Genomic DNA, 57,671 nt, shown 5'->3' on the forward strand with positions numbered 1-57,671 from the left:
ATCTGACTTGATTTTACGTTATTATTTTTTGCTAATATTGCTTTAACCGAATTTTGCTGCGGATCCGGATAACGGTTTACTCCATTTTGAAACGGATTTTCATTGGCATCCAAAAAAATCATTTCTGCAGTATCAAAATCCTCAAACTCATCTCTCGCAGAGGAATACGGTTTTAAGGTTTTTACGTTTTCACGTGTTATGGTATTTATATCGAATTTCATTTTTCTTTATTTTTAAGAAGCTAGAACCAAGATAAAAGAATTTGTGAAAATCTTGACTCTTGCTCTCTCTTCTATTCTCTTGCTTCTATTCTCTCTATTCTAAACTCTTCAATCTTAAAGTAACCGCATTTTTATGCGCTTGCAAACCTTCAGCTTCAGCCATAATTTCAATCGCTTTTCCTATGTTTTGAATTCCTTTTTCAGATATTTTCTGGAACGTCATCGATTTCATAAAACTATCCAGATTTACTCCGCTGTAATTCTTTGCGTATCCATTTGTAGGCAGTGTATGATTGGTTCCTGAAGCATAATCCCCTGCACTTTCAGGAGTATAATTTCCGATAAAAACTGAACCTGCGTTTACAATTCCGTTACAATAAAAATCATCATATTCAGAGCAGATAATAAAGTGTTCCGGCCCGTATTCATTGATTAAATCTAATGCAATCTGATCACTTTCAACAAAAATCAATTTCGAATTTTCGATTGCTTTTACAGCTATTGCTTTTCTCGGAAGAACTTCAACCTGAGATTGGATTTCTTTTTCAACATCATTGATCAGTTTTTTTGAAGTAGAAACCAAAATAACCTGACTATCTGTTCCGTGTTCTGCCTGAGACAATAAATCGGAAGCAACAAATGCGGGAACTGCAGTCTCATCTGCCACAATTAATAATTCTGATGGACCTGCAGGCATATCGATTGCAACGCCAAACTGCGTTGCCAACTGTTTTGCCACTGTTACAAACTGATTTCCAGGGCCAAATATTTTAAACACTTTTGGAATAGATTGTGTCCCGAAGGTCATTCCGGCAATTGCCTGAATGCCACCAACTTTTAATATTTTCGTAACACCGCATAAATTTGCCGCGTACAAAATTGCAGGATTTATTTTTCCACTTTTATCTGGTGGCGAACATAATACAATTTCTTTGCAACCTGCAATTTCAGCTGGCACAGCTAGCATTAAGACCGTAGAAAAAAGAGGCGCGGTTCCGCCCGGAATATATAAACCAATTTTCTGAATTGGTCTTTTTTCCTGCCAGCAATTAACACCTTCGATAGTTTCAATTTCAATTCTATCTGTTTTTTGTGCTTTGTGAAATTTATAAATATTATCTTTTGCTAATTGAATTGCTTCTTTTAATTCATTTGAAATCAGACTAATCGCTTCTTCAATTTCTGCAGTTGTAACTTCATAATTATCTAAAGCTATTCCATCGAAAATAGAAGTGTATTTTGCTACAGCTTCATCTCCTTTTTTCTGAACTTCTTTAAAAATTTCTTTAACCGTAACCTCTATATCATCGATCGTTTTGGTTGGTCTTTTTAATATTTCTGACCAGGTTTCTGGTTTTGGATTGTCTATTTTATTCATTTTTTTTATGCTTTATGCTATAAGCTTTTTGAATTATCTTTAATTTCTTTGGCAAAAGCTTAAAGCTTTTAAAGAACCATTTTTTCAATTGGGCAAACTAAAATTCCTTCGGCTCCAGCTTCTTTTAATTGATCAATTACATCCCAAAAAGTATCTTTATCGATCACTGAATGAACACTGCTCCACCCAGGCTCTGCCAATGGCAAAACAGTTAAGCTTCTTAAAACGGGTAAAATTTTTCCAATTGTTTCAATTTTATCGTTTGGCACATTCATCAAAATGTATTTTGAATTTCGGGCTCTTAAAACTGCTTGAATTCTGAATTTTAGAGTATCAATGTGTTTTTGAATTTCTGGAGAAACTTTTGGAGAAACTGCTAAGACAGCTTCGCTTTTCAAGATCACTTCTACTTCTCTTAAATTATTTTTGAATAAAGTGCTTCCGCTAGAAACAATATCTACGATGGCATCGGCAAGACCAATATTTGGCGCAATTTCTACAGACCCTGAAATTTGGTGAATATCAACAGATAATCCGAAAGAATTAAAATATTCGTTAACTGTATTGGGATAAGACGTAGCAATTCGCAAACCGGCTAAATCTTGAATTGAGTTATATTCGAAAGTTTTAGGAACAGCTACAGAAACCTTACATTTTGAAAATCCTAATTTCTGAACGACTTCTATTTGTTTTCCTTTTTCTGCTAGCAGATTATCGCCTACAATCGCAAGATCTACAACACCATCAATTAAATATTGAGGAATATCTGAATTTCTCAAATACAACACTTCAAGAGGAAAATTAGAAGCTTCTGCTTTTAGCTGGTCATTTCCGTTATTGATCGAAATACCGCAGTCTCTAAGAATCTGAATGCTGTCTTCGTTTAAACGACCTGATTTTTGAATTGCAATTTTTAATGTACTCATTTTTTTAGTTTTTTGTTGAATAATAGTCTGAGTACAAAGAATTGGTATAAAAAAACCCGTTTGATGTACTCAAACGGGTTTTAAAATATGATGATTTACATGCATACCATTAACACATCGCTTGAGAGCAATAATGAAAATGATGATGATGTAATTGATTAGAAATCATTGTTGGGTTTATTTTTATTCTTTGATTCGGTTGCAAATATAATAGTTAATTTCATAAAAACACAATATTTAATTTAACTTAATGATAGTTTATTGTTAAAAAAAAATCTAAGTATTGATTTTATTAAGTACTTCTTACTTATGATAGCGTTTTCATTTTTTCGTTAAAACTTAAGGTTACAGTTGTTCCAATTCCTATTTCGCTTTCTATTTTAAACTTTATATGCAGTAGTTCAGTAATTCTTTTTACAATTGACAAACCTAATCCTGTTCCTTTAATTTCTGGATGATCTGTAGAATTTGACCTGAAAAACGGATTAAAAATAGCTTCTAAATCTCCTTTCTCAATGCCAATTCCATTGTCTGAAATTTCACAAATTATTTTTTCATTTTGTTTCGAAAGCAAAATTACAACTTCGCCGCCGGCATTCGTATACTTAGCTGCATTAGAAATGATATTTCTCAGAATTGTAATTACTAAAAAATGATCAGATTCTATATAATAATCCTCTTCAGCATTGAATTTAATATTGATTTTTTTGGCATGAATTTTTTCTGAATTCAATGTCAAAACATCTAAAATTAAGGAATTCAAGTACACTGATTCTGGGATTATATTTTTTTTCTGATTTTCAAAACGAGCCATCAAAAGAAGTTGATCAACCAGCATATTCAAATGGTCAACTTCATTAATACAGTAATTAATTTTTTGCTCATATTCCTTGCTGTCACGTTCTTTACGAATCAAAACTTCAAGCGTACCTTTAATTACAGTTAAAGGTGTTCTTAGTTCATGCGAGGCATCAGAAGTAAATTGTTTTTCACGCTCAATCGCGTCTTCAATTCGATTTAATAAATTATTTATCGTTTTAGAAAGTATGTATAATTCGTCTCTTGTTTTGGGCAGCGGTATTCGGATTTTGAGATTGTCTTTGGTTATAATTTTAGAAGTATTTATAATTGCATTTATCGGTTTTATACTTCTTCCTGCAAAAAATCTGGCGATAAAAAACAAGAATAATAAAATAGCCAGAAAAGACAAGCACATTATTTCGAATAAATTATTAAGAACCATTGTAGAATCTGCCAATGACATTGCTACTATAATATAACCTATTTTTTTCTCTTCGACATGAAGCGGAACCTGAATTTGTCTTATGGCATTATTTCCCAGTTTGGTGTCGAATAACTCATAATCTTCAACAGAATCTTTAAATTCAAGTATTTGTGTTTTGAGATTCGGCGCTTTTTCGATAATATTTTTATTCAAATCTAAAAACTCTACAAAAACAGGATTTACATCAACTGTATTGTGTTCGCGCTCATTCCATTCTTCTTTATCAATTAGGATTATTTTGCCTTTTTCGACTTTAATTTCCTTTAAGTGGTTCTGAATTTCAACATTGATATTTTCATCTACATGACTATAAACAGTATGTTTTACAATAAAATAAATAACCGAAAAAGCCACTAAAATCAGCAAACCAGTGGTAATAATATAATTTAATGCGATTCTGTTTTTAAACGAAAGCTGTGCCATCTATAAGTCGTTTGCGATATAACCAATACCGCGAATTGTTTTAATATAATCTTCTTCAATTTTTAAATTGAGTTTTTTTCGAATAGCATTCATAAAAACATCAATTACGCCAGTATCATATTCAAAATTAATTTCCCAAACATCTTTTAAAATCTGATTTCTTGTACAAACTTTTCCTTTATTTTTAACTAAATAAGTCAACAACTCAAATTCTCGCTGTGTAAGATTTACTTCTTCTTCATTCTTAAAAATAATATGCTTTGATAAATCAATTTTTATAGTTCCGAGAGTTAAATTTTCAGTGTCTGTCTTATTTCTAAAGTGAATTTTAATACGTTCAACCAATTCTTCAAAACTAAAAGGTTTCTTTATATAATCATTCGCTCCGGCCTTTAATCCTTCAATAGTTTCCTGAACTGTATCTTTTGCAGTCAAAAAGATAATTGGCGTTTTTTGATCTTTAATTCTAATGGCTTTGCATAAATCTAAACCATTAATTTTCGGAAGCATCCAATCTAATAAAATCAAATCAAATTTCTGATTCTGAATCAATTCAAAACCTTTCGAGCCATCAATTGCCGTTGCAACTTCATAACCTTCTTCTTCAAGGCCTTGCTTCAAAAATTGAATAATTCCCAATTCATCTTCAACTATTAAAATATGCATGTATATTTTTATTAAGATTATTTACTTCTTTACTTTGAATTGGTCAAAGATAAATATTTTAATATTCAGAAAATCCTTAAAATCATCGGAATACAACAATAAATGTCATCTTAAGTAAACTTTAAGTTAACACTAAGCAAGGTAAAAGCATAACTTCATCTAGAACTAATTTATCGGAATTAATTTTGTAAAAAATAAATTCTATGACATTTTACAAAAAGTTTTCTCCTTTTTACAATCTTGCTTTATTTTATTTTGTTGTAAGTTTTATATTGCGAATTGTTTTGTTTTTTCACCCCATAACTCAAACTTCATTTACAATTCTTGAGAGCCTGAAAATATTTAGTTTAGGATTGATCTCAGATTTTTTTGTCTTTATTGTAGCCAGTGTTTTTCTATGGTTATATTTAATTTTTATTTCAAATTCTAAATACAGCAAGCCTTCAGGATATATTATTCTTGGCTTTTTTGCGATTGTATTTATTTATACAGCTTCAGGAAAAAGTATTTTCGACGAATACGGAGGTGCTTTGCCAAGAATTGTCTTAATTTTTATCGGAATTAAAATGGCTCTTTTTGCCTTGTTGCTTTTTCTCCCAAAATTGAGAGACAAAATCAGGTTTTGGCTCTTTGCTTTTGTGATTTTTTTATATGTTTTGCTGATTCTTCAGAATGGCTTGAGTGAATACTTCTTTTGGAATGAATTTGGTGTAAAATACAATTTTATAGCCGTTAATTACTTGATATACACCAATGAAGTTATCGGAAACATTATGCAATCTTACCCTGTAATTCCTTTATTTTCTGTCCTATTTTTAGTAACTGGAATTGTCACTTATTTTATTTTAAAACACTCTAAAAATTATATAAGCGACATTCCAACGTTAAGCGAAAAAATAAAAATAACAGTCATTTATCTTGGTTTATTTTTAATTTCAATAATCGCAATTCCAACTCTATCTAAAACTGAAAATTCTAAAAATGTTTTTGTTAACGAACTGCAATCTAATGGATTATACAAGTTTTATTTAGCTTTTCAAAATAATAAATTAGATTATTTCAAATTCTACAAGACGCTTCCTAACAAAGAAGCATATACTATTCTTAAACAGCAATTTCCTGATATATCTGGACAAAATACCTTCAGAAATATTATGGGAGACTCTCTAGAGAATCATAAAAATGTTGTTTTAATTACTATAGAAAGTTATAGTGCAGAATTCATGAAATCGTATGGAAACCAACAAAATATAACTCCTTTCTTAGATAGTTTAGCCCAAAAAAGTTTACAGTTTACTAATTTGTATGCGGCAGGAAACAGAACAGTCCGCGGACTTGAAGCTGTAACATTATGTTTACCGCCAACTGCAGGCGAAAGCGTTGTAAAAAGAGAAGACAATAAAAATAAATTTTCTACGGGAGCCATTTTTAAACAGAAAGGCTACAATGTTAAATTTATGTATGGTGGCGATGCATTCTTCGATAATATGCAAGACTTCTATTCAGGAAATGGTTACCAGATTGTAGACAAATCGAGTTTTTCTCCAGAAGAAATTACGTTTTCAAACGTTTGGGGTGTTTGTGATGAAGATATGTACAACAAAGCCATAAAAGTCATGAATACAGAAGCAAAAGAAAACAAACCTTTCTTTAATCACATTATGACTGTTAGTAATCACAGGCCTTTTACATATCCAAACAATAAAATTGATATTCCTGGAGATATTAAATCACGCGACGGTGGTGTAAAATATACGGATTATGCACTTCGAAAATTCTTCGAAATGGCAAAAAAACAGCCATGGTTTAAAAATACAGTTTTTGTAATCGTTGCCGATCATTGTGCTTCAAGCGCTGGCAAAACAGAACTTCCTCTCGATAAATACAGAATTCCAGGCTTTATCTACAGACCAAATGAAAAACCTGCAAAATTCAGTAAATTAATGTCACAGATTGATTTAATGCCAACTCTTTTTGGTTTGCTTCATTTTAATTATGAAAGCAAGTTCTTTGGCCAAGATGTTTTTAAAGGTGATTATAAACCAAGAGCTTTTATTGCAACTTATCAAGATTTAGGATTGATAAAAGACAATGTACTTACAATTTTATCACCAAAACAACAAGTTAAACAGTTTAGTTTGACGCTAGATTCAAAATCAGGAATTTCTCCTGAATTTCAAATTGATTACAATGAAAAATGCTTAAAAACACAGCGAAAAGACTTAATCAACGAAACGATTTCATTTTACCAAACGGCATCAGATATGCTAAAGTATAAGAAATACCAAAAGTAAAATACTAAAATTCTAATTCAGAAATCAAAATTTCAAATTATCGAACATTACTAAAAAAGCCTCAAATTCAATATGAATTTGAGGCTTTTTTAATCTGTAAACTAAACATTGAGACTGAATACTCTTTTGTTAGTCATTCTGATTCTGCATTCCAAAAAGATCTCCTTTTTGAAACGATTTAATATCTTGTTTTAAAGCTTTGCTGTTACGTTTTGTAATCTCTGGAGCATCTAAATCGCTCAAGTCTGGTTTTCCGGCATTTACCCAAGCAGTATACCAAAAGCTTGCTGTAGCAGTGATCGCTTTTTTCATTTGAGTTTCTACCATTCCGTTTAATTCTTTATGCAATTTAGCTGCATATTCATCAGAGAATTTAGCCGAATTGTATTTGTTTTTAACTACTTTTCCATCAGCATCAACAACAAAAACCTGATTTTCAGGAGTCGAAGTTCTCAGCTTTTTATCTACATCTAAAAGCGGATTTACTAGACTATGTGTATCTTTAATTAAGTCCCAAGTTGCTTTATGAACATCTTCGTAATAATGCGCTTCTGGAACATTCAATTTATAGTTTTTAGCAAACAATTCTGGTAATCTGCTTTCCCAAAGAGAGTGAATCCCTTTTTGATCGCTTAATTGTCCGTCATGATTTGCAGAAGTATGCAACGGCATGTGTGCGTCCCCAACATAATGTCCTAAATCTGCAGCAAGAAATAAAATTTCTGCTCTGTTTTTGTCTTTAAAAGCTTTAGTCAATTTTGCCATAATATCTTCGATAAACCAAGGCAAAACACCATTATCATTTAGAAATTTAGCATCGTATTTTTTATTTACTTCTTCTAGTGTCTTAGGCAAACTGTCAATTGGACCAGCAAAATTTTCCAAATCAATATAATGTCTCGGATTTTCATCTTTGTATTTTAAAGCATATTTGCGAATATCTGGTACAGATGCTTCTTGTGTAATAAAATCGATGTGATTATAAAAGAATAGTTGTAGCGGTTGAGGCAAAGCCATAACGGCAGCTTTATTAATACGTTCGTGTCCAACGATTCCCCACGACAATGTCAAAAATCCAATTCCTAACACAACAAAAGCGATTAGTTTTGGCTTCATTTTAAAGTTTTTCATTTGCAATTTTTATTTTGGTGCAAATTTATTTTATTTAAAGGTAATTTAAAAGGATACCAATTAAGATTGTGTTAATTTAATTTATTTTAGATTTTTAACCTTATTATTAATATTCTCTCATATTAAAAGTTTCTTTGTAAATTCGTTTATATTTTATTTAAACTTTATAATATGCGCCTAATCACTTCATGTATTATTTTTTTGATTTTCACCTCTTTATGTACAGCACAAGATGACATTGTACAATTAAAAAATGTAAAAGATACCATCTTAAATACCAAAAGAACGTTACAAATAAATGATCCTTTGGACGCTGTAAAAACAATGCAGAAGCTTTTTCCAGGCAAACTATATAATCTTTCTGATCATAATACATTTGTGAGCTGGAATTGTAAAACATGTAAACCAAACGCTTTTACTGATGTAAATGGCGAAGAGGGTGATCAAATGTTTCCGTACACAAATGGTGTGGCAACAAGAATTCTTGCGAATATTGATTATTCAGATTCTAAAGGAAATGAATTTAAAGTACTGGCATTCAACCATTCCGTTTATGATGAAGATGGTTTGCAAACAAGCCGCTTTTCTGGTGGCTTATTAGGCTTGGCTAAATTCGCTAAAAATGGAAAGGTCTGGGAAATGAGATCTTTTCAGCCTGCAGTAGCTGCTTTTGGCGCATTTGCACAATGTCCTACTCCAAAGCTTTTACAAATCGGCGAAGATCAGTATGGGTTTACAATATTGCCCGTTAATGGCGGCGGTGGCGGTCCTTTCGAAGGATATCTTTATCTTATTGCCGGATTTGACGGCAAATACCAGCCAATCTTGGAAGTTAATAATTATCAGCTTACAAATGTTGAAAGCACATCATGGTCGAGCTCTTATACAGTTGTAAATGATAATATTAAAAAGCATTTTAGAGATATTATCATTAAAACAAATGGTTCGTTTAATAAGGCTGCTCAGGCCAATGACGAATTCGAAGTTAACTTTCCAGATGAAATTATAGCAATGACAAAGACAAAGAAGCAATTTAATTTTGAAATAGAAAGGCGGTTTTCATTCAAAGGAAAATCTTACAAGATGATTGACAAACCAATTGTGAAGTTTTCTAAAGTAAAATAGCAGTTTTTATTTTTTAACATATAAATTATATAGATTCTATAGTTTAGAAACTAATTAAGCCATATAATTGCTGCCAAGGCCAAAACAGCAATAAAAATCCACAGGAAAATTCCTTGCAATAAAGGCTTCACTCCTACTGCTTTTAAAGTGTTTATATTTAAAGTTGCACCAATTAAAAACAACGTAATTGTTAATCCTATTTTGGCAATATTTACTAGGTATGGGGCAAAAACTGCTGTTGCCGGCACGAAAGTATTAAAAAGCATTGCAATAATAAACAAAGCAATAAAGTATGGAATTTTGATTTTAGAATTTTTGTTTTTAAAAACTACTGCTGTTATAAGTGAAATCGGAATAATCCATAACGCTCTTGCAAGTTTTACAGTAGTTGCAATCTCCAAAGCTTCAGCACCGTATTTGTTGGCAGCACCAACTACAGAACTCGTATCGTGAATCGCAATGGCGCACCATAAACCAAATTCTTTCTGCGACAAATCAAGCTGATGACCGATAAATGGGAACACAAATAAAGCAATTGAATTTAATATAAAAATCACTCCTAATGCTATAGAAGTCTGATTTTCATTTGATTTAATTACTGGAGAAATCGCCGCAATAGCGCTTCCTCCACAAATTGCGGTTCCACAAGAGATTAAATGAGATGTTTTTTTATCGGTTTTCAACCATTTTCCTAAAAATGTACCTAATAGCAAAGTACTAAAAATAGAAAATATAGTCAATACAAAGCCTTCTTTTCCAGCTGAAAATGCACTTGCAGCATTCATTCCAAATCCTAATCCAACTACAGAGAATTGAAGTAAGAAAGTGATTGCTGTATGATTGAATGCAACAAATGGATTTCCGAAAATATTTACCATTAAAACACCAAATAATAAAGCAATTGGCGGACTGACAATTGAAAATAAACATAAAAGAATTATTACTGCAAAAATTGCCTGTTGCAAATAGTGGTTAACTTCGAATAAATGGGATACTGAATTTTGATTCGTTTTCAAAATAAGGAATTTTATATTTCCTTACAAAGGTCTGCTCTTTATACTTAAGTTGCCAATCGTAAAATACAATTGACTATAACTTCAAATTATAGTAATCAGATAAGTTTTGAATAAATAATTCAGACAAAGAATCTGATTTACCGATTAAAGTAATAATATAAAAATATCTTTCAATTGCGAGTGTTTCAACATCTAAAACAATTAATTCATTATTTTTCAGTTCATTACTTACCGCGTGTATTGACATAAAAGCAAAACAATCTGAATTTAACAAATATGATTTTATGCTTTCTGTACTTCCTAATTGCATTTCAATTTTTAGATCCGTAAATTTAACTCCAAGATTTTTCAGAGCATATTCTATAACTTCAAGTGTTCCAGAACCTCGTTCTCGGGTTATAAATTTCATTGATTTTAAGTCTTCTAATGAAATTTTATTTTGCCTAACGAAAGCATTTTTAGTATTGCAGACTAAAACCAATTCGTCTTTTAAAAACGGAATATATTTTATGGATTGATTTTTAGATTGCCCTTCGACAATTCCAATTTCGATTTCTTTATTGATTAAAGCGTTTTCAATTTGCTCTGTATTTCCATTTAGCAAATTGACTTTAATATCTTTTTGTTTTTGATGAAAGCGGGCCAAAACAGGAGAAATAATATATTGCGAAATTGTTGTACTTGCTCCCAATCTCAATAAACCTTGCCGTTCGTTTAGGAAAGAACTCATATCAAAATCAATTTCTCTGTAAATTTCGAAAATATTTTTGGTGTGTTTTAAGAGAATTTCTCCAGCTGGAGTTAACGCGATTTTAGAACCATTTCGTTCAAAAAGTTTGGTTTTATAAGTTTCTTCAAGTTCTTGAATGTGCTTAGAAACCGCTGGCTGTGAAATGTATAATTCTGTTGCCGCTTTAGTAAAGTTAAGGCGGAGCGCAACGGTGTAAAATACTTTTAGCCTGAAATCCATTTTTTGTCTCGTTTTGTTTCAAGTTTAAAGTTTCAAGTTAAAAAATACCTTAGAAACTTTTAAAGTAGTCCATTATACTTTCTAACAAACCATTCAATCGTTAATAAAGAAGCAATCAAAATCAATAACCAAACCCAATCAATTAAAGGAGTTTTTGTTGAAACATTTTTTTCGATTGATTTATATTCCTTATTTTCTAAAAGAGTATTAATCAAATTATCTGCTTGATTTTCGAAGAACGCTTTTCCGTTCGTTTGCAAGGCCAATTGTTTCAGTTTGGTAACATCAGGATTTACAAATTGTTTTTCGATATCAAAATCTAAAATTTCAAAATGACTTGAATAAGAGGTGTTTGTATTTAGCTCTTTTACAGAAAAATTATATTTTCCAGCTGTTAATCCATCAAGATTGGCTGAGAAAGAATTATTTCCTTTTAATAGATCATAATTTTTAGTTTGTTTTGTTGCAGCATTTGTAACTGTAATTGTAAGCCTCGCTTTTTCGTCGAACTCATAATTTTTATTAAAATACTGTGCATTAATTACAATAGCTTCTCCAGAATTATAAAAACTCTCATGCGTAACAACTAGTGATTTTCTGGTCGTTGATGAAGCTAAATATTGAATGATCTTATCAATAAAAACATCATACTTTTCAAAAGATTGATTGTCAATATGACTTTGCAAACGCCATTTCCAGCTGTTTTCACCTAAAAGAAATGCAGTTCGCTTGCCTTGATTTTCGGCGAAAGCCAGCAAAGGCGCATTTGTTGCAACGTTTCTAATTTTAGAAGAAAGCAAAACTGATACATTTCCGTTCGTAGTAACAGTTCCGAATAAATTCTGCAAAGGCGGAAAATTTTCAAAACCAATATTTTCGATTGCAAACAAATTAAACTGCGATTGAAATTCAGATAAATAATCTTCTCTTTGTCCGCTCATTTTAAAAACCAAATTATGCTGCTGTTGGTTTAAAAAATTAAAATCGGTGTTGTTTCCAGTAATAATAAAGGTATTTGTTCCTGCTAATTTATTATTATCAAAAATAGCTTTAAAAGCAGTTGTTGGCTGATATAAAACCAAAACTGAAATATCTTGCAACTGATTAATTTCATTTGGTTTAACCAAAATCACTTTACGCTGTGCATTAACTTCAATCGAACGTTTTAATGATGCAATATCTGGATGATTAATTGAAGAAACGATAGCAATTGTTGACTTTTGATCAATCACTTCTACAGCAAAATTCTTGATATTATTATAGCTGTTTTTCTCTTTTGCATTTGATGAAATAGCAGCTTTAAAAATTTGCAAACCTACTTTATCAGCAGGCAAAAGTAAATTTATAGTTGCCGTTTTTTTTGATGGCGAAAAAGAAACTTTCTCTCTTGCAACAACAGAATTTCCTTGTGAAATTGTAAAATCTGCGTTTGAAGTTTTATCTCCAGCATACTGCAGAAAAACTTCTACAGGAAATTTATTTTTATGAAATGCGTATTTATTTACATTAAGCTGATTGATTTTTAAATCAAAAAACGTAGTTGTATCTCCTACAACCAAAGGATAAACTTTATTGACAGGATCAAAACGATATACATAATCGTTTCCTGTAGTTTGATTTCCATCACTAATTATAACTGTCGGGAAAATCAGATTTTTATTGATGCTTTTTAGATTCTTGGCAACTTCATCAAGATTGGTTTGTTTTCCTTTAAAATCAAATGTAGAAGAAGGTTTAAAATCTGCATCAAATTGATACGACTGAATTTCGAATTTTTCTTTAAGAGCAGGATTTGATATTAATTTCTGATATAAATCGGAAACCGTTTTATCTGATTTTAAAGCTGTAATCGAACTGGAGTTGTCAACCGCAATTGCAAGCGGTGTTTTTGTTATTTCCAGCGAATTTTTGGTCATTATCGGATTTATCAATAAAACCAATAATGCAAAAATGGCTAGAAAACGTAAAAAAGCCAAAAGCCAAATCACATTTGATTTGCTTTTGGCTTTGAAAAAATATTGAAAATACGACAGACCAACAGCTATTACTAAAGAAAGCAATAATAATAGAATCGTGTTTGTAGTCATATTTATTTAGTATTCAGATTTAAAAAAGTCAATTATTCATGACTAGCAGTGTTCATTTTTTATTTTAGCGTCAGAGAAAAAACTAAATACTAAAACTTTTGAACCTTTGTAACTTAGAACCTCAGGGCCTTAAGTAAGCATTCCTCCACAAACATTAAGAACTTGTCCGGTAACGTATGCACTTAAATCTGAAGCTAAGAAAAGACAAGCATTTGCAACATCTTCAGTAGTTCCACCACGTTTCAACGGAATACCTTCTCTCCATCCTTTTACTACATCTTCAGGTAATTTTGCAGTCATTTCTGTTTCAATAAATCCAGGAGCAATTGCGTTGCAGCGAATATTACGAGAGCCTAATTCTAGAGCTACTGATTTTGTAAAACCAATCGCACCAGCTTTAGAAGCTGCATAATTTGTTTGTCCAGCATTTCCAGAAACTCCTACTACAGAACTAATATTAATGATAGAGCCAGCACGTTGTTTCAAAAAGGTTTTTTGAATTGCTTTTGTCATATTAAAAACTGACTTTAGATTTACATCAATAACTAAATCAAAATCAGCTTCAGACATACGCATTAATAAATTATCTTTTGTAATTCCGGCGTTGTTTATTAAGATATCAACTGTTCCAAAATCAGCTAAAACAGCATCAACAAAAGTTTGTGCTTCATTAAAATCGGCTGCATTCGATTGGTAACCTTTTGCTTTAATTCCTAAACCGTTCAATTCAGCTTCTAAAGCCTGAGCTGATTCTACAGATGAACTGTATGTAAAAGCAACATTTGCACCGTGTTTAGCAAAAACTTCAGCAATTCCTTTTCCAATTCCACGACTAGCGCCTGTAATAATGGCAACTTTTCCTTCTAGTAATTTCATATTCAAAATTAATTTTAATTATTTGTAGCTTTTCTGCTATCCGTTATTCCTTTTTATATTCTAAATAAACACAAAAAAAAATTTACTTCTATCAGCGCTAATAATGACTTGTCAAATATATGATAATTCCCTTTTTAAAAAAATAACAATTGCAATAACCTTTCAACATTGCAAAGATTAATACTACTATAAAGTATCTATAATCAAAAAAGCAACCCAAAAATTGAGTTGCTCCTTCTTCAAAATAAAAATAAAACTAAATTTTTAGATATGATTTTGCTTTGTTGTGAAAAAGAAAACCAATAAAATTACTGCCATAAAAAGCATTCTATAAATTGACGATTTTCCAAAAACTGTAACAATCTAATTAATTAAGTTGCCAAGTTGTCATTCTAAATGGACTTGAAGAACTTGTAAAGGTGTAAACAGTGTTTGAATAATATAATTTAAAACTTTCTTTCTTGACATAAATTCCGTTAGCATCCATCAAGTACTTATCAAAACCTGCTAGAAATGCAGGAGTAGAAACCGTAGTATTTCCATTCCATGATTTATGTTTCAAAATGATCTTTTTACCAACCGCATCCTCTTGAACATCAACAAAATGCTGTAAAGCTCCTCTACCAACAAAAGTGTAGTATATGAAATTTCCAAGTGAATGGTTTAAATATAACTGTACCGATGTAAGATATTGCCCCGCAGGTAAATTTGCATTAATTTTATCTATTTCTGCTTGAAATAATTTTGAATTAGTACTTGCATCAGCTGTAAAATCATCTGGGTAATAGCCAAATCGAGAATACACTTTTCCTGGAAGTACTATTTTGTAATCATCATTTAGCACCAGAGGTGCATTGCTGTATTTAATTGTAGCAGTTACACCACCAGTACCAGTAGCTTTAAAACTTCCATCAGCATCATTGTAAACAAACTCTTTTAAACTTTGTCCTCCAACCGTGACAGCTGGACTTACTACAATACTTGTTGGAGTATATCCAACTCCCATACTAATAACTTCTGAAGAATTTACGTCTATAGATTTAGAAGATGAAAATCTAGTTACAGGCGAAAAACCAAAATCATACTTTTTAATAACTGTACCATCATTAATTTCCAACACTCTAAATAATGGTCTCTCAATTCCTCCAATAACATTTTGTTCCGTTATAAGATTTTTAGGCAAATTTGCCCAATCTTGTGCAGTTGCTTTTACAAAACGCACATCTCTAACTAATCTATTGCTTTTAAAAAGAAGATCTCCATTTTCTTGTCCGTAGTATAAAAACTGGAAATCACCCAAATAGCCTTTACCTCTTAAAGCTGTAGTTGGGTAGCTGTTAGAATCAGACAAAAGATGAATTCTGTTGTAAGAGTCAAATAACAAACTAACTGTACTTCCTAAAGCAATGCTGTACGTACTTTCATAAGTTGCTGTATCGGCATCAAAATCTGATGCCATTTGCACTTTTCCATCAGCAGAAAACTTAAATAAATGGGTAAAACCGCCTAATTGAGTATCATCTGTAAAATAAACAGCTTTCCATCCAAATTCTGATGAAAGCAATGCTGTACTTAGTTCCGTTTTTTGTTCGTTTATACGCTCTACCGGAGTTTTGTCGAATTTTTGCTCAGCTTCTGTATCGCTTGAACATGAGCCCAATAAATGTATTGCAAAAAAAGCAACCATTAAGTACTTAAATATATTTTTTGGTTTCATAATAGAAATATTTTAAATTATAATTGACGAGCTTAATTATTGATAACATTGTTTGTGTTTTTTTCTGCTTCATCTCTTAAAGCATAGAAATCAATATTAAAAGCATCTTTATAATATTTTACAACCATAGCTTCTTTTTGTTTCAATTTTGCTCTTCCTTCTTCATCAGAAATACTGGCTAGAATCGCTGCGTATTCTGCTTTTGAACTTGTTAATATTGTGGATGCCGTTTCAGCAAAATCTTCTATAATATTATTTCTGGCATAATTGGTTATAAAACCTAAATTTCTCGAATCTTCCAATTTTTCTAAATGCCATGTTCCTGTATAATCCCCAGGACTTATTTTTTGCCAAGCCTGCTCATCAAAAGGTTTGTTTTGATTTAGAATATGTACATATTCGTGTTGTATGGTATGAATAAACTCCGTCACATTTGCGCGATTTGTTTTATCTAAGTAATCAACCTCAAAAAGTGTAATTCTTTGTCCTGAATCTGCAATTCCCAGCGTTCTGGTTCCGTTTGTGTTAGAGTTTACTCCTCCAACCAAAACAATTTCTCTTGGTGCAATTTTTTTGACAAAATCAGCGCCTCCAACTTTAGAATAACTGTCCAGCCATATTTGTTTTACAACATCTAATGCAGGCTGCACACTACTAATCATTGGAGGAAATAAAAATCTATTATTATCAACAGTATTTTGATTCCACTTATACTGCGCATTAATGTTGTACGGCACTAAGTAATTTGTCGAAATCCAATTATCTAAAGCTGTTTTTTGTGGCTGTGAATAATCAAGCTGACTTTCGCCCGGCTGATCTTCATGAGAGCAGGCTCCAAAAATTAAGACCCCAGCTGCAAACATTATTACTCTATATTGTTTTAATATTTTCATAGTTTTAAAATTTTAATTAAAATTTATCTAGGATTTTTCTCTAAGCCGTTATTAGAAGCACTAAGTGGCACTTGCATTGCTCTGCGTTTATCATCTTTAACCAATACATTTACAGGTTTGCCAAAAGTGGGGTGATTTACGACAATATTGAAACGCTTTACATCCAGCCATCTTAATCCTTCGTGAACAAAATCTCTTCTTCTGGCTTCGGCAATTGCTTTAACATACGAAGTCTGAATTGGCGTCAAAGCATAATATGGTGTAAATTCATCTGCAATAACAGGATACATTGTTGTTACTTTCGCTTGAGTCAATTTATCTGTTGTCGGATTGTATCCGGTTGTTCTAGTTCCTAAAAAGTATTCTAACTCAGTATTCGCTTCCGTGATTCGGCCTTTCATAACAAGAGCTTCAATACGATTTAAATAAAACTCATCATTAGACAAAAGAACGATTCCTGCATAGGCTTCTCCAATATTAGCTGTCAAATTTGTGTATTTAAAATATTCTTCAAACTTTGGTGTAAACAATGTTCTGCTGCTGTTATAAGTATAAAAATCATACAGCCATGTTTTATTAAATGGATTAGTTTGTACTCTAAAAAGTTCTGTTTGCTTATCATCTGACAAATAAAAATTATTGCTGCCCGCGGATCTTCCGATAAGTGAATTAGGAGAAGCTATAAGCAAATTAGCTGCATATGAAGACTTTCCATACTCAATAAATTGAATATCTGGAGCCAGACTTGATAAAGTAGCGTAATCTTTTAGTTTGCCAACTGGTTTAGAACCAAGACTCTCAGAAACTTCAAGCACTTTATCCCAATCTCCTTTTACTAAATAAAAACGGCTTGCAAATGCATTTGCAGCTTCTTTATTAAAGTGAAATTTTGGCTGTTTATAATCATTGGTTACATATTTTAAACCTTCTTCAATATCTTTTTGAATAAAATCGAAAACTTCTTTTACAGTATTTCTAGTATACTTTTTTAATAGTTGAGTTTCTGGCTCAGTAACATACGGAATGCCTAAATCAGTTTGAGCTGTTGCTGGATTATAACGATTAGACCAAAAAGTAACCAACATAAAATGGGCGTATGCTCTTGCTAATAATGCTTCGCCCTTTTGTGGATTTAAAGTTGCTGGACTGCCCAGCTCTTCAATTGATGCCAAAGCCTGATTAGCATGCGCAATCGCTCTGTAACAAGCATCCCAATAAAAAGCTTCACTGTCTATATTGGTTTCATTATGCATTTCCCAATTGTAGCTTTGTTCATTTTTTATTCCTATAGAACCTAGTTGTCCATCATCTACGTTATCAGACATAGTTTCTGCCAAATCCAAATAAGATGCTCCTGGATAGGCATTTACTAATAATTCTGAAATTTTTTCAGGTGTATCTATCTGAGTTCTGTTATCTGGAATTTCTGATAAGAATTCATCACAGCTGTTTAGAGTAACAAACAGTAAGAAAGCTGCGCTTAATTTTATATATTTTATATTTTTCATAATCAATTATATTAAAATGAAAGGTTTATAGAAAAACTGTATTGCGATGTAATTGGAAAGGCAACACCACCAGTATTACGAAATTCAGGATCTTGTCCGTTTAATTTCTTATCAGAATAAATCAGCCACGGATTAACCGCAGAACCTTTTAAATTAAATGTACTTACTCCTAATTTTTTCTTGAAATCTGTAGGGAATTCCCATCCAAGCGAAACATTTTTTAATCTCACAAAATCTCCATCTGCAATTCTTACATCCGAATAATTATAGGTGTTATAAGCGCGTCCGAGTGTATTAGCACCACCATAATTTGTAATTAATCGTTTGTCAGCTATTACAGGAACATTTGTAAATTCTTCATCACCAGGATTAATCCAACGATTTGTAAAATCTTTTGTAAATACTGTCAAATCATCATATTGGCTGCTGAAAGCTGGATTTAAACGCACTTTATTTCCGCCAGAACCTACAACAAAAACATATAGTGACCAGCTTTTATAAGTAAACGTATTAGCTAAACCAATAGATTTATTTGGTTCAATAGAACCTTCATATTTCAAATAATCTGTTACGTTTTCAGTATCTTGAAAATTAGCTCCTGTAACATTATCAGTTTCACCATCCTGCATAATAAAAGTTGGCAAACCTTGATTATTAAGGCCTGTAAATTGATAAGAGTATATTGAATTTCTTGGATGACCAATAGCATTTCCTCCATTTCCATCAACTAGATCAAATGCTGAAGGCTGATTTTCAAGTCTTGTTATTTCTTGGTTAAAGACAGAAAAGTTAAGTGTTGTCGACCACTTAAAACTATTAGTAACAATGTTTTGAGTAGTAAAAGCAACCTCAATACCTTTAGTTTCCATATTGGCATTATTTCCCTGTTTAATTTTTTGTCCTCCAATTCCTGAAGTCACAACATAATCAACTAGATCAAATGCTTTACGTCTGTAAACATCTGTTGTAAACTGTATTCTGTTATTAAACATTCCTAAATCTACTCCAATATTGGTTTCAAATTGTTTTTCCCAAGTTAAATCAGAGTTTTGCAATTGATCAATATCAATTCCTGTTTCTCTGTCAGAAATACCTAAACGATCTGTAATAAAACTTTTGTAAATAGCCAGTGAATTGGTAGCTGGACCCGCCGTAGCAGTAAGTCCGTAAGATGCTCTTAAAGCTAAATTATTAATCGATTCTGTATTTTTCATGAATTTTTCTTCGGTAACATTCCATTTACCACTAAAAGTATAAGTTGGAAGCCATCTTGACGAACTGCTATTTCCTTGTCTGTTTGATCCGTCATAACGTCCTGTAATTGAACCAGTATAACGACGATCATAAGTATAGCCTACTTTTCCAAAAAAACCTACAGTTCTTTCTCTTTCAGCTGCAAAACCATAATAAGAATTTCCTTCATTTATAATTTTTTCGATAATTCTAGGATCTGTAAACGCCGTAAGCCCTCTGTCATACTGAATTCCGGCAGCAGTAAAATTGTCGCTGTTTCTATCTAAAGATCTAAGCTCAGTACCAAAGAAACCTTCTAATTCATGTACATCATTAAGGGTATTTCTATAAGTAACACTATTTCTAATATTATATGACGTCATATCATTTGTATACTTTCTTAAAAATCCTCCGTTTGGCAATACAGAAATTGGCTGTGCTGTTAAATCGTCTGGATCTTTATATAAATAGATATTAGCATTTCTAACTGTTGTATTTACACCATCTGCACCATATTCTGTACCTGCTCTATAAGCGCCGACAACATTCGAATTTTCATATATTTTATGCTCACGTGAGGTATTGGCATATCGGGCAGAACCTGTTAGATTATACGTCAGGTTTTTGTTGATTTTATAGTCTAAATCCAATTGAAAACGAATGTCTTTTACTTTAATTTCTAAAACATTATTTTCTAATTCATTTATAATATTCATTGGCGCCCAGTTGTTTCTATAATATTCTAAATTACCAGCTTCATCATAAGGTCTTAACGTTCTGCTAGTACTCAAAACATAGTTAAATGGATTAATATCAAAATCTCTTGTTACATTACCAAATACAACATCTTGCTGACTTTCATAAGTACCAGGAGCTTCCTGATCACGCACAGATGCTAAAGTCGATAACGTAATATTCAGCCTGTCATTTACATAAAAAGTTCCTTTTATATTTGATGATAATTGTTTTACATTGTCTGCAATAGTCCAGCCTGGATCTGTATAATAACCTAGCGAAGCATAAAAAGTGTTGTTTTTTCCTCCGCCAGAAAAGCTTAAGGAGTGGTTTTGAGTAATAGAAGGTCGGAACAAAACACTAAACCAATCTGTATTTGCTAATTCGTACTTTTTTAAAAAATTATTTCTGCTTACAGGATCATTATTAACTAAATAGCTGTTTGTTTCAGGTACATAAGTATTAATTGCTCTACTTAAAATATTATAAACACCACCGTAGCGCCCCTGAAGAGTTGATGGTACATCAAGAAACCCTTTTTGCTCCATTTCTTTCAAAATACTCATTGATTCTTGAGAATTTAAAATATCATATTGGGTATAATTCGGAACCGTTCTTACTGTATTCTCTCCTGTATAAGTTACTTTTAACGGAGAATCTCTACGACCTTGTTTTGTAGTAACTACTACAACCCCATTTAAAGATCTTGAACCATAAATAGAAGTTGCCGAAGCATCTTTAAGAATTTCAATACTTTGAATATCATTTGCATTTAAACCTGCTACAGAAGAACTCAATAAAGTTTCTGAATTACCTGAAGCCAAATCGGCAAACGAAATATTAATAATATCTTCCTGAACAACACCGTCAATTACCCATAATGGTTTTGTATCACCAAAAATAGAAGAAGATCCACGAACAGTAATTTTAGGCGCAGTACCAAAAGTTCCTGTAACATTTTGTACCGTAACCCCTGCAGCTTTACCCTCAATCATTCTGCTCACATCTACTACTCCATCCACTTTCAATTCAGCTCCAGATATTTTACTGATAGCTCCAGTAAATGTTCTTTTTGAAGTTTTTTCATAACCTGTAGTTACTACAACTTCCTTTAAGTTTTGTCCTAACTCATTCAAAACTATAGTTGGAGATGTATTTTCAATTCCAATTTCTTTAGTTTCCATACCAACATAAGAAATAACTAAAGCAGTACTGTTTGCAGGCATTTCGATAGAAAAATTACCATCAAAATCAGTCAATACTGCAATTTTTGTTCCTTTAGCCAAAACAGTAGCACCTGGCAACGGAATACCGTTAGCATCAGTAACCTTACCTCTTATTATAGGCCCTAAAACCAATACATCAAATACAGATGGATTATTTTCTAAATTTGAAAATGGCTCGAGCGAGTTGTTTTTTTGTAAAATAATTTGATTGCTTACTTCTGAAAAAGTAATATTAAATGGTATCAAAATTCGGTTAAGAATGCTTGATAAAGTTTCCTGATTAGCCTCTATACTTACCTTTTTATTTAATTGAGGCAGTCTTGAATTGTACGAAAATTTTACATGAGCAGACTTTTCTAATTTAGATAATGCATTGTCTAAAGTTAAATTTTCAACTGTAATTGTAACCTTAGTATCTAATTTTTTTTGTCCATTTACATTATTCGCCATAGCAATGCTTGAAAACACAAGTGCTAGAACAAACTGAAATAGTGTTATTTTCATGATTCGATGGAGTAATCGTTGTTTAACAACTGGTTTTTTCATAATTTTGGTTTGTTTTGATTAATACTGATTCGAGTGTATTTTAAGAAACGTATTGAATTGCTCTTTACAGAGAGAAATTCAAATTTATAGGTGTCGAGATGTTACAGCATTTCGGCACTTTTTTTATGTTTATTTTTCACATAGGCAAATAAGGTTAATTTAGTTTTTGGTTAAAAATTGCTTCATTTTGATTTTGAAAAGAACTAAAAACAGGAGATTCTCAAAAAGAAAATTCGCTGTTAAATTCAAATCTCAACTCACACCCTTTCTCTATAATTACAGTTATAAAGATTGGATTAATTACACCCGTCCGAGTTTATAATAATTTGATTTCCATTCATTTCGAAACTTGTATTTGTTCCTATGCTTTTACAGACAATCTTAAGTTTTTCCGTCAAAGGCTGATCACTAAGTGATGTAGTAAGATGGCAATCTTTCAATTTATTCTTTGGATAATCTATATCAACCAAATATGCCTGTTCAATTGTTTCGAAGATTTGAGAAACAGGAATATCAGTAAATTCAAAACTTAATTGTTCAATATTGCCAACACTATGAGCCAGTGTCTCATCTTCGGTGATATTAGTTATTTTATTAAATTTCAAATCTTTACGCCAAAAGCGTAACGCTTGATTAGGAAGCAAAACTACTTCTTGATCATCTTTTGACGCAACAAGATTATTTGGTTTTACCTTAACTTTACCGGTGCGAACAAGAACTTCGACATTAGGCTGATCAGAATAAGCTTTAACTCTAAAACTGGTTCCAACTACCTTTGTGACAATCTCGTTTGCATAAACGTAAAAAGGCTTTTTAGGATTTTTACTAATTTCAAAGAAACCTTCGCCGGATAAATACACCTTTCTTTCGTTTCCGGTAAAGATTTTAGGGTAACTTAATTTACTATTGGGTTGTAATAAAACTGAACTTCCGTCAGATAATGTAATGATTTGCGATTTATTCGAATTATTAGTCTGTTCAACTAAACCTTCGCTATTTTCGTCAATAAGTTCTTTATAAGTAACCACTTTATCTGTAGCAAAATGATCTTTATAAAACCAAACAGATATCAGGCAAAAAAGCAAGCTTGCAGCAATTCCAGTAATAAAAGGCCTTTGGAAGAATCTTCTTGAATTACGAATAAAATGGTTTTGATTTTCTTTTTCTTCAATTTTAATCCACGTTGTGTGCAACGCTTTATGGATATCTGATAAAGATAAGTTAGAGTCAGGTACTTTCATGGCTAATAATAAAAGCCTTGCATTTTCGACCAACTTGGCACGCTGACCGTTTTCCAGCGTCCATTCTTCCCAGCCATTTTCATCAATTTTAAACAAAATCCATGATTGGAATGATTCATCAGATAAAAAATCTTCAATTTCGGTATAATTATTACGTTTTTGCATCTAAAAATGAGGTTACAAAAACATAGAGGACAGTTCTCTTATTATATACTCACCAAATTGTGATTTTTTTTTATTTTTTTTTAATAAAATTAAAAAGTACTTGAAGATATAAGAAGAAACAATGAAAAATTACCTTTCCAATCCCTACGGAGACTAAGTAAACCGCGATGCAGGAGATTACTTGCCGATTGGTAATTAACATCTAACATTTCAGCGATTTGTTCTACAGTTAAACCTTGATGATAACGAAGGTATAAAGCTTCTTTCTGTCTTGAAGGTAACTCGTTCAGTAATTTATTTAAGTGAATTACTTTTTCTTTTGCAATTTCATCATCTGCAATGAGTTCATGTTCTACCGAAAATTCCAAAAGAAAAGCAATAGAATCTGTGCTTGTAGTCTTACGAAAAATATGATCTCTTTCATACAAACGTGCAATTCGCTTGCGAACGCTGGATAAAAGATAGGCCTTTACAATAACAGAAGCCTGCAAACTATTTCTATAAACCCATATATCTGTAAAAACATCTTGTATACAATCCTGTACTTTTTCGGCATAAGGAGAAAGCGAGTTTCCGTAACTCACTAAGTCAGCATAGTGTCTTTCAAATAATACCGAAAATGATTTTTCATCACCTTCTTTTACGTTATTCCAAAGTGTACAGTCATCTAAAGTATTGATTGGCAAAATTTGGGTTTTCATGGTAACTTGGAAACTGCGTTTTAGAATGCGTTTTATTAATACAAAAAATATAGTTTTTTAACATTATTTTTTAGTTTTGTGTGATAAAATTATAAAATCAAATATTTAAAAACAATTTTTTTACATAGAAGAAACACTTTCGTAATATTAAAAAACCAGTCGCACAACCTTATTTTCTTGGGGAACTAAAACATTTACTAAATTATTTTAATTTTATAAAAACATTGTAATTGTAAGATTATGGCGAAGTCTTTTTCATTTGAAGCTACAATATGAAGTTATAAACAAAAAAAAAGCCTTACTAAAATTTAGCAAGGCCTTTAATGATTCGATTTTGAAAAAGCTTTTAGAAAGCTACATTCCATCTTGGTAATTTAGCATTTTCATTTAAGAAATTTTGCAAAACCTGTCCTTCTACTGAAGTTGGAATAGCTTTTACATCTGCATTAAAAGTTTCATACCAAACCACTTCAAGAGCAGAAATCTCTTCTAACTTCATTTGTGCAGGCCAAGAATATTTTCTTCCTGTTTTAGCAAATTGATGTCCGTTTACGATCTTATCGTATAAACCACCATTTTTACTTTTCAAAGTTCCGTCATTTTGAACTGTCCCAGTAGAACCTACCATGATTAATTCTTTTGCATCACCTTCGACTGCATAGACAACAAAAATACCCGCACCTGCTTCGGGAGCGTTACAAGCTTGTTCTAAACTGTCTTCAATAGTAAAAGTAAAACTATTGCTTACTTTAAACTTTTCTAATTCTTTATACATATTTTTTATTTTTCAAGCTTCTATCCTGAAGCCTCGGGACTAAAGGTTGTAGTTGCTAAGTTTTTATTCTATTCCAAACATTTTAAAAATGTAAAAAAGTCTCAACAAAATATTGAGACTTTTTTTTGGAATCTGTTATTTTGTCCCGTCCCGAAGTTTCGGGATCGGGATTGGATATTAACCCAATACTTCTTTTACTTTTTTACCAATTTCAGCTGGTGAATCAACAACGTGGATTCCGTTGTCTCTCATAATTTGTTTTTTAGCAGCAGCTGTATCATCAGATCCTCCAACAATAGCACCTGCGTGACCCATTGTTCTACCAGCAGGAGCAGTTTCTCCAGCGATAAAACCAACAACTGGTTTACGGTTACCATCAGCTCTAACCCATTTAGCAGCATCAGCTTCTAATTGACCTCCAATTTCACCAATCATGATGATAATTTCAGTTTCTGGATCGTTCATTAATAATTCAACAGCTTCTTTAGTTGTAGTTCCAATAATTGGATCTCCACCAATACCGATAGCTGTAGTAATTCCTAAACCTTGTTTTACAACTTGGTCAGCAGCTTCATAAGTTAAAGTTCCTGATTTAGATACGATACCAACTGTTCCTTTTTTGAAAACGAAACCTGGCATAATACCAACTTTAGCTTCACCTGGAGTAATAACTCCTGGACAGTTTGGTCCGATTAATCTAGAATTTCTTTCTTTAACATAATTATTTGCTTTAATCATATCTGCTACAGGAATTCCTTCTGTAATAGCAATAATTACTTTAATTCCAGCATCAGCAGCTTCCATAATTGCATCAGCAGCAAAAGCTGGCGGTACAAAAATGATAGATGTATCAGCTCCAGCTTGGTCTACAGCATCTTTTACTGTATTAAAAACTGGACGATCTAAATGGCTAGTTCCTCCTTTTCCTGGAGTAACACCACCAACAACATTAGTACCGTACTCAATCATTTGAGAAGCGTGGAAAGTTCCTTCGCTTCCTGTAAATCCTTGAACAATTATTTTGGAATCTTTATTAACTAAAACACTCATGATATATATTTTATGTAGTTTTTAAAATTGTGATGCAAAAGTAAGGTTTTGTAACGTATTTTAACCTTTTTATGCTCAAAAAAATTAAGAAAATTGACTCATTTGATAACCGCGATAAAGTTTATCATCTTTTATTTGCCAAATAGTAGCAAAATGTGCCAATAACATCTCTTCTCGTGGGTTTTCTATCGTTTTTACAAAATGAGAATATCGAATAGAAACCAAGTCATCTTCAGCAATAATATGGCTGATTCTAACTTTTGAACGCACATAAGCGCGACTTAGTTCGTTGGCCATATCCAGCATCGAATTATAATCCATTTCGATTAATCCTTTAGTGCTGTTCCAATCCAACTTAACATCTGGATGCAGATAAGTTTTCATGATTTCGCTATCAATTAAGGCATCTGACTTGTAAAATTTTTGAACAAATTCTTTTATAGACATATTACTTCAATTTATTTAAAATTTCAGGAATCTTTTTGATATTGGCCAATTGTTTTAATTTTTCTCTTGATTCTTCGATTGGGGTTCCAAAATATGATTTGCCGCCTTCAACTGATTTTGTAACACCAGTCTGTCCCATAATAACAGCCTTCGCTCCTATTGTAATGCCACTGGTTGTACCTACTTGTCCCCAAATAGTAACTTCATCTTCAATAACAACACAGCCTGCAATACCGGTTTGCGATGCAATTAAACATTTTTTTCCGATAACAGTATCATGTCCAACATGAACTTGATTATCCAGTTTCGTTCCTTCGCCAATTGTTGTATCTCCTGTAACTCCTTTATCAATTGTACAAAGAGCGCCAATTCCAACATTATTTTCAATTACAACTCTTCCTCCAGAAATTAACTGATCAAAACCATCTGGACGTTTTTTATAATAGAAAGCATCTGCTCCTAAAATAGTTCCAGCGTGAATAATTACATTGTCACCAATTACAGTATGATCGTAAATAGTAACATTGGGATGAATAATGCAGTTTTTACCGATCGTAACGCTATTACCAACAAAACAATTAGGCTGAATTACAGTTCCTTCTCCAATAGTTGCAGAAAGAGCTATCGATACGCTAGTTGCTTGAAAAGGTCTAAAGTGTTTGGTTAAAGTATTGAAATCTCTGAAAGGATCATCAGAAATCAAAAGCGCTTTACCCGCAGGGCATTCTACTTTTTTATTGATCAATACAATAGTAGCTGCTGATTGCAAAGCTTTGTCGTAATATTTTGGATGGTCAACAAAAACTATATCACCTGGTTCAACAACATGTATTTCGTTCATGCCTAAAACCTCAAAGTTTTTGTCGCCAATAAATTCGCAGTTAAGCAAATTTGCAATTTCTTCTAAAGAGTGAACTTTTGGAAATTTCATATTTTTAAATTAGAAAATTTGTCAATTAGAAAATGTGCCAACTAGAAAATGTGTCAATCAGAAAATGAATGCTCAAAATTGTGACAATTCACTAATTTTCTAATTGACTCATTGACAAATTATCTAATTAAAAAACTACTCTTTTACACGCTCCATGTAATTCCCTGAAGCAGTATCGATTTTAATTTTATCACCTTCGTTAATAAACAACGGAACGTTTACAGACGCACCAGTTTCTACCGTAGCAGATTTAGTAGCATTTGTTGCTGTATTTCCCTTTACTCCTGGCTCAGCGTATGTAACTTCAAGAATTACAGAAGATGGCATATCTACAGATAAAGGCAAATCAGTTTCAGTATTTACCTGAACCATTACACTTGTTCCTTCTTTTAATAATCCTGGAGCATCCAGAATATTTTTATTCAAAGAAATTTGCTCAAAAGATTCCGTATTCATAAAATGAAACTCATCTCCTTCAGCGTATAAAAACTGATAATTATGTGTTTCAACACGCACATCATCTATTTTATGTCCTGCAGAAAATGTATTATCTAATACTCTTCCTGTAGTTAAACTTCTCAATTTTGTTCTTACGAAAGCAGGACCTTTTCCAGGTTTTACGTGAAGAAATTCAACAATTTTATAAATATCGTGATTGAATTTAATACACAATCCGTTTCTAATATCTGATGTAGATGCCATTTGTTTTTATTTTAGATTTTTGATTTCTGATTTTAATTTTAAAAATCAGTCTTCTATATTTATTGTTTATTATTTTGTTATTGTAATTATAAATCTAGTTGAGTTTAAAAATCTAAACCCTAAAATTAATAATTCCCTGAATAACCTTTCATGATTCCTCTTGATGAATTTCTGATAAAATCTAAAATTTCATCTCTCTCAGGAGTAGCTTCCATCTCAGCTTCAATAATGCTTAAAGCTTGAGTTGTATTGTAATTTTTTTGATATAAGATTCTGTAAATTTCCTGAATTTCTCTAATTTTTTCAGTGCTGAAACCTCTTCTTCTTAAACCAACTGAGTTAATACCAACATAAGACAATGGCTCTTTTGCCGCTTTTGTATATGGAGGAACATCTTTTCTGACCAAAGATCCACCAGAAATCATAGCATGATCGCCAATATGAATAAATTGATGAATAGCAGCTAAACCTCCAATAACAGCATGATTTCCAACTACTACGTGACCAGCCAATGCAACACCATTTACAATAATGGCATTGTTTCCAATTTCACAATCGTGTGCAATGTGAGCGTAAGCCATTACTAAACAATTGTTTCCAAGAATAGTTTGCCCAGAAGCAACTGTACCTCTGTTAATAGTAACACATTCTCTAATAGTACAATTGTCTCCAATAATAGCAAGAGAATCTTCTCCTCCAAATTTTAAATCTTGTGGCACCGCAGAAATTACTGCACCTGGAAAAATGTTGCAATTTTTTCCAATACGAGCACCTTCCATGATAGTCACATTTGAACCAATCCAAGTACCATCACCAATAACAACATTATTGTGAATTGTTGTAAAAGGCTCGATTACAACGTTTTTAGCGATTTTAGCGCCGGGATGAACATATGCTAATGGTTGATTCATCTATGTTTTATATTTTAATTAAAATAATCTAATTTAGGGCAACAAACGTAAACAATAAATTTGATTAATTATTATTGTTTTCTAGCAATTTGAGCCATTAATTCTGCCTCAGTCACTAATTTTCCGTTTGCGTAAGCATTTGCCTGCATATGACAGATTCCTCTTCTGATAGGAGAAATCAATTCACACTTAAAAATTAAGGTATCACCTGGCAATACTTTATGTTTGAATTTAACATTATCTATTTTCATAAAGTAAGTCAAATAATTTTCTGGATCTGGCACTGTGCTTAAAACCAAAATTCCTCCTGTCTGAGCCATAGCTTCAACAATCAAAACTCCCGGCATAACTGGCGCCTCAGGAAAATGTCCTACGAAGAAATTTTCATTCATAGTTACATTTTTCATACCTACAACGTGATTGTCAGACATTTCAATAATTCTGTCAATCAACAAAAATGGAGGTCTGTGCGGCAAAACAGCCATAATTTTATGGATATCCATTAAAGGTTCTTGATTCAAATCGTAAACCGGAACATGATTTCTTTGTTCAATTTTGATGATTTTTGCTAATTTTTTGGCAAACTGCGTATTTACATAGTGACCAGGTTTGTTAGCAATAATTTTTCCTTGAATTCTAACTCCAATTAAAGATAAATCTCCAACAACATCTAATAATTTATGTCTTGCAGCTTCGTTTGGATAATGCAAAGTAAGATTATCTAAAACTCCGTTTGGCTTAACTGAAATTTTATCTTTTCCAAAAGCTTTCTTTAAATTTTCCATTGTAGACTCAGATATTTCTTTATCTACGTATACAATAGCATTATTTAAATCCCCACCTTTTATTAATCCGTTTTCTAATAAAGACTCTAATTCGTGCAAGAAACTGAAAGTTCTTGAATTGGCAATTTCTTCTTTAAAATCGGCTATGCTTTTCATAGTTGCATTTTGAGTACCTAAAACCTTAGTACCAAAATCAACCATTGCAGTTACTTGATAATCGTCGCTTGGCATTACCAAAATCTCGCTTCCCGTAGTTTCGTCAGTAAACGAAATAACTTCTTTTACTACATAAACATTACGTTTAGCATCTTGTTCTTCGATTCCGGCATTTTCAATCGCTTCAACAAAATATTTTGAAGAACCATCCATTATTGGAAGTTCAGAAGCATTTAATTCTATAATAACATTATCCAAATCACAGCCCACTAATGCGGCTAAAACGTGTTCTGGAGTTTGAATTTTTACGCCTAATTTTTCTAAATTGGTACCTCTTTGCGTATTAACAACATAATTAGCATCAGCCTCAATGACTGGTTGACCTTGCAAATCTACTCTTACAAAAGTGAAACCATTATTAATTGGAGCTGGCTTAAAAGTCATTGTAACTTCTTTCCCAGTATGCAATCCAACGCCTGTTAGTGAAATTTCATTTTTGATGGTCTTCTGTTTAACCATTATTTCCATTTTTTGGGTTTATTATTTGTTTTTTTAATTCATCAATTTCGGCAACAATTTTAGGCAGATTCTTGAAATGTACGTATGATTTATTAAAATCTGTATACCCAAGTGATGGTGTCCCCTGCAAGGTTTCATCATCTTTAATATTTCTTGCAACTCCAGACTGTGCCTGAAGCCTAACATTGTTACCTATAATTAAGTGGCCTGCGATACCAACTTGCCCGCCAATCATGCAGTTTTCTCCAATTTTTGTAGAACCAGCAACGCCAGATTGTGCTGCAATTACGGTATTTTTACCGATCTCTACATTGTGAGCAATCTGAATCTGATTGTCTAATTTAACTCCTTTTCTAATAATTGTAGAACCAAGAGTTGCTCTATCTATTGTAGTATTAGCACCAATATCTACATTATCTTCGATGATAACATTTCCAATTTGCGGTACCTTACTATAAACTCCTTCTTCATTTGGCACAAAACCAAAACCATCTGCACCAATAATAGTTCCTGAATGAATTGTGCAATTGTTTCCAATAATAGTTTCAGAATAAATTTTAGCGCCTGCAAAAATATACACATTATCGCCAATAACAACATTATCACCAATAAAACTGTTTGGGTAAATTTTTACATTATCGCCTAAAACTACATTTTGTCCGACATAACTAAAACTTCCTAAATATAAGTTTTCACCATATTTAGTTCCTTCAGACATAAAAGATTGCGGTTCTATCCCGTTTTTATTCAATTTAACTTGATTGTAAAATTGCAAAAGTTTCGAAAAAGAGGCATACGCATCTTCAACTTTTATTAAGGTTGTAGTAATTTCCTGTTCTGGTATAAAGCTATCATTAACAATGGTTACTGTAGCTTTTGTAGTATATATGTAGTTGATATATTTGGGATTAGCCAAAAAAGTAAGCGATCCTTCTTCACCTTCTTCGATCTTAGATAAGCGAGAAACTTCTGCATTGGGATTCCCAACAACTTCTCCTTCTAAAATTCCTGCTATTTGTTCTGCTGTAAATTTCATTGCGACAAAAATATAAAAAATAGATTTTAAATGTTAATTTTAGATAAGTTGTTTTGGAAAACAGATGTAATATTTTGTTACCAATTTAGATAACGATTTCAAATTCAGCTGATCAGAGGCTTCTACAACATCTTCAATTGTTTTATCTTTTTTCAAAATTCGTATCGGTTCAGCTTCTTTACTGTAAGCTTGATTTTTTATTTTTCCTCTAAAAATAAAATATCCAGCTTCTAAAAGCGAAATATTGTGTTCGCTGGCAAATTCCTCTTTCATTGATTGCGATTCTTCCATCGGAATTTTATCTGCACTCAGTTTTATTTTAAGCAAGTCCCTGTTAATGATCATTTTACTTAAAGTAGAAAGTATAAAATCATCTTGTTTTTGCCATGCTTTTAAAGCACTTATAATATCAAAATCATCTAATTGAGAAAATAAATCTAATTTTTCTGCATCAAAATCTTCTAAAGAAACTTTATTTTGCATAAAAAACCTAAGCGGTTCACTGCAAGGTAAATTCACTCCTTTCAAAGTTAATTCTTTTGCTCTTTTCAAAACTTTCATCAAAATTAATTCGGCAACTAAGCTGGTTTTATGCAGATAAGCCTGCCAATACATTAATCTTCGTGAAAGCAGAAATTTTTCTACAGAATATATTCCTTTTTCTTCAATAACTAAAACACCATCGACCACATTCATCATCTGAATCAAACGTTCAGAATTGACATTTCCTTCTGCAACTCCGGTATAAAAACTATCACGTTTTAAATAATCCATCCTATCCATATCTAATTGACTTGAAATCAATTGCAACATGAATTTCCTGTGATAATCACCTTTAAAAACCTGGATGGCCAAACTCAATCTTCCGTCAAATTCTTCATTTAACTGATTCATGAATAGCAGTGAAATAGCTTCATGATTAACATCTTCAACAATGCTTTTTTCCATTGCATGCGAAAACGGCCCATGCCCAATGTCGTGCAGCAAAATAGCGATCAATAAAGCACATTCTTCTTCATTTGAAATAGCAACACCTTTAAAACGAAGCGTTTCAATAGCCTTCTGCATTAAATGCATACAGCCTAATGCATGATGAAAACGCGTATGATTTGCACCTGGATAAACCAAATACGATAATCCCATTTGCGAAATACGGCGTAAACGCTGAAAATACGGGTGTTGAATTAAGTCGTAAATAAGCTCGTTCGGAATGGAAATGAAACCATAAATGGGATCATTGAATATTTTTAACTTATTAATATGAGTCACTATTTGGTATTTTTTTAGGTCAACAAATATAAGTAATTAACTATAAACAGCTTTGCGTTTTATACTTAAAAGTTAACAATAATTTATTGTGATTTTCAATGTAATTACTGTATATAAAAATGATTTTAATAAAAAATCACAATTCATTATTCTGAAATTTATACTATTTTTAATACTTTTTAAGTTCTATACGATTAAATTGCATTAAAAATAAAATACGTTTATGGATAAGATAAAAATACTTTGGGTCGACGATGAAATCGATCTTTTAAAGCCTCATATATTATTTCTCGAAAAGAAAAACTACGCTGTAACAACTTGTAATAACGGTTTAGATGCTATTACATTGTTTGACGAAGATAATTTTGATATTGTTTTTTTAGATGAAAATATGCCCGGTATGAGTGGTTTGGAAACACTTTCTGAAATGAAAGAAAAAAAATCAGCTATTCCGATGATTATGATTACCAAAAGTGAGGAAGAATATATAATGGAAGAAGCGATTGGCTCTAAAATCGCTGATTATTTGATAAAACCAGTAAATCCGAATCAGATTTTATTGAGTTTGAAGAAGAACTTGGATCATTCTAGATTGATTTCAGAAAAAACGACCTTAGATTATCAAAAGGAATTCCGTAAAATTTCGATGGAATTAGCGATGGTAAATTCATTTGAAGATTGGGTAGAATTGTATAAAAAATTGATTTTTTGGGAATTAGAACTCGAAAATATTAACGATCAAGGAATGATTGAAATCCTTGAATCTCAAAAAGTTGAAGCCAATTCGCAATTCGGAAAATACATTGAAAGAAACTATGAAGACTGGTTTGCACCAAAAGCTGATAAACCAATTCAGTCTCACACTTTATTTAAGGAATTAGTTGTTCCGGAAATTAAGAAAAAAGACAAGCCTATTTTATTTGTCGTAATCGATAATTTGCGTTATGACCAGTGGAAATCCTTTGAAACTGTGGTTTCTAATTATTATAAATTAGAAAAAGAAGTTCCCTATTTTTCTATTCTTCCAACAGCGACTCAATATGCCAGAAATGCTATTTTCTCTGGTTTACTGCCAACTGAAATGGAAAAACAATTTCCGCAATATTGGAAAAATGATGTAGAAGATGGAGGAAAAAATCTTTACGAAGCTGAATTTCTCTCTGCACAATTAAAACGCTTAGGTTTAAATATTAAGGAAGATTATTTCAAAATCACTAATTATGCTGGCGGTAAAAAACTGGCAGAAAACTTTAAAGCCTTAAAAGGCAATGATTTGGTAACAGTTGTCTATAATTTTGTAGATATGTTATCGCACGCTAAAACTGAAATGGAGGTTGTAAAAGAACTTGCTTCAGACGATAAAGCGTATCGTTCTTTAACGCTGAGCTGGTTTAAAAATTCACCATTATTAGAAATTATTCAACAGGCTCAGTTATTAGGTTTTAAATTAATTTTAACCACAGATCACGGTACAATTAATGTAAAAAATCCTTCCAAAGTTGTTGGAGATAAAAATACAAGCTTAAATTTGCGCTACAAAACCGGGCGTAGTTTAACTTACGAACAAAAAGATGTTTATGTTGTTAAAGAACCTAAAGACATAGGTTTGCCAGCTATAAACATGAGCAGTTCATTTATTTTCGCTAAGAATGATTTCTTTTTAGCTTATGTAAACAACTACAATCATTATGTGAGTTATTATAGAAATACATATCAACATGGCGGTATTTCATTAGAAGAAATGATTATTCCATTTTTGGTATTTAACCCTAAATAAAAATTTTCAGTCTCAGTTTTCAGCTTTCTGCTGCGACTGAAAACTGAGACTATTATACAAATAAAATATAAGCAATGAATATCGTTTTTTCATTAGATCAAATTCAAGAAGTAGCCGAACAAATTTTAGCACAAAATCCAAAAAAAATAATTCTTTTTAACGGAGAAATGGGTGTTGGAAAAACTACTTTAATAAAACAATTATGCAAAAGTTTAGGAGTTGAAGACGCAACAAGCAGTCCAACCTTTTCTTTAGTTAATGAATATTATACTTCTAACAATCAAATCGTTTATCATTTTGATTTTTACAGATTAAACAAAGAAACCGAAGCACTCGATATGGGTGTAGATGATTACCTGTACTCTGGAAATTGGTGTTTTATTGAATGGTCTGAGAAAATTGCTGGTTTGCTTCCGGAAGATACTTCTACAGTTACAATTGAATTATTGGCTGATGGAAAAAGAAAATTAGAACTAGTTTAATTTCACAAAGATCCGCAAAGATTTCGCAAAGAAACACAAAAAACTTTGTGTCTTATTTGAGCTTTGTATTATCTGTGAAACAATATAAATTATAATGAGCATAAAAAATACCATAGAAATAATCCCCTTTTCATCAGATTTAAAAGATCACATCAAAACCTTAAATATAGAATGGCTTCAAAAGTATTTTAAAGTTGAAGAAAAAGATGAATTGACACTTTCAAATCCGCAAGAAGAAATTATTGATAAAGACGGAATGATATTTTATGCCAGATATAATGGTGAAATTATTGGGACATTTTCTTTAATGAAGATTGACGATAATACTTTTGAATTGAGCAAAATGGCAGTTTCAGATTCGGCGCAAGGATTAGGAATCGGAAATAAATTACTAGAACATTGTATGGCGGTAGCTAAAGATAAAAACATTAAAAAACTCCTTTTATATTCTAACAGAATCTTGCTTCCAGCAATTCATTTATATGAAAAATTTGGTTTTGCTGAAGTTCCGTTAGGCGATGTATCTTACGAAAGAGCCGACATAAAAATGGAAAAAATAATATCCTAATCTTAAAATACTATTAGCAGAATTTTTACACTGATTTAAAACTTTTTACGTAATTTGTACTCTTAATTTTTTCAACAACCCATGTCAATCACCTTAACTCCATTTACGAAACAACAATTGTTGCCTCAAGAAGAAAAACTTGAAGTTGGCCGATTTAAAAGAGAGCTCTTCATAGGAATACCTAAAGAAACAAGTTATCAAGAACGTCGTATTTGCCTGACGCCAGATGCAGTAAATTCTCTTACTTATGAAGGACACCGCGTAATGATTGAGTCTGGTGCTGGAGAAAGTTCAAGTTATTCAGATAAAGAATATTCTGATGCTGGTGCAGAAGTAACAAAAGACACTAAAAAAGTTTTTGGCTGTCCGATGTTATTAAAGGTTGAACCGCCAACTTTAGCTGAAATAGAAATGATTAACCCGGAGACAATCATCATTTCGGCAATTCAACTAAAAACAAAAAAGAAAGCATACTTTGAGGCTTTAGCTCAAAAAAAAATAACTGCGCTTGCATTTGAATATATTAAAGATGAAGATGGGTCTTATCCTGCCGTAAAATCATTAAGTGAAATTGCAGGAACTGCTTCCATCCTAATTGCTGCCGAATTAATGATTACAGATGAATTCGGAAAAGGTCTTTTATTTGGAAATATAACTGGAGTTCCTCCTACTGAAGTTGTCATTTTAGGTGCGGGAACTGTAGGCGAATTTGCCGCTAAAACCGCAATTGGTTTAGGCGCAAATGTAAAAGTTTTTGATAATTCGATTACCAAATTACGTCGCTTGCAAAACAATTTAAATCAAAGAATTTTTACTTCTACAGTACAGCAAAAAGCACTTTTAAAAGCTTTAAGACGTTGTGATGTAGCTATAGGTGCAATGCGTGGTAAAGAACGCTGTCCTATTATAGTGACTGAAACTATGGTAGAACACATGAAAAAAGGTGCTGTAATAGTTGATGTCAGTATTGATACTGGCGGTTGTTTTGAAACCTCAGAAGTTACTACACACGAAAAACCAACTTTTATAAAAAGCAATGTTTTGCATTACTGCGTACCAAATATTCCTTCAAGATATTCTAAAACCGCCTCATTATCAATCAGTAACATATTAACTCCTTATCTTCTTCAGATAGCTGAAGATGGTGGTTTGGAAAGCGCAATTCGATGCAATAAAGGGCTAAAAAACGGAATTTATTTATACCACGGAATCCTAACAAACAAGGCAATTGGCGAATGGTTTGATTTACCAGACAACGATATTAATTTACTTGTATTTTAAAGGAACTTTAATGTACCTTTGCAAAAATTTTATTTCATGAAGTTCGTACACCGTTTTGCTTATTATTTGATTGGTTTAATTATGGGATGCTTTTTTGTAGCCCTTGTATTTAGTGGAAAAGACACAAGATGCAATTATTTTCCAAATGCCAGAGTTTTAAACAATTTAAGAACAAAACCATTTCAATATTCAAATAAGGCAATTCAGACTTTAAATGAAAAATGGGTTGATACTGCAGATATTAAAAACACATTAACTTACGGAGATGTAGATTTTGATCAAAGTAACGTTCCGTTCAACAAAGGAAAACTTTATATAATTGAAGGAAAAACAGTTAAAAATCAAGGAATTATTCTAAAAGTTACAAACTACGAAAACAAAGCTGTTTTAGAAGAAATTATCAAAAAATAATATTAAGAACTGATTTGTCATTTCGACTGAAAGGAGAAATCACACTAGTAATTCCATCTAGAGTATCTTTTAATCTTTGTAGAGTTTCTTGTGTGATTTCTCCTTTCAGTCGAAATGACAATATTTTAAATTAGTGACAATTATTGGAATCAGTTTTTAACTACCACTCAATTTCTTTCAAGCCCTTTGATTTTAAGAACGTATTGGTTATGCTAAAATGCTTATTTCCAAACCAAAAACCTCTATTTGCACTTAAAGGAGAAGGATGTCCCGATTTTAAAATATGATGTTTTGAAGCATCAATTAATGCTGCTTTCTTTTGAGCAAAACCGCCCCAAAGCAAAAACACAACATTTTCCTTTTCAGCAGAAATTTGCTTAATAACAGCGTCTGTAAATTTTTCCCAGCCTTTGCCCTGATGACTTCCGGCTTCTGATTGTCGAACAGTTAGAGTAGCATTTAAGAGAAAAACACCTTGATCTGCCCAACGTTCTAAATTGCCTGTTTTTGGTAACGGTATATTTAAATCAGTTTCAATTTCCTTGAAAATATTTTGAAGTGATGGAGGAAACGGAATGCCATCGTTTACAGAAAAACATAATCCATTTGCCTGATTTGGACCATGATACGGATCTTGGCCAATAATCACAACTTTTACCTGATCGAAATGACAATGGTCAAAAGCGGAAAAGATCTGGCTTCCTTTTGGATAACAAACCTTTGTTGTATATTCAGATTTTACAAAAGCGATTAAGTCATTAAAATATGGTTTTTCAAACTCTTCATTCAAAACTGGTTTCCAAGAATCATGCATTTTAACGTCCATAATTTTTTTATGCGAATTTCAGGATTTTTTTAATGAAATCATATTTACAACCAATAAAATTAGACATAAACTTTACAAGATTCAATCATACTATTTTCGTATTTTTGCTTGTACTTTCTTAAAGAAATTAAATGATCAGTATTACCGAAAAAACATTACAAGACTTACAATTTCCAACAGTGCTAGAAACTATTTCGGCTGGTTGCAACACCGATATTGGAAAAGAAAAGGCTTTACAAATAACACCATTTAGAGACAAAGAAACTTTGATGCAGGCTTTGATGCAGACATCAGAATATGTTTCGTCTTTTGAAAATAATAACGCCATTCCTAACCACGGATTTGATGCTATAACTCATGAAATTAAGTTTTTAGCCATCGAAGACAGTTTTTTGGAAGTAGGAAGTTTTAGAAAAATCGCAACACTTTCTTCTACAACAAATGTGCTGTTGACTTTCCTTAAAAAATTTGATGATTATTATCCGAATTTAAATGCGAGGGCTTCAAGAGTTGAATATACTAAAGATATTGTCACTCTAATTGACGCTATAGTAGATAAATATGGAGAAATTAAAGATAACGCCTCCCCTGCTCTTTTGAGTATTCGCCAAAATATGAATATTGTTCGAGGTAAAGTAAACCAAAGTTTTGGAGTTGCTCTTTCTCACAACAATAGTCTTGGCTATTTGGATGATATTAAAGAAAGCTTTGTGCAAAATCGCAGAGTTTTAGCTGTTTTGGCTATGTATCGCCGTAAAGTAAAAGGCTCTATTTTAGGAAGTTCTAAAACAGGAAGTATTGCTTATATCGAACCTGAAGCTACGCTGCAATATTCTCGTGAATTAGCTAATCTTGAATACGAAGAAAAAGAAGAAATTACCAGAATTTTAAAACAATTGTCAAATGCAATTCGACCATTTTTGCCTTTGCTGATTGAGTATCAGGAATTTCTAAGTGATATTGACGTCGTTGCAGGAAAAGCAAAATATGCAAACCGAATTAACGGAATCCTACCAACAATTACAGAAGAAAGAAGATTGTTTTTTAGAGAAGCCTATCATCCTATTTTGTATTTGAATAATAAACAAAAAAATGAGATTACGCATCCGCAAACAATTGAATTAAAACAAGATAACAGAATTATTGTAATTTCCGGACCTAACGCGGGAGGAAAAACAATCTCGCTTAAAACAGTTGGTTTATTGCAATTGATGTTACAATCAGGAATGCTAATTCCGGTTCATGAAAGAAGCGAAACTTTTTTATTTGATAGAATTTTGACGGATATTGGAGACAATCAATCTATTGAAAATCATTTAAGTACTTACAGTTACAGATTGAAAAACATGAATTATTTCCTAAAGAAGTGCAATAAGAAAACCATGTTTTTAATTGATGAATTTGGTACAGGTTCTGATCCGGAACTGGGTGGCGCTTTGGCTGAGATTTTCTTAGAAGAATTTTACCATCGTGAAGCATTCGGAATTATTACAACGCATTATTCTAATTTAAAAATTTTAGCAAATGAACTTCCTTTTGCAACAAATGCGAATATGATGTTCGATGAAAAATCATTAGAACCAATGTACAAATTGGCCTTGGGTCAAGCCGGAAGTTCGTTTACATTTGAAGTTGCCCTAAAAAATGGTATTCCGTTTGGATTGATAAATCGCGCCAAAAAGAAAATTGAAGTTGGAAAAGTTCGCTTTGATAAAACAATTGCTACGCTACAAAAAGAAAGGTCCAAACTCGAAAAAACTTCTATCAATTTAAAAGAAGAAGAAACTCGTGCTCGTGAAGAAAGTAAAAAGATGGAAAACATCAATGTAAAAATCAAACAAAAACTGGAAAGCTATCAGGAGCTATACGACAGTAATCAGAAAACAATTTACATTGGACAAAAAATTGAAGATATCTCGGAGAAATATTTCAACAACAAAAATAAAAAAGAGCTGATTGGCGAGTTTTTGAAAATTATTGAAATTGAAAATTCAAAACGTAAAAAAGCAACTCCAAAAGAAGCTAAAGCAATAATTGAAAAGAAAAAAGAAGTAATTGCAGAAGTTTCGGTTCAGGTCGAAGAAATTCGAAAAGAGAAAAAAGAAAAAAAACTCAAACCAGTTATAGAAAAACCAAAGCCAATTTTAAAAGTTGGAGACAGAGTTAGAATGCTTGACGGTAGATCTGTTGGAAGCATCGATTCGATAGAAAAAAATAAAGCAACAGTTAATTACGGAATTTTTACTTCTAAAGTAAGTTTGGATGAATTAGAATTTGTTGAAGCGGGGAAAAAATAAATTTCCATCCACAATAGCAATTTTAGGTGCTTAAAATTCATTAATTTGATCGGAAATTAAAATAAGACGATTTAAAGAATGATTTTTACGTGGACAATTCTGAAGATGAAAAAATTTAAAAAATAGCTATAAATTAATTTCTGAAAGCCGTTTTTGATTCATAAAAACTATTGAATTTAAATTCTTAATAGATAAGAATAATCGTGACAATTATTGCTTTTTTTGTTATTTCGAGGAATGAGAAACTAGACAAAGATCAAAAAACTGAAACTTGAAACTTGAAACTTGAAACTTTTTCAAAAATGCAAAACCTTCCAAAAAATAAAAAAATAATCCTTTTCGATGGAGTTTGCAATTTATGCGATGGAGCAGTTCAATTTATTATCAAGCACGATAAAAAAGATATTTTTCGTTTTGTGGCTTTGCAATCAGAATTAGGAAAAGACATTTGCAATTATATAGGTGTAGACCAAAATAAAATTGACAGTATTATTTTGTACAATCCTGGAGTTGCCTATTACTATAAATCATCAGCAGTTTTAGAAATAGCTGATGAGCTTGGAGGAATTTATAATTTAATTTTAATCTCTAGAATTTTTCCTGAAAAACTTCGAAATTATATTTACGATTATATTGCTAAAAACCGTTACAAATGGTATGGTAAAAAAGAGAGTTGCATGATACCAACTCCTGAATTGAAGGCTAAGTTTCTTTAGATACCAGCTATCAATCTTTACTATTAGAGAAGTTGTGATTTCTCCTCCGTCGAAATCACACTAGAAATTCCTCATAATAATTTCCCAATCTTTGTCGAGTTCCGAGTGTGATTTCTCCTTCGTCGAAATGACAAACTAGACACAGTATAAAAAATAAAAATCCCAAATTCACTATAATTGGAATTTGGGATTTTCTATTTGCAATTTATCAGAAAAATTATCTAATTAATTTTCTGTATTTCAAACGTTTTGGAGTTAAATCTCCACCTAAACGTTTCTTTTTGTTTTCTTCATATTCAGAGAAACCACCTTCAAAATAGTAAACTTCAGAATCCCCTTCAAAAGCTAAAATGTGCGTACAAATTCTATCTAAGAACCATCTGTCGTGCGAAATAATTACAGCGCAACCTGCAAAATTTTCTAAACCTTCTTCTAACGCACGAAGTGTATTTACATCCAAATCATTCGTTGGCTCATCCAATAAAAGTACGTTTCCTTCTTCTTTCAATGTCATTGCCAAGTGCAGACGGTTACGTTCTCCACCAGATAACATTGATACTTTTTTATTCTGCTCACCGCCACCAAAATTGAAACGAGATAAATAAGCTCTTGAATTAACCTGCTTTCCTCCCATCATTATTAATTCCTGACCATCAGCAAAATTTTCCCAAATCGATTTATTTGGATCAATATTAGAGTGTGACTGATCTACATAAGCAATTTTCACAGTTTCACCAACTGAAAATTCTCCACTATCTGTTTTTTGTTCTCCCATAATCATTTTGAAAATGGTCGATTTACCAGCACCATTTGGCCCGATAATTCCAACAATTCCGGCTTGTGGCAAAGTAAAGTTCAAATTATCGTATAATAATTTATCACCAAAAGCTTTTGCTACATTTTTTGCTTCAATAACATTCGTACCTAAACGTGGACCATTTGGAATATAAATTTCCAAGTTTTCATCCAATTGTTTTTGGTCTTCATTCAATAATTTATCGTAATTCTGCAAACGCGCTTTTTGTTTTGTCTGGCGTCCTTTAGCACCTTGGCGAACCCAGTCCAACTCACGTTCTAAAGTTTTTCTGCGTTTAGAAGCCACTTTTTCTTCCTGAGCCATACGGTTTGATTTTTGATCTAACCAAGAAGAATAATTCCCTTTCCATGGAATTCCTTCTCCTCTATCCAGCTCTAAAATCCAGCCAGCAACATTATCCAAGAAATATCTATCGTGCGTTACCGCAATAACAGTTCCAGCATATTGCGCCAAGTGCTGCTCTAACCAAAGTACAGATTCAGCATCAAGGTGGTTGGTAGGCTCATCAAGTAACAATACATCAGGCTGTTGCAATAACAAACGACATAAAGCTACACGGCGGCGCTCACCTCCAGAAAGGTTTTTGATAGGCGTATCACCTTCCGGCGTACGCAGCGCATCCATTGCAATTTCTAATTTTGTATCGATTTCCCAAGCACCAAGAGCATCAATTTTGTCTTGTAAAGCTGCCTGGCGATCCATCAATTTATCCATTTTATCCTGATCTTCGTAGTATTCAGGAAGACCGAATAAATCATTAATTTGGTTGTATTCTTCTAAAACTGCCATAGTTTCTGCAGCTCCTTCACGAACAATTTCGATAACTGTTTTTGAATCATCAAGAATTGGCTCTTGCTCTAAATAACCAACAGTATAACCAGGTTGAAAAACAACATCACCTTGATAGTTTTTATCAACTCCTGCAATAATTTTTAATAGAGAAGATTTTCCAGAACCATTAAGACCTAAAATACCAATTTTAGCTCCATAAAAGAAACTCAAATAAATGTTTTTAAGTACCGGTTTGTCTGCTCCCTGATAGGTTTTGCTCAATTTCTGCATTGAGAAAATTACTTTCTTATCGTCTGACATTTTTTATATTTTATTTTTAATTATTTATTCTCTTAAATTTGATATTGCAATTGATTTTAGCAATTGAAAAAAGTTAAACTCTACCTTTTAGTGCATTAAAAACCCAAGCATTAGCAAAAAAGCCAACCCCCACAGCTACAAATCCCCAGCCAGAAACATCCCTGTATCTAAAAGCACCAAGTCCTATAAGCAACAATCCCATAAGTATCATTATAAAAGTAGCCCATCCTAAAACGGTATTTTTATTCATTCCCATAATTGTGTAATTATTATTTTTAAGTAGTAAAATTTTTAGAAAGGCAAATATCGTGAATTTTCACGGCTTAATTAAATATTTTATAAAGCATTTCTTTTAACAAATCTGACTGTGGCAAAGCATTGGCTCCAACTCCCTTGCTTTTAACATCTACATCACGTAAAGCACCCACAATCTGACTTACTTTTCGCATTGGATAATTTTTGATAGCTAAATCATATTCCTTTAGAAAATAAGGATTTACACCAATCGCGGCCGCTACATTTTTAGGATTTTTATCTTTAAGTCCGTGGTATTTTAAAAGCTGTACAAAAAACCCAAATACAAGTCCTGTTGTCATTACAAGTGGATATTCTTTAGGATTGTGGGCAAAATTTTCAGCAATTTTATATGCTTTCATTTGGTTGCGTTCTCCAATTGCTTTTCGAAGTTCGAATACATTATAATCTTTACTAAAACCAATATTTTCTTCAATATGTTGCGGTGTAATCATGGTACCTTGCGGTAAAATAATTTGCAATTTTTCGAGTTCGTTATTTATCTTACTTAAATCAGTTCCTAAAAACTCAACCAGCATAGCATTTGCCTTTGGATCAATTGTATATTTTTTTCCAGCCAAAACACGCTTTATCCAATCTCCGACTTGATTTTCATATAATTTTTTACTTTCATAAACGATTCCATTTTGAGCAAGAAGCTTGGTAACTTTTTTACGTTTATCAAGTGTTTTATATTTGTAGCAAAAAACCAAAACAGTAGTTTCCATCGGATTATTGACATACGATTCTATTTTATCAATAGTTCTCGACAAATCTTGTGCTTCTTTTACAATAACAACTTGGCGATCAGCCATCATAGGATAGCGTTTGGCTGTTGACACAATATCTTCTACCGAAACATCTCTGCCGTACAATACCGTCTGATTAAATCCTTTTTCTTCTTCAGATAGTACATTCTGTTCAATATACTCTGACAATTTATCTATGTAATAAGGTTCTTCCCCCATTAAAAAATAAATTGGTTTTATATTGCCGGCCTTGATATCATTAACAATCTTTACAACTTCGTCCATTCAATATTTTTTGTTTCAAGTTCAAAGTTTCAGGTTTTCCGTTCAATAACTTGAAACTTTCAACCTGAAACCTGAAACTATTTTATATTTTTGTTTTATGTTAAAACTAAATTTCCCTACTTATACTTTCCGATTCAAAAATAGCGAAAATAAAGTGTCTATTTTTGATGAAATTAGGAAAAAATTTATCATTCTTACTCCAGAAGAATGGGTTCGTCAACATGTTGTTCGTTTTTTAATTTACGAAAAAAAATACCCGAAATCTCTCATAAATGTAGAGAAGGTTTTAACAGTCAACGGATTACGAAAAAGATATGATGTTGTTGTATTTAACTCTGATGGTTCTATACATATATTAGTAGAATGCAAAGCCCCAGAAGTTAAAATTTCACAGGCAACTTTTGATCAAATTGCACGTTATAACATGACAATGCAGGCACGATTTTTGAATGTCACAAACGGACTGAGTCATTTTTACTGTCAGATGGATTTTGAAAATGAAAAATATCAGTTTCTGAAAGGCTTGCCAGATTATAACGAATAAAATAATATTAAAATAAATAAAATTACTTTTGGATAAAATAGCAGTAGTCATTTTAAATTGGAACGGGGTAAAATTATTAGAGCAATTTTTACCATCAGTTATTCAATTTTCTGAAGAAGCCTCTATATATGTTGCAGATAATGCTTCAACAGACGATTCAATCAATTTCGTCAAACAAAATTTCCCAACTATAAAAATAATTCAGAATAGCGGTAATCACGGGTTTGCAAAAGGTTATAACGATGCCTTAAAACATGTTGACGCCGAAATTTATGCTTTAGTTAATTCTGATATTGAAGTTACTGCAAATTGGCTAAAACCTATAATTGAAACTTTTGATGCAGAAAAACAGACCGCTATTATCCAGCCTAAAATTCTAGATTTTAAAAATAAAGAATATTTTGAATATGCTGGTGCGGCAGGCGGATTTATTGATAAATATGGTTATCCATATTGCCGTGGCCGAATTTTTGAAACTATTGAAAAAGATAATGGTCAATATGATGATCATTGCGAATTATTTTGGGCTTCAGGTGCTTGTTTTTTCATCAGAAAAGAAGTCTATGATGAATTGAAAGGTTTTGATGAAAGCTTCTTTGCACACCAAGAAGAAATTGATTTGTGCTGGCGTGCCTCAAATGAAGGTCATATTATCAGATATAATTCAGCATCAGTAGTTTATCACGTTGGCGGTGCAACACTGCAACAAGGAAATCCTAGAAAAACTTTTTTAAATTTCAGGAATTCATTATTAATGCTTGTTAAAAATCTGCCTAAAAAAAGATTATTTTTTGTAATTTTCTTCCGAATGATTTTAGACGGAATTGCTGCTATCCGTTTTCTTATACAAGGAAAATTCAGTCATACTTTTGCTATTTTAAAGGCGCATTTTTCATTTTATTGCATATCTTTAAAATATCTACGAGAAAGAAAAGATTTTCAAATACAGCAATACTATACCGTAAAAAGTATCGTTTTCCTATATTATATAAAGAAACTGACCGTATTTAAAGAAATCTTTAACAGTTATCAAAATATTAAAAACTAAATTTGTAATCAACGTTTAATTAAATATAATACCTATGAGAAAAATAGTTATCGCACTATCAGTATTAATGGCCTTAACTTCGTGTGTATCGAAAAAGCAATACGCAGCATTAGAAGCTAAGAACAAAGAAATCCAAGATTTATTAAACTCTTGCACAGTTAAATTAAATTCTTGTCTAGAAGAAAAAGCAGGATTAGCAGCAACAGCTGAAAGTTATAAAGCACATAATCAAGACTTAATTAATAGCTCTAAGGATTTAACTGTATTAACTACAAAAGGTGCTGAAAACCTTGAAAAATCATTAGAAAGCTTAAAAGAAAAAGATTTAAAAATATCTAGACTACAAGATGCACTTACTAAAAAAGACAGTGTAACACTAGCATTGGTTACAAGTTTAAAAGGAGCAGTTGGAATCAACGATCCAGATATCGAAATCAATGTTGAAAAAGGAGTTGTATTCATCTCTATCGCTGATAAATTATTATTCAAAAGCGGAAGCTATGAAGTAAGCGATAAAGCAAAATCTGTTTTGGCTAAAGTTGCAAAAGTTGTAAATGACAAACCTGATTTTGAATGTATGGTTGAAGGTCATACTGATGATGTACCTTACAAAAGCAATGGAGTCTTGTTAGACAACTGGGATTTAAGTGTTAAACGTTCTACTTCTATCGTTCGTGTTTTAACAAATGATCTTGGAGTTAATCCAGCTAAATTAATTGCTGCAGGTAGAAGTTCATATGTACCTTTAGTTGCAAATGATTCTCCAGACAACAAAGCTCGTAACAGAAGAACTCGTATTGTTGTTATGCCTAAAATTGATCAATTCTATGATATGATTGAAAAAGAAATGAAAAAACAAGCAAAATAATCTCGTTTTTACATATCTATAAAACAGAAAAAGCAGGTCTAATGACCTGCTTTTATGTATCCTTAATTCTTTTAATAACCAATTAAATATAAATCAAGAATAGCATTATTTTTAATCAACTAACTAAATTTTAACTAATATTAAAGTTAGCTATTTATTTTAAATAATTATACTATTTCAGTATTTTTTTACAAAATATCAATATCGCCTTTACCTTCTCTCACAATTACTGGTTCATTTTCAGATAAATCTATAATTGTAGAACCTACGTTATCTCCATAACCTCCATCAATAACAAGATCTACAAGGTTTTGCCATTTCTCAAAAATCAGTTCTGGATCTGTAGTATATTCGATTACATCATCTTCATCCCGAATCGAAGTCGAAACGATCGGGTTTCCTAACTGACGAACAATTTCTAAAACAATATTATTATCTGGAACACGAATTCCGACTGTGGTTTTCTTTTTAAATTCTTTTGGCAAATTATTATTTCCCGGTAAAATAAAAGTGTACGGTCCTGGCAAAGCTCTTTTCAAAATTTTGAAAGTAGCAGTATCAATCTGTCTTACATAGTCCGAAAGATTACTTAAATCATGGCAAATAAAGGAGAAATTCGCTTTCTCTAGTTTTACACCTTTAATTTTAGCTATTTTTTCTAAAGCACGTGAATTGGTGATATCACAGCCTAAACCGTAAACGGTGTCAGTTGGATAAATTACTAAACCTCCATTTTGAAGCACTTTTACAACTTTTGCAATTGCAGCTTCACTAGGTTTATCTGGATATATTTTTATGAACTCAGCCATTTTTCTTTTACGTTTTAATTTGTTTCAGGTTTCAGGTTTCGGGTTTCAGTTCTAAACTTGAAACCTGAAACCTGAAACTTTTTTAACCTATTACATCCAACTTAGCAAATCGAAGCAACAATTTCTTAATTCCTCCCACTTCAAATTTAATTTCGGCTTTTTTATCAGCTCCAACTCCTTCTAAATTAACAACTTCTCCTTTTCCAAAACGTTCGTGCATGACAACGTTTCCAACCGTTAATTTGCTGTCAAATAAATTTGAAGCACTGCTATTTGGATTATTTCCTGCAACTGGTTTTAATTTACGAATATTTAAATCAGGTTTAGGTTCATTATCAGTAATATATTTAGGCGGAGTTCCTCCTACTGGCTTCGCTAAACGCAATTTTGATTTGTCGACATCACCAAAAATATCCCCATCAATCATTGGTTTAAAACGATAATTGCTTTCTGCTGGCGTTAAATATTCTAGGTATTGCCCATCAATTTCTTCAATAAAACGTGATGGTTCACTGTCTGTTAATTTCCCCCAACGGTATCGCGACTGTGCATACGTTAAATAGGCCTGATGCTCCGCACGTGTTAAAGCTACATAAAACAAACGACGTTCTTCTTCCAATTCGCTTCGGGTGCTCATACTCATCGCACTCGGAAACAAATCTTCTTCCATTCCAACCACAAAAACATGAGGGAACTCCAGTCCTTTTGCTAAGTGAATTGTCATTAGCGCCACACGATCTTCATCAGAAGTATCTTTATCTAAATCCGTTGCCAGTGCTACATCTTCCATAAATTCAGATAAAGCTCCTCTTGCACCGTCAATTTCTTTTTGCCCTTCAGTAAAATCTTTTATACCGTTTAAAAGCTCTTCTATATTCTGAATTTTGGCCATTCCTTCTGGAGTAGCATCTTTCTTCAATTCCTGAACCAATCCGGTTTTTTTCGCAACATAATCTGTAATGTAAAAAGCATCCTGGTTTTGATTAATAACTTGAAAACTCTGTATCATGGTCACAAAATCATTCAGTTTTTGTTTGGTTCCAGAATTCAATTTCAAGTCGATTTTATCAATATTCACCATTACTTCCCAAATAGAACGTTTGTAATGATTGGCAGCAATGGTAAGTTTTTCAACAGTTGTATCCCCAATTCCACGTGCGGGATAATTGATCACACGAATCAAAGCTTCTTCATCTTTAGGGTTAATTACCAAACGTAAATAACACAACACATCTTTAATTTCTTTACGTTGGTAGAAAGATAATCCACCATAAATTCGATACGGTATATCGCGTTTTCTCAACGCATCTTCCATTGCACGCGACTGTGCGTTAGTACGATATAAAATTGCAAACGAACCATTATGCAATTGGTTCATCATTTTTTGTTCAAAAATTGTACTCGCAACAAAACGTCCTTCTTCGGCATCTGTCAAACTGCGGTGCACTTTTATCTTTGGTCCAAAATCATTTGCTGTCCAAACAATTTTATCAAGCTTGGTTTTATTATGATCAATAATTGTATTTGCCGCTTCTACGATATTTCGAGTCGAGCGGTAATTTTGTTCTAATCGAAACATTTTAACTCCTTCGTAATCCTTTTGGAAATTCAAAATATTATTGATATTCGCACCACGAAAAGCATAAATACTCTGCGCATCATCACCAACCACACAAATATTCTGAAATTTATCTGACAAAGCTCTAACAATCAAATACTGAGAGTGATTTGTATCTTGGTACTCATCAACCAAAATATAACGGAATCGGTTTTGATACTTTGCTAAAACTTCCGGAAAACGAGTCAGCAATTCATTGGTTTTCAACAATAAATCGTCAAAATCCATAGCTCCTGCCTTAAAGCAGCGTTCTACATATTGCTGATAAATATCGCCCAATCTCGGTCTTTTTGCCATTGCATCAGCTTCGACCAATTCTGGATTATTAAAATAGGCTTTCACAGTAATCAAACTATTTTTATAGCTCGAAATTCGGCCTAAGATCTGTTTTGGTTTATAAATATCGCGATCCAGCTGCATTTCCTTTATAATAGAAGAAATTAACCTAGCTGAATCCTGAGAGTCATAAATAGTAAAATTAGAAGGATACCCTAAATGATCCGATTCTGAACGCAGAATACGAGCAAAAATCGAGTGAAAAGTTCCCATCCAAAGATTTTTTGCTTCAGTGGCTCCCACAATATCCGAAATTCTATGCTTCATTTCACGAGCTGCCTTGTTCGTAAATGTTAGCGATAAAATGTTGAAAGCATCAACGCCTTGCGCCATCAAATAAGCAATCCTGATAGTCAAAACTCGAGTTTTTCCTGAACCCGCACCAGCAATAATAATCATTGGCCCATCTTTTTGTAGAACGGGTTCACGTTGTGCTTCATTCAGCTGGTCAATATATTTACGCATGAAATTTTTCTCCTTTTATGCAAAAATAAGAATTATACATTTAATAAGCTACTAAGTTTCTAAGGTTCTGAGTTGCTAAGATTTTTCTTTTTTGATGAAGCCAAACAACAGGCATTTTATTGAGCATGGTTTCCCGCTTTCGGCTATATCTCTTCATTTCATTACGAGGATACCGCCTCTATCGGGGCTAGTAAACAAATAATTTTTGCAAAGTTTCTGAGATACTGATTTTTTTTAAATATTACTCCATTTTAGAAGGTTTAAAAATATCTTAGAACCTTCAATTCTACTTAAAAAACACATCATAAGCAAATCGAATCAGTGTTCCGATTACCACAACCAAAAAGAAAATTCGAATAAAACCATTTCCTTTATTGATCGCTAATTTTGCGCCAAGCCAGCCTCCCAGTCCGTTGCTTACTGCCATCGGAATTGCGATTGCCCAAATTATTTTTCCTTTAATCATAAAAAGGCAAATCGAACCAAAATTCGTTGCCAGATTTACCATTTTCGCATTTGCAGAAGCGTGCAAAAAATCAAATCCTAAAAGTGCAATAAAAGCAACTACAAAAAAACTACCGGTTCCGGGACCAATAAATCCGTCATAAAAACCAACAATAATACTGATGACAACAGCATAAATTATCTGTTTGGCAGGCGAATGATCTTTAGCAACATGCTGACCAAAGTTTTTCTTTGCGTAGGTATAAATAAACAATAATGACAAAACAACAAGTAAAAGCGGTTTCATAAAATCATTGCTTACCATTGTTAAAATAGTAGAACCCAAAAATGCAGATGGAACTGCTAAGCACATCATAATCAAAAGCAATTTCCATTGAATTACTACTTTTTTCAAATATTGAAAAGCAGCAAAAGCTGTTCCGGTAAAAGCTGGAATTTTTAAGCTCCCAATAACTGTTGAAACTGGTAAATTAGGCAACAAAATTAATCCCATTGGAGTCTGGATCAAGCCTCCGCCACCAACAATTGCATCAATAAATCCTGCAGCAAAAGCTGCTAAACAAAGTAAAATTATAATATATGATTCCATTAAAATTGGGTTTCTGGAGATTTTGACAACTCCGTACAAAAGTAGCCTTCCATTTTATTTATTACAATAAAATTTAAAGTGGATTTCTCATCAAAAAGTATATTTTTGTTGAAAAATTGAACCAAATGGATTTTACAAGAATTATAGAATTAGCAAGTTATACTTTACCAGCCATCGTTACTGGATTTGTAGCGTACAGTTTTTTTGAATTGCACATTAAAAACAATGATAAGAAACGTACTTTTTTATTGAGCAGAGAATATCAGAAACAATCTTTGCCAATACGTTTACAGGCTTATGAACGTATGACTTTATATTTAGAGCGAATTAATTTGACTAAATTATTAATTAGAATTTCGCCTATTTCACCTGAAAAGCACGATTATGAAAACTTTGTAATCGACCAAATTGAACAGGAATTTGAACACAATTTAACACAGCAAATTTATATGTCTGATGAATGCTGGACAATCATTACAACGGCTAAAAACTCAACCATACAAATCATACGCAAAGCCGCAATGAGCGATCGCGTAGACAGCGCTGATAAATTGCGTGAAAAGATTTTAAACGATTTATTAGAGAAGCAGTCGCCAAGTAATGCTGCATTAGGATATATCAAGAATGAAGTTTCAGAATTGTGGTAAATACTGCCTTTAGATTTTATTCAAAATAGTTTGAGTCCAATTTTCATCTGTTTCAGAAATCACAATTGTTCTAAATCCATATTTTTGACCTTCTAATTCAACTCCTAAGGAATCATCAATATGAATATCAATATTAAACATTGGAGGAAATTTTGAACAACAAAAATTTTCTTTTTTGATTTTACTTAGGTGTTTCTGTTGATTTATAATATAATCAACAGAAACACCATAAGAATAAAACATACATTTTATTCTTAATTTACTTCTGTACGATGTAGTGTAAATATAAATTTGATGCTTTTGACTCTTTAATTCTTTAAATAAATTGACTGTTCCTTCTCTTATATTTTCAATTCCAAAAAGCTTTTGAAATAAATTTGACCTTTCTAATCTAAATTTATTTTTAGCAATTAAAGTATCATCTAAATCAAAAGATATTTTCATTACAAATCTAAAATTTATCTATTATCACTCATAACTTCAGACTTATTCTGAGCATATTCATAACCTTGTTCCCACCATTCTTTCATTACTTCTTTATTAAAAATGAGTGCGTTGTCGGTAAGTTTTGTGGGAGTATAATATAAGTTAAGTTTTACATTCTTATTGTTTGCCATAAGTTTTCCTATAGCAATATCGTGTTTTTCGACTTGATCTAGTGCAATTCGGAACAAATCGATCATTAGCGAAAATGGATTTTTGCCAATTACCATTTTGTCCATATTCACTTCAGTTTCTAATATAATAACATCTATTTCTGTGGCACCGCGATTGATTGCTTCACGAATAGGAACCAAACTTGAAAACCCGCCATCACCGTATTCAAAATTGTCTTTTTCGACCAAACTCATAAAAGGAACGTAATTACTCGAAATCCAAGACCAATCACAAAATTCTTCGTACGTACAATCTTTTACCGATTTATATTCTGATTCATTTTTGGTAAAATTGGTTACTGTAATGACAACATCATTATTTAGTTTTTTCAATTTATTAAAATCTGAAAGCGAAAAATTATTCTTGATATATTTCTTCAATCCCTTGCTTTCTCCAAAAGTTCTTTTTCCTTTAAAAAACTGACGTATTACATTGAAGTGATTAATGGTTACAATATCAACACCGTCTTTGTTTTTAACCACAAACGGACAAATATTAAAAATACTTGCCATGGTAACATTGGTATAAACAGAGTGGATTTTTTTGATATGACCCAGGGCCAAATGCGGAATAAGCAAACTTCCTGTCGAAGTTCCTAAAAACAAATCGTATTCGTGATTTTTTTCTTCAATTAGATACTGCGCCACGCCACCGGCAAATGCTCCCTTACTTCCTCCACCAGAAATAACCAATGCTCTCATATTTATTGTAGGTTTTTGTTTTTGGATTTTTTAAAAGAAAAAAGATCTAAGAAGCAATATTAAATATTTTCTCTGATGTTAATCTTTAATCTTGCTTGTTTCTTAATCTTTTACTCTTTTAATAATCGATTCAATTGAAACTGTTCATCGGGGTTCAAATTAGGCAAAATTCTTTCAAACGAAGCACGCATTTCAGGATTTTTTAATAAAAGTCTGATTGTATCTCTTCCAAACTTCGAAAATTGCCACATGTGATGCGTAGTTGAATTGACTAAATTACTGAGAACCTGATCGTTAATAATCTTAAAAGAAATTAATTTTTCAAGAGCATTTTGTCTGGTTGGAGCTTCATATTTAGTAGAAGAAAATGCAATCAATTCTGAAATTAATGCCTCGGGATTATTACTGTAATCTGATGTTGACAAAGCTAAAGAAAGCCACATTGTACGCAGATTATAGTCATTAAAACCAATCCAGTTTTTAGATTTATCAAGATATTCAGTACGATGTTCTGGGAAGTTTTTCCAAAGCCAATATAAAGCTATTTCTTGTGTTTGATACGATTTGTCATCGAGCAAAGTTTCGTAATTCATTCTAAAATCTTCTGGAATTTTAGTTAGAGAACTTGCAACTGACTGACGAACCTGAACATTTTTTGATTGCAGAGCTATAAGTAAAAGTGCTTTTTTAGCATCATACTTTTCATTTTCAAGCTGATCAACAACAGCCTCTTTTACAGTATGATAAACATCTGATTCTAATGTTTTCTTCAAGAAATCTTCTTTTTCTGCTAAAGGCGTTTTTTTAAATTTATCTACTTCTAAACGAACTTGAACTGCTTTATTTTTGCTTAATAATGCATTTGCTGTCGGCGTATCAAAAGCGGTAGATTCCAGCCAGGTTTTCTGAAACTGAACTAAATCAAAATTAGAAACTTTTTTGATTTCATCGAAGAAATTTTCAGTGTTTACAGATTGATACGCATATTTTTTTAAATAACTTTTTATTGCTTTTTTAAAGGCTTTATCACCAATTGATTCATGCAGTACAAACAGTGCCCAAGCACCTTTTTCGTAAAAAGTCAATGAGCTTGCTTTTGCATTCAAAACCGGATTAGGATCTGTTCTAGAAGCAAATTTTATTTGTTGTGCCGTATCGTATAGTTTTGCATAAAAAAAATCGTCTCCAAAAATAGCTCTTTCTGCCAACGCAGCATAATACGTTGCAAAACCTTCCTGAAGCCAATGATGTGTACTGTTTTCGGCGGTAATTAAATCTCCAAACCAATGATGCGCTAATTCATGCGCGTCGACATTGGTATAATTACGATCTTCAAAACCAATAGAATCAACTACATAACGTGTTGCTAAAAGTGTTGAAGTTGTATTTTCCATTCCGGCATATAAAAAATCCCGAACCGGAATTTGTCTGTAGATTTTCCACGGATAATTTATGCCAATTTCTTTTTCTAAAAAGTCAAAAATTCGTTTTGAATAGCGGTAAGTGGGTTCAAAACGATTTGCATCTTTATTTTCTAAATAATATTCTAGGGGAATTTTAGATTTTGCCGTCCATTCTTTTTTATCGTATTTCCCTATCGCAAGCATTAATAAGTACGAGCTCATTGGTTTTTCCATTTCATATTGCCAATGAAATACATTTTCGTTTTCTTTCTTTTCTTTTAGAATTCCATTTGAAACTACTTGATATTGTTTATCATATGAAATTCCTAAATTAAAAATTAGTTTTTCATTCACATCATCAAAACTCGGAAACCAATTGCTGGTATATCTTCCCTGCCCCTGCGTCCAGATTTGCACTTCAGAATTTTCAATATCAACAAAATACAAAGCCTGTTTAGGCTTAACAGCATATTCAAAAGTTAAATGATTCTCTCCTTTTATAAAATTAGAAATGATCTGCAATTGTTTGCCGGTATTTATAAAAACAACATTTTTGTCATTGATCTGAACTTTAGAAAACTCCATATTTTTAGCATCAAGTTTAATAGTATCAATAGGTTTTAAAATTTCAAATTGATAATCGACAGATCCAGAAACCGATTTTTCTTTTGCATTTAACGACAGTTGTCCAGAAACCGATTTAAAATCAACAAATTGGGTTTGCTGTGCAAAAATGAAAGTTGTGAATAATAAAAAGATGTATTTCATTGAAATAAATTTTGAAGGCAAAAATTCAAAGTTACAAAGGTTTGACAAACAAATCGAATGAAATTTGTAAGTTTACAACAGAAAATTAAAACCACGTGCCAACACCAAAAAAAGCCTTATTTAACTGGAGCAGCGGAAAAGATTCAGCTCTCGCTTTGTACAAAACACTGCAAAATCCTGATTATAAAATTGAATATTTAGTAACGAGTGTCAACCAGCAGTTCCAGCGAATTTCGATGCACGGCGTTCGTGTTGAATTGTTAGAAGCGCAGGCGAAAAGTATTGGCTTGCCATTAAAAATCATGCAGATTCCGGAAATGCCCACTATGGAAGTGTACGAAGATGTTATGTTCCAAACTTTGTCTAAACTAAAAAAAGAAGGAATTATACATTCTATTTTTGGTGATATTTTTTTAGAAGATCTGCGAAAATACCGTGAAGATCAATTAGCAAAATTAGGTTTTGAAGGTGTTTTTCCGATCTGGAAAATCCCAACAAAAGAGTTGATTCAAGAATTTCTCTCGTTAGGATTTAAAACGATTGTCGTTTGCGTCAACGAACGTTATTTAGACAAAAGTTTTGTTGGCCGAATTATCGATCAGGATTTTATAAATGATTTACCCGAAAATGTTGATGTTTGTGGTGAAAATGGCGAATTTCATACTTTTACTTTTGACGGACCAATCTTTTCTAAACCAATAAATTTTGAAATTGGTGAAATCGTTTACCGCAAATACGAACGATCTAAAACGGATGATTCATCAGATAAAGCTTGCGACACAAGTGCCAGTGATGCTTTTGATTTTGGATTTTGGTATTGTGATTTAGTAACTAAATAAAAAAGTTTGCAACTAATTTCAACTAATTGATTTGTGAAAATTGATTTAATTCGTGGAAAAAAAATTACTCAGAATACATCGCTAACAAATTTGTAACTGTATTCCAATTGCGCATTGTTACTATAACGTTTAGTTTTTTCTCAATGTATTTACCTTCTAATCTAGTTTTTCCGGCTCCAACAGCATATTTAATAAAAATTCTGTTTCCGTCGATACTCGCTTCATCGGGTTTAAACTGACTGATTTTCAAATCATTTATATTTTCGCTTTTCAACGCAGTAGATACAAAAGCAACATATAATTTTTTAGTATCAATGTCTTTTTCTATTAAGTAAGGATTATTTTTAAAGCACAATTCTAAATCTTCTTTCGTAATCACAATCGTTGGAACTTCATGTCCAAAAACCTTAAAAATTTCCTGTTTAATCATAAAACCTACTTTTGAGGCATCTTCTTCGCTATCAACAAAAACATTCCCAGATTGCAAATAGGTTCTCACATTCTGAAAACCAATATTTTCTAACATTGTTTTCAAAGCTTCCATTTTCATCATATTGTGACCAGAAACGTTGATGCCGCGTAAAAGTGCTAAATGTGTTTTCATACTTAAGGTTTAAAGCAAAAAAAGTATTCAAAAATTGAATACTTTATGATTTAGCAAACTTACGTTTTTTATTTTGCTTTTTTATATTTCCCATAACGATCGCACATACCGGCATTATCGTTTAAATGTCCAAATTTATCTAAAGTTAAACTTTCTATCAATCCTCCTGTACAGCTCGAAATTATAGTACTTTGCTGTGTATATGTCAAAACAAAAACTGTAGTATTTCCATCTTTATTCACCTCAAAAGTCCCTGATGCATTTGTAGTTGTATCATAATAATTTAGCGTTTTTGTAAACGTATTATCTTTATTAAATTGATATGAAACCTGACTTGGATTTGGATCATCATTATATTTTGCCTCGACAAACTGGATCCATTTTCCATAATAATCCGTTCCAATAGGATCTGTTTCTGTTTCATTGCTTGAACACGAAACAATACTAAATAATAGTATTAAAAGAACTCCAATTTTTTTCATCTGTTATGTTTTTAAGGTTTTATCTATTTATACAGATGCTAATTTTGTTAAATGGTTGCTTTTATAATTAATAAAATAAAAAGACTCTGCCTTTTAAGCAGAGTCTTGAAATAATTTTTACAATTATCTATACCTATTATAATACAGTAGCAATTTTAGATTTTAACGGAATATTACTCGAATTCAATCCAGGTTTTTGCCCGTGCATATCAAAAGCAAGTTTTACTTGTGGTCCAAAAAACAAACAATGCGTTGATCCTCCAAAATGAAACATTCCTAATTGATCCCC

At 32.0% G+C, this 57,671-nt stretch carries 52 protein-coding genes (2 of these 52 only partly in view); 14 read left to right on the forward strand and 38 right to left on the reverse strand.

Annotated features, from left to right (window positions below):
• From hisC to IR010_RS00845, 5 genes are all read right to left on the reverse strand, one after another.
• Positions 1–221: the beginning of a histidinol-phosphate transaminase gene (hisC, locus tag IR010_RS00825; RefSeq protein ID WP_194566146.1), read on the reverse strand. It extends 823 nt beyond the left edge of the window; the window shows 221 of its 1,044 coding nt (coding positions 1–221); it begins with the start codon at positions 219–221; the stop codon falls past the left edge of the window.
• 94 nt (positions 222–315) lie between these two features.
• Entirely contained in the window at positions 316–1,599 is a 1,284-nt protein-coding gene (gene hisD, locus IR010_RS00830; RefSeq protein ID WP_194600779.1) for a histidinol dehydrogenase, read from the reverse strand.
• 68 nt (positions 1,600–1,667) lie between these two features.
• Complete coding sequence (gene hisG, locus IR010_RS00835) at positions 1,668–2,525, reverse strand: ATP phosphoribosyltransferase (protein ID WP_194566150.1); 858 nt, start codon at positions 2,523–2,525, stop codon at positions 1,668–1,670.
• Positions 2,526–2,832: 307 nt separating this feature from the next.
• Positions 2,833–4,233, reverse strand: coding sequence for a sensor histidine kinase (locus tag IR010_RS00840; RefSeq protein ID WP_194566152.1), 1,401 nt, complete (start codon positions 4,231–4,233; stop codon positions 2,833–2,835).
• On the reverse strand, positions 4,234–4,899 hold the full coding sequence (locus IR010_RS00845) for a response regulator transcription factor (protein WP_029270212.1): 666 nt from the start codon (positions 4,897–4,899) through the stop codon (positions 4,234–4,236).
• Between the two features lie 203 nt (positions 4,900–5,102).
• On the opposite strand from IR010_RS00845, the gene IR010_RS00850 reads away from it, so the two are divergent.
• Entirely contained in the window at positions 5,103–7,193 is a 2,091-nt protein-coding gene (locus IR010_RS00850) for an LTA synthase family protein (protein WP_194600782.1), read from the forward strand.
• Between the two features lie 129 nt (positions 7,194–7,322).
• Here the strand turns inward: IR010_RS00850 and IR010_RS00855 are convergent, their stop codons facing one another.
• Positions 7,323–8,324: a zinc dependent phospholipase C family protein gene (locus IR010_RS00855; RefSeq protein WP_194566156.1), complete on the reverse strand. Its 1,002-nt coding sequence runs from the start codon at positions 8,322–8,324 to the stop codon at positions 7,323–7,325.
• A gap of 171 nt (positions 8,325–8,495) precedes the next feature.
• Here IR010_RS00855 and IR010_RS00860 point away from each other — a divergent pair, with 171 nt between their 5' ends.
• Complete coding sequence (locus IR010_RS00860; protein WP_194600785.1) at positions 8,496–9,449, forward strand: hypothetical protein; 954 nt, start codon at positions 8,496–8,498, stop codon at positions 9,447–9,449.
• A 50-nt stretch (positions 9,450–9,499) separates the two neighbouring features.
• On the opposite strand, the gene IR010_RS00865 is transcribed toward IR010_RS00860, so the two are convergent.
• The 19 genes from IR010_RS00865 to IR010_RS00955 all read right to left on the reverse strand — a co-directional run bounded on the left by IR010_RS00865 (position 9,500) and on the right by IR010_RS00955 (position 32,944).
• The gene (locus IR010_RS00865) at positions 9,500–10,465 is read right to left on the reverse strand and encodes a YeiH family protein (protein ID WP_194600787.1); all 966 of its coding nucleotides are present in this window, start codon (positions 10,463–10,465) and stop codon (positions 9,500–9,502) included.
• A gap of 73 nt (positions 10,466–10,538) precedes the next feature.
• A complete protein-coding gene (locus tag IR010_RS00870) occupies positions 10,539–11,435 on the reverse strand; it encodes a LysR family transcriptional regulator (protein WP_194566162.1) in 897 nt (298 codons plus the stop codon).
• A 59-nt stretch (positions 11,436–11,494) separates the two neighbouring features.
• On the reverse strand, positions 11,495–13,522 hold the full coding sequence (locus IR010_RS00875) for a hypothetical protein (protein ID WP_194600790.1): 2,028 nt from the start codon (positions 13,520–13,522) through the stop codon (positions 11,495–11,497).
• A gap of 129 nt (positions 13,523–13,651) precedes the next feature.
• A complete protein-coding gene (fabG, locus tag IR010_RS00880; RefSeq protein ID WP_029270199.1) occupies positions 13,652–14,398 on the reverse strand; it encodes a 3-oxoacyl-[acyl-carrier-protein] reductase in 747 nt (248 codons plus the stop codon).
• A 367-nt stretch (positions 14,399–14,765) separates the two neighbouring features.
• Positions 14,766–16,115, reverse strand: coding sequence for a DUF4302 domain-containing protein (locus tag IR010_RS00885; protein WP_194600793.1), 1,350 nt, complete (start codon positions 16,113–16,115; stop codon positions 14,766–14,768).
• 32 nt (positions 16,116–16,147) lie between these two features.
• Positions 16,148–17,008, reverse strand: a complete 861-nt coding sequence (locus IR010_RS00890; protein WP_029270195.1) for a putative zinc-binding metallopeptidase — start codon at positions 17,006–17,008, stop codon at positions 16,148–16,150.
• Between the two features lie 23 nt (positions 17,009–17,031).
• The gene (locus tag IR010_RS00895; protein WP_194600796.1) at positions 17,032–18,516 is read right to left on the reverse strand and encodes a RagB/SusD family nutrient uptake outer membrane protein; all 1,485 of its coding nucleotides are present in this window, start codon (positions 18,514–18,516) and stop codon (positions 17,032–17,034) included.
• Positions 18,517–18,527: 11 nt separating this feature from the next.
• Positions 18,528–22,256: a SusC/RagA family TonB-linked outer membrane protein gene (locus tag IR010_RS00900; protein WP_194600799.1), complete on the reverse strand. Its 3,729-nt coding sequence runs from the start codon at positions 22,254–22,256 to the stop codon at positions 18,528–18,530.
• Between the two features lie 296 nt (positions 22,257–22,552).
• On the reverse strand, positions 22,553–23,662 hold the full coding sequence (locus IR010_RS00905) for a FecR family protein (protein WP_194566169.1): 1,110 nt from the start codon (positions 23,660–23,662) through the stop codon (positions 22,553–22,555).
• Between the two features lie 89 nt (positions 23,663–23,751).
• Entirely contained in the window at positions 23,752–24,363 is a 612-nt protein-coding gene (locus IR010_RS00910; protein ID WP_194566170.1) for an RNA polymerase sigma factor, read from the reverse strand.
• A 346-nt stretch (positions 24,364–24,709) separates the two neighbouring features.
• Positions 24,710–25,138, reverse strand: coding sequence for a hypothetical protein (locus IR010_RS00915; RefSeq protein ID WP_029270185.1), 429 nt, complete (start codon positions 25,136–25,138; stop codon positions 24,710–24,712).
• 177 nt (positions 25,139–25,315) lie between these two features.
• Positions 25,316–26,188 carry a succinate--CoA ligase subunit alpha gene (gene sucD / locus IR010_RS00920; RefSeq protein ID WP_007808093.1) on the reverse strand — a complete coding sequence of 291 codons (873 nt, stop codon included), beginning with the start codon at positions 26,186–26,188 and terminating at the stop codon, positions 25,316–25,318.
• 84 nt (positions 26,189–26,272) lie between these two features.
• Positions 26,273–26,635, reverse strand: a complete 363-nt coding sequence (locus IR010_RS00925; RefSeq protein WP_029270182.1) for a nuclear transport factor 2 family protein — start codon at positions 26,633–26,635, stop codon at positions 26,273–26,275.
• Between the two features lies 1 nt (position 26,636).
• The gene (locus IR010_RS00930; protein WP_194600802.1) at positions 26,637–27,566 is read right to left on the reverse strand and encodes a UDP-3-O-(3-hydroxymyristoyl)glucosamine N-acyltransferase; all 930 of its coding nucleotides are present in this window, start codon (positions 27,564–27,566) and stop codon (positions 26,637–26,639) included.
• A gap of 135 nt (positions 27,567–27,701) precedes the next feature.
• Positions 27,702–28,268, reverse strand: coding sequence for an elongation factor P (efp, locus tag IR010_RS00935; protein ID WP_029270178.1), 567 nt, complete (start codon positions 28,266–28,268; stop codon positions 27,702–27,704).
• A 125-nt stretch (positions 28,269–28,393) separates the two neighbouring features.
• Positions 28,394–29,179, reverse strand: a complete 786-nt coding sequence (gene lpxA, locus IR010_RS00940) for an acyl-ACP--UDP-N-acetylglucosamine O-acyltransferase (protein WP_029270176.1) — start codon at positions 29,177–29,179, stop codon at positions 28,394–28,396.
• 71 nt (positions 29,180–29,250) lie between these two features.
• A complete protein-coding gene (locus tag IR010_RS00945) occupies positions 29,251–30,639 on the reverse strand; it encodes a bifunctional UDP-3-O-[3-hydroxymyristoyl] N-acetylglucosamine deacetylase/3-hydroxyacyl-ACP dehydratase (RefSeq protein ID WP_029270174.1) in 1,389 nt (462 codons plus the stop codon).
• Positions 30,632–31,675 carry a UDP-3-O-(3-hydroxymyristoyl)glucosamine N-acyltransferase gene (gene lpxD / locus IR010_RS00950; RefSeq protein WP_029270173.1) on the reverse strand — a complete coding sequence of 348 codons (1,044 nt, stop codon included), beginning with the start codon at positions 31,673–31,675 and terminating at the stop codon, positions 30,632–30,634. Before lpxD ends, IR010_RS00945 begins: the two co-directional genes overlap by 8 nt.
• Positions 31,676–31,714: 39 nt before the next feature.
• Positions 31,715–32,944 (reverse strand): HD domain-containing protein, encoded by a 1,230-nt coding sequence (locus tag IR010_RS00955; protein WP_029270171.1) that lies wholly within the window; start codon positions 32,942–32,944, stop codon positions 31,715–31,717.
• Between the two features lie 223 nt (positions 32,945–33,167).
• Here IR010_RS00955 and IR010_RS00960 point away from each other — a divergent pair, with 223 nt between their 5' ends.
• The 5 genes from IR010_RS00960 to IR010_RS00980 all read left to right on the forward strand — a co-directional run bounded on the left by IR010_RS00960 (position 33,168) and on the right by IR010_RS00980 (position 37,463).
• Entirely contained in the window at positions 33,168–34,721 is a 1,554-nt protein-coding gene (locus tag IR010_RS00960; RefSeq protein WP_029270169.1) for a bifunctional response regulator/alkaline phosphatase family protein, read from the forward strand.
• Positions 34,722–34,795: 74 nt separating this feature from the next.
• Positions 34,796–35,203 (forward strand): tRNA (adenosine(37)-N6)-threonylcarbamoyltransferase complex ATPase subunit type 1 TsaE, encoded by a 408-nt coding sequence (gene tsaE / locus IR010_RS00965; RefSeq protein ID WP_194600806.1) that lies wholly within the window; start codon positions 34,796–34,798, stop codon positions 35,201–35,203.
• 94 nt (positions 35,204–35,297) lie between these two features.
• Complete coding sequence (locus tag IR010_RS00970; protein WP_194600808.1) at positions 35,298–35,771, forward strand: GNAT family N-acetyltransferase; 474 nt, start codon at positions 35,298–35,300, stop codon at positions 35,769–35,771.
• An 81-nt stretch (positions 35,772–35,852) separates the two neighbouring features.
• A complete protein-coding gene (locus IR010_RS00975) occupies positions 35,853–37,052 on the forward strand; it encodes an alanine dehydrogenase (protein ID WP_029270163.1) in 1,200 nt (399 codons plus the stop codon).
• 36 nt (positions 37,053–37,088) lie between these two features.
• Positions 37,089–37,463, forward strand: coding sequence for a DUF4258 domain-containing protein (locus IR010_RS00980; RefSeq protein ID WP_029270161.1), 375 nt, complete (start codon positions 37,089–37,091; stop codon positions 37,461–37,463).
• 160 nt (positions 37,464–37,623) lie between these two features.
• On the opposite strand, the gene IR010_RS00985 is transcribed toward IR010_RS00980, so the two are convergent.
• Positions 37,624–38,289: a uracil-DNA glycosylase gene (locus IR010_RS00985; RefSeq protein ID WP_194600810.1), complete on the reverse strand. Its 666-nt coding sequence runs from the start codon at positions 38,287–38,289 to the stop codon at positions 37,624–37,626.
• Between the two features lie 131 nt (positions 38,290–38,420).
• On the opposite strand from IR010_RS00985, the gene IR010_RS00990 reads away from it, so the two are divergent.
• Both IR010_RS00990 and IR010_RS00995 read left to right on the forward strand, forming a co-directional pair.
• Positions 38,421–40,586: an endonuclease MutS2 gene (locus IR010_RS00990; RefSeq protein WP_194566179.1), complete on the forward strand. Its 2,166-nt coding sequence runs from the start codon at positions 38,421–38,423 to the stop codon at positions 40,584–40,586.
• Between the two features lie 302 nt (positions 40,587–40,888).
• Positions 40,889–41,302, forward strand: a complete 414-nt coding sequence (locus IR010_RS00995; RefSeq protein WP_194600812.1) for a thiol-disulfide oxidoreductase DCC family protein — start codon at positions 40,889–40,891, stop codon at positions 41,300–41,302.
• 217 nt (positions 41,303–41,519) lie between these two features.
• Here IR010_RS00995 and ettA read toward each other — a convergent pair whose 3' ends face one another.
• The 3 genes from ettA to holA form a co-directional block, all read right to left on the reverse strand.
• Positions 41,520–43,211, reverse strand: a complete 1,692-nt coding sequence (gene ettA, locus IR010_RS01000; protein WP_194566184.1) for an energy-dependent translational throttle protein EttA — start codon at positions 43,209–43,211, stop codon at positions 41,520–41,522.
• Positions 43,212–43,284: 73 nt separating this feature from the next.
• Positions 43,285–43,467, reverse strand: coding sequence for a CAL67264 family membrane protein (locus IR010_RS01005; protein WP_035666747.1), 183 nt, complete (start codon positions 43,465–43,467; stop codon positions 43,285–43,287).
• A 67-nt stretch (positions 43,468–43,534) separates the two neighbouring features.
• Positions 43,535–44,539: a DNA polymerase III subunit delta gene (gene holA, locus IR010_RS01010; RefSeq protein WP_194566186.1), complete on the reverse strand. Its 1,005-nt coding sequence runs from the start codon at positions 44,537–44,539 to the stop codon at positions 43,535–43,537.
• A 97-nt stretch (positions 44,540–44,636) separates the two neighbouring features.
• Here holA and IR010_RS01015 point away from each other — a divergent pair, with 97 nt between their 5' ends.
• Genes IR010_RS01015 through IR010_RS01025 form a run of 3 tightly spaced genes read left to right on the forward strand, consistent with a single transcriptional unit; the run spans position 44,637 to position 46,999 of the window.
• Positions 44,637–45,083, forward strand: coding sequence for a type I restriction enzyme HsdR N-terminal domain-containing protein (locus tag IR010_RS01015; RefSeq protein WP_194600814.1), 447 nt, complete (start codon positions 44,637–44,639; stop codon positions 45,081–45,083).
• A gap of 28 nt (positions 45,084–45,111) precedes the next feature.
• The gene (locus IR010_RS01020) at positions 45,112–46,131 is read left to right on the forward strand and encodes a glycosyltransferase family 2 protein (RefSeq protein ID WP_194600816.1); all 1,020 of its coding nucleotides are present in this window, start codon (positions 45,112–45,114) and stop codon (positions 46,129–46,131) included.
• 34 nt (positions 46,132–46,165) lie between these two features.
• Positions 46,166–46,999 carry a flagellar motor protein MotB gene (locus tag IR010_RS01025; protein ID WP_029270145.1) on the forward strand — a complete coding sequence of 278 codons (834 nt, stop codon included), beginning with the start codon at positions 46,166–46,168 and terminating at the stop codon, positions 46,997–46,999.
• Positions 47,000–47,187: 188 nt separating this feature from the next.
• Here the strand turns inward: IR010_RS01025 and IR010_RS01030 are convergent, their stop codons facing one another.
• From IR010_RS01030 to IR010_RS01040, 3 genes are all read right to left on the reverse strand, one after another.
• Positions 47,188–47,808: an L-threonylcarbamoyladenylate synthase gene (locus IR010_RS01030; protein ID WP_029270143.1), complete on the reverse strand. Its 621-nt coding sequence runs from the start codon at positions 47,806–47,808 to the stop codon at positions 47,188–47,190.
• 82 nt (positions 47,809–47,890) lie between these two features.
• Positions 47,891–50,227 carry an ATP-dependent helicase gene (locus tag IR010_RS01035; RefSeq protein ID WP_029270141.1) on the reverse strand — a complete coding sequence of 779 codons (2,337 nt, stop codon included), beginning with the start codon at positions 50,225–50,227 and terminating at the stop codon, positions 47,891–47,893.
• Between the two features lie 286 nt (positions 50,228–50,513).
• The gene (locus tag IR010_RS01040) at positions 50,514–51,281 is read right to left on the reverse strand and encodes a sulfite exporter TauE/SafE family protein (RefSeq protein WP_194600818.1); all 768 of its coding nucleotides are present in this window, start codon (positions 51,279–51,281) and stop codon (positions 50,514–50,516) included.
• Between the two features lie 125 nt (positions 51,282–51,406).
• On the opposite strand from IR010_RS01040, the gene IR010_RS01045 reads away from it, so the two are divergent.
• Positions 51,407–51,928, forward strand: a complete 522-nt coding sequence (locus IR010_RS01045) for a hypothetical protein (RefSeq protein WP_029270139.1) — start codon at positions 51,407–51,409, stop codon at positions 51,926–51,928.
• Positions 51,929–51,937: 9 nt separating this feature from the next.
• On the opposite strand, the gene IR010_RS01050 is transcribed toward IR010_RS01045, so the two are convergent.
• The 3 genes from IR010_RS01050 to IR010_RS01060 all read right to left on the reverse strand — a co-directional run bounded on the left by IR010_RS01050 (position 51,938) and on the right by IR010_RS01060 (position 55,457).
• Entirely contained in the window at positions 51,938–52,372 is a 435-nt protein-coding gene (locus IR010_RS01050) for an HAD family hydrolase (protein ID WP_194600820.1), read from the reverse strand.
• Positions 52,373–52,386: 14 nt separating this feature from the next.
• On the reverse strand, positions 52,387–53,286 hold the full coding sequence (locus tag IR010_RS01055; RefSeq protein WP_029270135.1) for a patatin family protein: 900 nt from the start codon (positions 53,284–53,286) through the stop codon (positions 52,387–52,389).
• Between the two features lie 110 nt (positions 53,287–53,396).
• On the reverse strand, positions 53,397–55,457 hold the full coding sequence (locus tag IR010_RS01060) for a M1 family metallopeptidase (RefSeq protein WP_194566190.1): 2,061 nt from the start codon (positions 55,455–55,457) through the stop codon (positions 53,397–53,399).
• Between the two features lie 95 nt (positions 55,458–55,552).
• Between IR010_RS01060 and IR010_RS01065 the strand changes: the two genes are divergently transcribed.
• On the forward strand, positions 55,553–56,296 hold the full coding sequence (locus tag IR010_RS01065) for a diphthine--ammonia ligase (RefSeq protein ID WP_194566191.1): 744 nt from the start codon (positions 55,553–55,555) through the stop codon (positions 56,294–56,296).
• Between the two features lie 64 nt (positions 56,297–56,360).
• On the opposite strand, the gene IR010_RS01070 is transcribed toward IR010_RS01065, so the two are convergent.
• The 3 genes from IR010_RS01070 to IR010_RS01080 form a co-directional block, all read right to left on the reverse strand.
• Positions 56,361–56,900, reverse strand: coding sequence for a DUF1697 domain-containing protein (locus tag IR010_RS01070; RefSeq protein WP_194566193.1), 540 nt, complete (start codon positions 56,898–56,900; stop codon positions 56,361–56,363).
• A 68-nt stretch (positions 56,901–56,968) separates the two neighbouring features.
• Positions 56,969–57,382 carry a hypothetical protein gene (locus tag IR010_RS01075; RefSeq protein ID WP_194566195.1) on the reverse strand — a complete coding sequence of 138 codons (414 nt, stop codon included), beginning with the start codon at positions 57,380–57,382 and terminating at the stop codon, positions 56,969–56,971.
• A gap of 136 nt (positions 57,383–57,518) precedes the next feature.
• Positions 57,519–57,671 carry the 3' end of a phosphatidylserine decarboxylase family protein gene (locus tag IR010_RS01080; protein ID WP_194566197.1) on the reverse strand. 1,128 nt of this gene lie beyond the right edge of the window, so only the last 153 of its 1,281 coding nucleotides appear in the window; its start codon lies off the right edge, out of view; it ends in the stop codon at positions 57,519–57,521.

The sequence above is a fragment of the Flavobacterium sp. MR2016-29 genome (genome assembly GCF_015350695.1).
Classification (GTDB): domain Bacteria; phylum Bacteroidota; class Bacteroidia; order Flavobacteriales; family Flavobacteriaceae; genus Flavobacterium.

What these genes read in the sequence shown, in the direction of transcription:
- IR010_RS00840 (WP_194566152.1), bottom strand. Translation starts at nt 4,233, where the DNA reads ATGGCACAGCTTTCGTTTAAAAACAGAATCGCATTAAATTATATTATT.
- lpxA (WP_029270176.1), bottom strand. Translation starts at nt 29,179, where the DNA reads ATGAATCAACCATTAGCATATGTTCATCCCGGCGCTAAAATCGCTAAA.
- IR010_RS00985 (WP_194600810.1), bottom strand. Translation starts at nt 38,289, where the DNA reads ATGGACGTTAAAATGCATGATTCTTGGAAACCAGTTTTGAATGAAGAG.
- IR010_RS00845 (WP_029270212.1), bottom strand. Translation starts at nt 4,899, where the DNA reads ATGCATATTTTAATAGTTGAAGATGAATTGGGAATTATTCAATTTTTG.
- lpxD (WP_029270173.1), bottom strand. Translation starts at nt 31,675, where the DNA reads ATGAAATTTACAGCAGAACAAATAGCAGGAATTTTAGAAGGAGAAGTT.
- IR010_RS00850 (WP_194600782.1), top strand. Translation starts at nt 5,103, where the DNA reads ATGACATTTTACAAAAAGTTTTCTCCTTTTTACAATCTTGCTTTATTT.
- IR010_RS01075 (WP_194566195.1), bottom strand. Translation starts at nt 57,382, where the DNA reads ATGAAAAAAATTGGAGTTCTTTTAATACTATTATTTAGTATTGTTTCG.
- IR010_RS00945 (WP_029270174.1), bottom strand. Translation starts at nt 30,639, where the DNA reads ATGGTTAAACAGAAGACCATCAAAAATGAAATTTCACTAACAGGCGTT.
- IR010_RS00930 (WP_194600802.1), bottom strand. Translation starts at nt 27,566, where the DNA reads ATGAAATTTCCAAAAGTTCACTCTTTAGAAGAAATTGCAAATTTGCTT.
- IR010_RS00905 (WP_194566169.1), bottom strand. Translation starts at nt 23,662, where the DNA reads ATGCAAAAACGTAATAATTATACCGAAATTGAAGATTTTTTATCTGAT.
- hisG (WP_194566150.1), bottom strand. Translation starts at nt 2,525, where the DNA reads ATGAGTACATTAAAAATTGCAATTCAAAAATCAGGTCGTTTAAACGAA.
- IR010_RS00895 (WP_194600796.1), bottom strand. Translation starts at nt 18,516, where the DNA reads ATGAAAAATATAAAATATATAAAATTAAGCGCAGCTTTCTTACTGTTT.
- IR010_RS01030 (WP_029270143.1), bottom strand. Translation starts at nt 47,808, where the DNA reads ATGGCTGAGTTCATAAAAATATATCCAGATAAACCTAGTGAAGCTGCA.
- IR010_RS00885 (WP_194600793.1), bottom strand. Translation starts at nt 16,115, where the DNA reads ATGAAACCAAAAAATATATTTAAGTACTTAATGGTTGCTTTTTTTGCA.
- holA (WP_194566186.1), bottom strand. Translation starts at nt 44,539, where the DNA reads ATGGACGAAGTTGTAAAGATTGTTAATGATATCAAGGCCGGCAATATA.
- IR010_RS00995 (WP_194600812.1), top strand. Translation starts at nt 40,889, where the DNA reads ATGCAAAACCTTCCAAAAAATAAAAAAATAATCCTTTTCGATGGAGTT.
- tsaE (WP_194600806.1), top strand. Translation starts at nt 34,796, where the DNA reads ATGAATATCGTTTTTTCATTAGATCAAATTCAAGAAGTAGCCGAACAA.
- IR010_RS00960 (WP_029270169.1), top strand. Translation starts at nt 33,168, where the DNA reads ATGGATAAGATAAAAATACTTTGGGTCGACGATGAAATCGATCTTTTA.
- IR010_RS00990 (WP_194566179.1), top strand. Translation starts at nt 38,421, where the DNA reads ATGATCAGTATTACCGAAAAAACATTACAAGACTTACAATTTCCAACA.
- fabG (WP_029270199.1), bottom strand. Translation starts at nt 14,398, where the DNA reads ATGAAATTACTAGAAGGAAAAGTTGCCATTATTACAGGCGCTAGTCGT.
- IR010_RS01025 (WP_029270145.1), top strand. Translation starts at nt 46,166, where the DNA reads ATGAGAAAAATAGTTATCGCACTATCAGTATTAATGGCCTTAACTTCG.
- IR010_RS00900 (WP_194600799.1), bottom strand. Translation starts at nt 22,256, where the DNA reads ATGAAAAAACCAGTTGTTAAACAACGATTACTCCATCGAATCATGAAA.
- IR010_RS01060 (WP_194566190.1), bottom strand. Translation starts at nt 55,457, where the DNA reads ATGAAATACATCTTTTTATTATTCACAACTTTCATTTTTGCACAGCAA.
- IR010_RS00970 (WP_194600808.1), top strand. Translation starts at nt 35,298, where the DNA reads ATGAGCATAAAAAATACCATAGAAATAATCCCCTTTTCATCAGATTTA.
- ettA (WP_194566184.1), bottom strand. Translation starts at nt 43,211, where the DNA reads ATGTCAGACGATAAGAAAGTAATTTTCTCAATGCAGAAATTGAGCAAA.
- hisD (WP_194600779.1), bottom strand. Translation starts at nt 1,599, where the DNA reads ATGAATAAAATAGACAATCCAAAACCAGAAACCTGGTCAGAAATATTA.
- IR010_RS00870 (WP_194566162.1), bottom strand. Translation starts at nt 11,435, where the DNA reads ATGGATTTCAGGCTAAAAGTATTTTACACCGTTGCGCTCCGCCTTAAC.
- IR010_RS00975 (WP_029270163.1), top strand. Translation starts at nt 35,853, where the DNA reads ATGTCAATCACCTTAACTCCATTTACGAAACAACAATTGTTGCCTCAA.
- sucD (WP_007808093.1), bottom strand. Translation starts at nt 26,188, where the DNA reads ATGAGTGTTTTAGTTAATAAAGATTCCAAAATAATTGTTCAAGGATTT.
- IR010_RS00855 (WP_194566156.1), bottom strand. Translation starts at nt 8,324, where the DNA reads ATGAAAAACTTTAAAATGAAGCCAAAACTAATCGCTTTTGTTGTGTTA.
- IR010_RS00890 (WP_029270195.1), bottom strand. Translation starts at nt 17,008, where the DNA reads ATGAAAATATTAAAACAATATAGAGTAATAATGTTTGCAGCTGGGGTC.
- IR010_RS01005 (WP_035666747.1), bottom strand. Translation starts at nt 43,467, where the DNA reads ATGGGAATGAATAAAAATACCGTTTTAGGATGGGCTACTTTTATAATG.
- IR010_RS01050 (WP_194600820.1), bottom strand. Translation starts at nt 52,372, where the DNA reads ATGAAAATATCTTTTGATTTAGATGATACTTTAATTGCTAAAAATAAA.
- IR010_RS00980 (WP_029270161.1), top strand. Translation starts at nt 37,089, where the DNA reads ATGAAGTTCGTACACCGTTTTGCTTATTATTTGATTGGTTTAATTATG.
- IR010_RS01045 (WP_029270139.1), top strand. Translation starts at nt 51,407, where the DNA reads ATGGATTTTACAAGAATTATAGAATTAGCAAGTTATACTTTACCAGCC.
- IR010_RS01070 (WP_194566193.1), bottom strand. Translation starts at nt 56,900, where the DNA reads ATGAAAACACATTTAGCACTTTTACGCGGCATCAACGTTTCTGGTCAC.
- IR010_RS01040 (WP_194600818.1), bottom strand. Translation starts at nt 51,281, where the DNA reads ATGGAATCATATATTATAATTTTACTTTGTTTAGCAGCTTTTGCTGCA.
- IR010_RS01035 (WP_029270141.1), bottom strand. Translation starts at nt 50,227, where the DNA reads ATGCGTAAATATATTGACCAGCTGAATGAAGCACAACGTGAACCCGTT.
- IR010_RS01015 (WP_194600814.1), top strand. Translation starts at nt 44,637, where the DNA reads ATGTTAAAACTAAATTTCCCTACTTATACTTTCCGATTCAAAAATAGC.
- IR010_RS00925 (WP_029270182.1), bottom strand. Translation starts at nt 26,635, where the DNA reads ATGTCTATAAAAGAATTTGTTCAAAAATTTTACAAGTCAGATGCCTTA.
- IR010_RS01055 (WP_029270135.1), bottom strand. Translation starts at nt 53,286, where the DNA reads ATGAGAGCATTGGTTATTTCTGGTGGAGGAAGTAAGGGAGCATTTGCC.
- IR010_RS00875 (WP_194600790.1), bottom strand. Translation starts at nt 13,522, where the DNA reads ATGACTACAAACACGATTCTATTATTATTGCTTTCTTTAGTAATAGCT.
- IR010_RS00915 (WP_029270185.1), bottom strand. Translation starts at nt 25,138, where the DNA reads ATGTATAAAGAATTAGAAAAGTTTAAAGTAAGCAATAGTTTTACTTTT.
- IR010_RS00910 (WP_194566170.1), bottom strand. Translation starts at nt 24,363, where the DNA reads ATGAAAACCCAAATTTTGCCAATCAATACTTTAGATGACTGTACACTT.
- IR010_RS00860 (WP_194600785.1), top strand. Translation starts at nt 8,496, where the DNA reads ATGCGCCTAATCACTTCATGTATTATTTTTTTGATTTTCACCTCTTTA.
- efp (WP_029270178.1), bottom strand. Translation starts at nt 28,268, where the DNA reads ATGGCATCTACATCAGATATTAGAAACGGATTGTGTATTAAATTCAAT.